The 57,671-nt window shown below is 73.3% G+C and carries 32 protein-coding genes (1 of these 32 only partly in view); 8 read left to right on the plus strand and 24 right to left on the minus strand.

Annotated elements, in window-relative coordinates; all coding sequences use genetic code 11:
• Positions 1-21,334: the 5' portion of a non-ribosomal peptide synthase/polyketide synthase gene (locus ACIPSE_RS27840; RefSeq protein ID WP_401667397.1), read on the minus strand. Its footprint begins 662 nt before the window's first position; 21,334 of the gene's 21,996 nt are visible here — the first part of the coding sequence; the start codon lies at positions 21,332-21,334; its stop codon lies off the left edge, out of view.
• Between the two features lie 243 nt (positions 21,335-21,577).
• Here ACIPSE_RS27840 and ACIPSE_RS27845 point away from each other — a divergent pair, with 243 nt between their 5' ends.
• The 3 genes from ACIPSE_RS27845 to ACIPSE_RS27855 are packed head-to-tail and all read left to right on the plus strand — an operon-like array spanning position 21,578 to position 24,646.
• The gene (locus tag ACIPSE_RS27845; RefSeq protein ID WP_401668279.1) at positions 21,578-22,570 is read left to right on the plus strand and encodes a FecCD family ABC transporter permease; all 993 of its coding nucleotides are present in this window, start codon (positions 21,578-21,580) and stop codon (positions 22,568-22,570) included.
• A gap of 2 nt (positions 22,571-22,572) precedes the next feature.
• Complete coding sequence (locus ACIPSE_RS27850; RefSeq protein ID WP_401667400.1) at positions 22,573-23,706, plus strand: FecCD family ABC transporter permease; 1,134 nt, start codon at positions 22,573-22,575, stop codon at positions 23,704-23,706.
• A gap of 4 nt (positions 23,707-23,710) precedes the next feature.
• Positions 23,711-24,646: an ABC transporter ATP-binding protein gene (locus ACIPSE_RS27855; RefSeq protein WP_401667402.1), complete on the plus strand. Its 936-nt coding sequence runs from the start codon at positions 23,711-23,713 to the stop codon at positions 24,644-24,646.
• A 21-nt stretch (positions 24,647-24,667) separates the two neighbouring features.
• Here the strand turns inward: ACIPSE_RS27855 and ACIPSE_RS27860 are convergent, their stop codons facing one another.
• Positions 24,668-25,621, minus strand: coding sequence for a methionyl-tRNA formyltransferase (locus tag ACIPSE_RS27860; RefSeq protein WP_401667404.1), 954 nt, complete (start codon positions 25,619-25,621; stop codon positions 24,668-24,670).
• A 99-nt stretch (positions 25,622-25,720) separates the two neighbouring features.
• Here ACIPSE_RS27860 and ACIPSE_RS27865 point away from each other — a divergent pair, with 99 nt between their 5' ends.
• Complete coding sequence (locus tag ACIPSE_RS27865) at positions 25,721-27,028, plus strand: lysine N(6)-hydroxylase/L-ornithine N(5)-oxygenase family protein (protein ID WP_401667406.1); 1,308 nt, start codon at positions 25,721-25,723, stop codon at positions 27,026-27,028.
• Positions 27,029-27,135: 107 nt separating this feature from the next.
• Here ACIPSE_RS27865 and ACIPSE_RS27870 read toward each other — a convergent pair whose 3' ends face one another.
• From ACIPSE_RS27870 to ACIPSE_RS27885, 4 genes are all read right to left on the minus strand, one after another.
• The gene (locus ACIPSE_RS27870; RefSeq protein WP_401667408.1) at positions 27,136-27,828 is read right to left on the minus strand and encodes an isochorismatase family protein; all 693 of its coding nucleotides are present in this window, start codon (positions 27,826-27,828) and stop codon (positions 27,136-27,138) included.
• 15 nt (positions 27,829-27,843) lie between these two features.
• Positions 27,844-29,382 carry an amidohydrolase gene (locus ACIPSE_RS27875; protein ID WP_401667411.1) on the minus strand — a complete coding sequence of 513 codons (1,539 nt, stop codon included), beginning with the start codon at positions 29,380-29,382 and terminating at the stop codon, positions 27,844-27,846.
• A gap of 237 nt (positions 29,383-29,619) precedes the next feature.
• A complete protein-coding gene (locus ACIPSE_RS27880; protein ID WP_401667413.1) occupies positions 29,620-29,970 on the minus strand; it encodes a hypothetical protein in 351 nt (116 codons plus the stop codon).
• 13 nt (positions 29,971-29,983) lie between these two features.
• A complete protein-coding gene (locus tag ACIPSE_RS27885; RefSeq protein ID WP_401667416.1) occupies positions 29,984-30,484 on the minus strand; it encodes a TetR/AcrR family transcriptional regulator in 501 nt (166 codons plus the stop codon).
• Positions 30,485-30,660: 176 nt separating this feature from the next.
• Here ACIPSE_RS27885 and ACIPSE_RS27890 point away from each other — a divergent pair, with 176 nt between their 5' ends.
• A complete protein-coding gene (locus ACIPSE_RS27890; RefSeq protein ID WP_401667419.1) occupies positions 30,661-31,512 on the plus strand; it encodes a MarR family transcriptional regulator in 852 nt (283 codons plus the stop codon).
• A gap of 49 nt (positions 31,513-31,561) precedes the next feature.
• Here ACIPSE_RS27890 and ACIPSE_RS27895 read toward each other — a convergent pair whose 3' ends face one another.
• From ACIPSE_RS27895 to ACIPSE_RS27905, 3 genes are all read right to left on the minus strand, one after another.
• Positions 31,562-31,891, minus strand: coding sequence for a WhiB family transcriptional regulator (locus tag ACIPSE_RS27895; RefSeq protein ID WP_401667422.1), 330 nt, complete (start codon positions 31,889-31,891; stop codon positions 31,562-31,564).
• Positions 31,892-32,120: 229 nt separating this feature from the next.
• The gene (locus ACIPSE_RS27900; RefSeq protein ID WP_401667424.1) at positions 32,121-35,153 is read right to left on the minus strand and encodes a glycosyl hydrolase; all 3,033 of its coding nucleotides are present in this window, start codon (positions 35,151-35,153) and stop codon (positions 32,121-32,123) included.
• 354 nt (positions 35,154-35,507) lie between these two features.
• Positions 35,508-36,752 (minus strand): MFS transporter, encoded by a 1,245-nt coding sequence (locus tag ACIPSE_RS27905; protein WP_401668282.1) that lies wholly within the window; start codon positions 36,750-36,752, stop codon positions 35,508-35,510.
• 107 nt (positions 36,753-36,859) lie between these two features.
• Between ACIPSE_RS27905 and ACIPSE_RS27910 the strand changes: the two genes are divergently transcribed.
• A complete protein-coding gene (locus ACIPSE_RS27910; protein ID WP_401667426.1) occupies positions 36,860-37,411 on the plus strand; it encodes a TetR/AcrR family transcriptional regulator in 552 nt (183 codons plus the stop codon).
• A gap of 35 nt (positions 37,412-37,446) precedes the next feature.
• Here ACIPSE_RS27910 and ACIPSE_RS27915 read toward each other — a convergent pair whose 3' ends face one another.
• Complete coding sequence (locus ACIPSE_RS27915) at positions 37,447-38,016, minus strand: NADPH-dependent FMN reductase (protein WP_401667429.1); 570 nt, start codon at positions 38,014-38,016, stop codon at positions 37,447-37,449.
• Positions 38,017-38,285: 269 nt separating this feature from the next.
• On the opposite strand from ACIPSE_RS27915, the gene ACIPSE_RS27920 reads away from it, so the two are divergent.
• Positions 38,286-39,797 carry a hypothetical protein gene (locus ACIPSE_RS27920; RefSeq protein WP_401667431.1) on the plus strand — a complete coding sequence of 504 codons (1,512 nt, stop codon included), beginning with the start codon at positions 38,286-38,288 and terminating at the stop codon, positions 39,795-39,797.
• 25 nt (positions 39,798-39,822) lie between these two features.
• On the opposite strand, the gene ACIPSE_RS27925 is transcribed toward ACIPSE_RS27920, so the two are convergent.
• The 14 genes from ACIPSE_RS27925 to ACIPSE_RS27990 all read right to left on the minus strand — a co-directional run bounded on the left by ACIPSE_RS27925 (position 39,823) and on the right by ACIPSE_RS27990 (position 55,244).
• Positions 39,823-41,496 (minus strand): PucR family transcriptional regulator, encoded by a 1,674-nt coding sequence (locus ACIPSE_RS27925; RefSeq protein ID WP_401667433.1) that lies wholly within the window; start codon positions 41,494-41,496, stop codon positions 39,823-39,825.
• A gap of 28 nt (positions 41,497-41,524) precedes the next feature.
• Positions 41,525-42,697, minus strand: coding sequence for a M20 family metallopeptidase (locus ACIPSE_RS27930; RefSeq protein WP_401667436.1), 1,173 nt, complete (start codon positions 42,695-42,697; stop codon positions 41,525-41,527).
• 78 nt (positions 42,698-42,775) lie between these two features.
• The gene (locus ACIPSE_RS27935; protein WP_401667438.1) at positions 42,776-43,546 is read right to left on the minus strand and encodes an SDR family NAD(P)-dependent oxidoreductase; all 771 of its coding nucleotides are present in this window, start codon (positions 43,544-43,546) and stop codon (positions 42,776-42,778) included.
• Positions 43,543-44,583, minus strand: coding sequence for an alpha-ketoacid dehydrogenase subunit beta (locus ACIPSE_RS27940; RefSeq protein ID WP_401667441.1), 1,041 nt, complete (start codon positions 44,581-44,583; stop codon positions 43,543-43,545). The genes ACIPSE_RS27935 and ACIPSE_RS27940 overlap by 4 nt, the downstream gene beginning before the upstream one ends.
• Positions 44,580-45,548, minus strand: coding sequence for a thiamine pyrophosphate-dependent dehydrogenase E1 component subunit alpha (locus ACIPSE_RS27945; protein WP_401667443.1), 969 nt, complete (start codon positions 45,546-45,548; stop codon positions 44,580-44,582). Before ACIPSE_RS27945 ends, ACIPSE_RS27940 begins: the two co-directional genes overlap by 4 nt.
• Positions 45,549-45,614: 66 nt before the next feature.
• On the minus strand, positions 45,615-46,499 hold the full coding sequence (locus ACIPSE_RS27950; RefSeq protein WP_401667445.1) for a VOC family protein: 885 nt from the start codon (positions 46,497-46,499) through the stop codon (positions 45,615-45,617).
• Between the two features lie 33 nt (positions 46,500-46,532).
• Positions 46,533-48,347: a gamma-glutamyltransferase family protein gene (locus ACIPSE_RS27955; protein WP_401667448.1), complete on the minus strand. Its 1,815-nt coding sequence runs from the start codon at positions 48,345-48,347 to the stop codon at positions 46,533-46,535.
• A 111-nt stretch (positions 48,348-48,458) separates the two neighbouring features.
• A complete protein-coding gene (locus ACIPSE_RS27960) occupies positions 48,459-49,346 on the minus strand; it encodes an SMP-30/gluconolactonase/LRE family protein (protein WP_401667450.1) in 888 nt (295 codons plus the stop codon).
• Positions 49,343-50,833 (minus strand): amidohydrolase family protein, encoded by a 1,491-nt coding sequence (locus ACIPSE_RS27965; protein WP_401667453.1) that lies wholly within the window; start codon positions 50,831-50,833, stop codon positions 49,343-49,345. Before ACIPSE_RS27965 ends, ACIPSE_RS27960 begins: the two co-directional genes overlap by 4 nt.
• Positions 50,830-51,654 (minus strand): ABC transporter permease, encoded by an 825-nt coding sequence (locus ACIPSE_RS27970; protein WP_401667455.1) that lies wholly within the window; start codon positions 51,652-51,654, stop codon positions 50,830-50,832. Before ACIPSE_RS27970 ends, ACIPSE_RS27965 begins: the two co-directional genes overlap by 4 nt.
• Before the next feature lie 5 nt (positions 51,655-51,659).
• Positions 51,660-52,481, minus strand: a complete 822-nt coding sequence (locus ACIPSE_RS27975; protein ID WP_401667458.1) for an ABC transporter permease — start codon at positions 52,479-52,481, stop codon at positions 51,660-51,662.
• The gene (locus ACIPSE_RS27980) at positions 52,478-53,299 is read right to left on the minus strand and encodes an ABC transporter ATP-binding protein (RefSeq protein WP_401667461.1); all 822 of its coding nucleotides are present in this window, start codon (positions 53,297-53,299) and stop codon (positions 52,478-52,480) included. The genes ACIPSE_RS27975 and ACIPSE_RS27980 overlap by 4 nt, the downstream gene beginning before the upstream one ends.
• Positions 53,296-54,087 (minus strand): amidohydrolase family protein, encoded by a 792-nt coding sequence (locus ACIPSE_RS27985; RefSeq protein WP_401667463.1) that lies wholly within the window; start codon positions 54,085-54,087, stop codon positions 53,296-53,298. Before ACIPSE_RS27985 ends, ACIPSE_RS27980 begins: the two co-directional genes overlap by 4 nt.
• 98 nt (positions 54,088-54,185) lie before the next feature.
• Positions 54,186-55,244 carry an ABC transporter substrate-binding protein gene (locus ACIPSE_RS27990; protein WP_401667465.1) on the minus strand — a complete coding sequence of 353 codons (1,059 nt, stop codon included), beginning with the start codon at positions 55,242-55,244 and terminating at the stop codon, positions 54,186-54,188.
• A 404-nt stretch (positions 55,245-55,648) separates the two neighbouring features.
• Between ACIPSE_RS27990 and ACIPSE_RS27995 the strand changes: the two genes are divergently transcribed.
• Entirely contained in the window at positions 55,649-57,664 is a 2,016-nt protein-coding gene (locus ACIPSE_RS27995) for an NAD-binding lipoprotein (RefSeq protein WP_401667468.1), read from the plus strand.
• The last annotated feature ends 7 nt before the right edge of the window (positions 57,665-57,671 follow it).

The raw sequence follows: 57,671 nt of genomic DNA on the forward strand, positions 1-57,671 counted from the left end.
CTACGGCGAGGGCGAACGCGGTCAGCAGGACGTCGTTGACGCTCGCGCCGAAGGCGGCCGGGGCCCGGCTCAGCAGCGGCCCGGCGACGGCGGGGGGCAGCGTCAGGGAGAGGTAGCGGGTTGTGGCGACGGTGTCCCTGGCCGGGTGCAGGGGGCGGGCCAGGGCGAGCCCGGCGCCCGGGGCGAGCGCGGAGGTCCACCAGGGCAGTTCGTCCTCGGCGGCGGGATCCCCGGCGCGCGCGCCGAGCAGCCGTGACCAGCGGGCGAACGACATCTCCACCGGGGCGAGTTCCGGTGTACGGCCGTCCCGTACGGCGGCCCACGCGGTGGCCAGGTCCGGCAGGAGCACGCGCCAGGAGACGCCGTCGATCACGAGGTGGTGGACGAGGAGGAGCAGGCGTCCGCCCCGGCCGGGACCGGCGTCGAACCAGACGGCCCGCACCATGGCTCCCGTGTCGGGGTCGAGTCCGTCGCGTGCGGTCACGGCGTGGCGGGAGACGGCCGCGCGCAGGGCGGTGTCGTCGGCGCCGCGTACGTCGACGCGGGTCAGCCAGGTACTGACGTCCGTGTCCCGGGCGGGCGGCACCCGCAGGGCCGCCTCGGGGGCGCGCACGAGGTGGGCGCGGAGCATGTCGTGCCGGTCGGACAGGGCCTGGAGGACGGCCAGGAGTCCGGATTCGGTCAGGCCGGCGGGGGTGTGGACCAGGGCGGCCTGGTGGTAGGCGGCGAGGGGGCCGCCGCGGTCCACCAGGGCGCGCATGATCGGGGTGAGGGGGACGGTGCCGGTGCCGTCGTCGTGGACGGCGTGCCGTTCGCCGGCGGCCAGGTGGACGGCGACGGCGGCGAGCGCGGTGACCGTGCGGTGCTGGAAGAGCTGGCGGGGGGTGACCCGCAGCCCGGCGGCGCGGGCCCTGGCGACCAGTTGCATGGCGATGATGCTGTCGCCGCCGAAGGAGAAGAAGTCGTCGTCGGTGCCGAGCGCCTGTGCGGGCAGGCCGAGGGCGTCGGCGAACAGGTCGCGCAGGGTGCGTTCGGTGTCGTTCTCCGGGGCCCGGCCGCCGCCCGCGGCGGTGAAGTCGGGTGCGGGCAGGGCGGACCGGTCGAGCTTGCCGTTGGACAGCAACGGCAGCCGGTCAAGGACGACCACGGCGGCCGGGACCATGTAGTCGGGCAGGGCGGTGGCGGCGTGGGCGCGCAGTTCCGTGCCGTCGGTGCCGGGGGCGGCGACCGCGTAGGCGACGAGCTGCCGTACGCCGGGGCGGTGTTCGCGGGCCACGACGACGGTCTGCGCGACGGCCGGGTGGGTGTCCAGCGCGGCCTCGATCTCGGCGAGCTCGACGCGGTAGCCGCGGATCTTGACCTGGTCGTCGCTGCGTCCGGCGAACTCCAGGAGCCCGCCCTCGGTCCAGCGGGCCAGGTCACCGGTGCGGTACATGCGGGCGCCCGGTGCGGTGGCGTAGGGGTCGGCGACGAAGCGTTCGGCGGTCAGGTCCGGGCGGTCCAGGTAGCCGCGGGCCAGGCCGGGTCCGGACAGGTACAGCTCGCCGGTGACGCCCGGCGGGACGGGGCGCAGGGCCGTGTCGAGGACGTAGGCGCGGGAGTCGTGCACCGGGCGTCCCACGACGGGGCGGGCGCTGTCGCGGACGTGGCCGACGAGGGCGTCGACGGTGGCCTCGGTGGGCCCGTACAGGTTGAACGCCTCGGTGTCGGGGAGTGCGGCGAGCCTGCTCCAGAGGGATTCGGGGACGGCCTCGCCGCCGAAGCCGACCACGGCGAGCGGGCAGCGGCCGTCGGGGCCGATGAGCCCGCTGTCGGCCATCTGGGCGAGCAGGGAGGGGGTGACCTCGATGAAGTCGATGTCCCGGTCGCGGAGGAACGCGGCGAGGAGTTCGGGGTCGCGGCGGGTCTCGTCGTCGGCGATGTGCAGGGCGTGTCCGTCCAGGAGCCACAGCTGGGGCTGCCAGGAGGCGTCGAAGGAGAACGACCAGGCGTGGCCGATGCGCAGATGCTGGCGTCCGGTGCGCTCCTTGGCGAGGTCGTGCAGGTCGTGGCGGTGGCTGTGGAAGAGGTTGCTGATGCCGCGCTGGGTGATCACGACGCCCTTGGGCCGGCCGGTGGAGCCTGAGGTGTAGATGACGTAGGCGGGGTGGTCCGGGCCGGGGGGTGCGGGGTCGGCCTGCGGGAGGTCCTCGCTCAGGGCGTCGAGGCGCAGGACGGGGGTGCCGGTGGCGGGCAGGGCGTCGGCGGTGTCGGCGGTGGCCAGGACGAGGACCGGGCGGGCGTCGTCGAGCATGCCGGTGAGCCGGGAGGCGGGCAGGTCGGGGTCGAGGGGCAGATAGGCGGCGCCCGCCTTCATCACGGCGAGGATCGCGGCGATGTGGTCGGCGGTGCGGGGCAGGGCGAGGGCCACGAGACGCTCGGGTCCGGCACCGTGTCCGGCGAGGACGCGGGCCAACCGGTCGGTGCGGGCGTCGAGTTCGGCGAACGTCCAGGTGACGTGGCCGTCGGTGACGGCGACCTCGTCGGGGGCGGCGGCGGCCTGGGCGGTGAACAACGCCGGGACGGTTGCGAGGCGTTCGGCCGCCGGGAGGGCCGTGTCGTTCCACGTCTCGACGACGGTGTACAGGTCGTCGGGGCGGAGCAGGTCGAGGCGGCCCACGGGTCGGCCGGGGTCGGCCGCCATGCCGGTGAGGAGGTGGGTCAGGGCGTCGGTGATCCGCCGTACGGTGGCCGCCTCGAAGAGGTCGGGGCGGAACTCGGCGGTCAGGCGGAGCCGTTCGGCGGGCTCGACGGCCCAGGCGAACGGGTAGTGGGTGGAGTCGGCGTGGTCGAGGACGGTGGCGCGCGGCCGGTCGTCGCTCTCGTCGTCCGTGTCGGCCACGGGGTAGGACTCGAACACGACGAGGGTGTCGAAGAGTTCGCCGAGTCCGGCGGCGCGCTGGATGTCGGCGAGGCCGAGGTGCTGGTGGGCGATGAGGGCGGACTGCTCGTCCTGGAGGCGGTCCAGGAGGGCGGCGGCGCTCTCGTCGGGGCGGATCCGCACGCGCACCGGCACGGTGTTGATGAACAGGCCGATCATCGCCTCGGAGCCCGCCAGTTCGGGTGCGCGTCCGGCGACGGTCGCGCCGAACACCACGTCCTGGCGGCCGGTGAGACGGCCCAGCAGGACACCCCAGGCGGCCTGGACGAGGGTGTTGAGGGTGACGCCGCGGGTGCGGGCGAACGCCTCCAGTTCCGCGGTGCGCCCGGCATCCAGTTCCACGGTGTGGGTGTGCGGGACGGCGGCGGCGCGGTCGGGGTCGGCGGGGACGAGCCGGGTGGGCTCGGCGAGACCGGCGAGGGCCTCGCCCCAGGCGGTCGTGGACCGTGCGGGGTCCTGGGCGGCGAGCAGCCGCAGGTGTTCCCGGTACGGGGCGGGCGCGGCCGGGGTGCGGCCCGTGTAGCGGGTCCAGATCTCGGCGGTGAGCAGAGGCAGCGACCAGCCGTCGAGCAGGAGGTGCTGGTGCGAGAGGACCAGCCGGTGCCGGTCCGGGCCGGTCCGGGCGAGCAGCAGCCGCAGCAGCGGCGGGCGTTCGGGGTCGAAGCGGCGCCTCTCCTGCTCCAGCAGCCGGGGCCAGTCCTGGGGCCCGCCGGTGAGGTCGAGCTGCCGCCAGGGCAGTACGGCGGTGCGCGGTACGACGGCGACGGGCCGCCCGGAGGACAGGTGGCAAAAGCCGCTGCGGAGGTTCTCGTGGGCGTCGAGCACGGCCTGGGCGGCGGCGCGCAGCCGGTCGGGGTCGAGGGGGCCGTCGAGGTCGTAGGAGACCTGGACGGTGTAGACGTCGGGTCCCTCGTCGCCGGAGTCGAGGGCCGCGTGGAAGAGCAGGCCGGCCTGGAGCGGCGAGACGGGCAGCACGTCGGTGCCCGCGGGCAGGGCGGCGACTTCGGCGCGCTCGGCGTCGGTGAGGTCGAGCAGGACGGTGTCCCGGGTCCGTTCGGCGACGGCCCGAGCGGTCACGGTGGCCAGTCCGGCGGCCGACTTGTGGCGGAAGACGTCGCGCGGGCTGAACGCGAGGCCCTCGGCGCGGGCGCGGGCGACCAGTTGCATGGCGACGATGCTGTCGCCGCCGAGGGAGAAGAAGTCGTCCTCCACACCGACCCGTTCGAGGCCGAGGACCTGTGCCACGAGCCCGCACAGGGCTTCCTCCAGCGGGGTGCGCGGGCGGGTGTCGGTGACCTCGGCGGCGAAGTCGGGTGCGGGCAGGGCGCGGCGGTCGAGCTTGCCGTTGGGGGTGAGCGGGAGGGCGTCGAGGGTGAGGACGGCGGCCGGGATCATGTGGTCGGGCAGGGTGCGCGCGGTGTGGGCGCGCAGGACGGCGGAGTCGGCGCCGTCGCCGGACGGCACGACGTACGCGACGAGCCGTTCGTCGCGGACGACGACGGTGGCGTGCGCGACGGCCGGGTGGGCGGTGAGGACGGTCTCGACCTCGCCGAGTTCGATGCGGAAGCCGCGCAGCTTGACCTGGTCGTCGGCGCGGCCGAGGTACTCCAGTTCGCCGTCGCGGGTCCAGCGGGCGAGGTCGCCGGTGCGGTACATGCGGGCGCCGGGCTCGGCGGAGTACGGGTCGGCGACGAACCGTTCGGCGCTGAGCGCGGGGCGGCCGAGGTAGCCGCGCGCCAACTGGACGCCTGCCAGGTACAGTTCGCCGGCCACGCCGGGCGGGGCGGGGGTGAGGGCGGCGTCCAGGACGTAGGTGCGGGTGTTCCAGACCGGGCGGCCGATGGGCACGGCGTCCGGGTCGGCGGGCACCTCGCGGGCGGTGACGTCGACGGACGCCTCCGTGGGGCCGTACAGGTTGTGCAGGCGGCTGCCCGGCAGGACCTGGTGGAAGCGGGCGGCCAGCGGGGCGGGCAGCGCCTCGCCGGAGCACATGACCTGGCGCAGTCCGGTGCAGCGGGCGGCTGCGGGCTCGTCGAGGAAGGCGCGCAGCATCGAGGGCACGAAGTGGGCGGTGGTGATGTGCCGGTGCTCGATCAGGCCGGCGAGGTAGGCGGGGTCCTGGTGTCCTTCCGGGCGGGCCACGATCAGGGTCGCCCCCGTGATGAGCGGCCAGAAGAACTCCCACACGGACACGTCGAACCCGGCCGGGGTCTTCTGCAGTACCCGGTCGTCGGCACCGAGGCGGTAGGTGTCCTGCATCCACAGCAGCCGGTTCACGATGCCCCGGTGGGGCACGGTGACGCCCTTGGGGCGGCCGGTGGAGCCTGAGGTGTAGATGACGTAGGCGGGGTGGCGGGGGTCGTAGGACGTGGGCAGGGGCGCGTGCGCCGGGCGCTCCGGGGCGCCGTCCGGGGTCACGGTGACGCGGGGTACGTCGGTGTCCGGCAGGGTGACGCCCTCGGCGGTGACCAGGCAGACCGGGCGGGCGTCGGTGAGCGTGTGGGCGAGGCGCTCGGCCGGGTAGCCGGTGTCGAGGGGCAGATAGGCGGCGCCGGCGCGGTGGACGGCGAGCAGGGTGATCACGAGGGCGAGGGAGCGCGGCAGGGCGACGGCCACGGTGGCTTCGGCGCGGGCGCCGTGCGCGGCGAGGGTGTGGGCGAGGCGCTCGACGCGCGCGTCGAGTTCGGCGTAGGTGAGCGGGTCGTCCTCGAGGACGAGCGCGGTGCCGTCGGGCGTGCGCGCCGCCTGGGCGCGGAACAGTTCGGGCAGCGTGAGGTCCGGGACGGCGTGCGCGGTGTCGTTGAAGTCGGTGAGGACCAGGGCGCGTTCGTCGTCGAGCAGGACGTCGAGGGTGCCGATGGGCCGGGCGGGGTCGGCGGCGACCTGGGTCAGCAGCGACTCCAGCCGCCGGGCGAGGAGTTCGGCCGTGGCGGGGTCGAAGAGGTCGGCGCTGTACTCGATCCAGCCCTGGATGCCGTCGCCCGCGCCCTGTTCGACGAAGTCGAAGCTGAGGTCGAACTTGGCGGTGTCCTGGCCCAGGGGCTCGCGGCGGGCGGTGAGGCCGGGCAGGGCGGGTCCGTCGCCCTGGCCCGCGAGGTGGACCACCATCACCTGGAACAACGGGTGCCGGGCCAGGGAGCGTTCGGGGTTGAGGTCCTCCACCAGCCGTTCGAAGGGCAGGTCCTGGTGCTCGTAGGCGGCCAGGTCGGCCTCCCGGACGCGGGCGAGGAGGTCGGCGAAGGTGGGGTCGCCGGACAGGTCGGTGCGCAGGACGAGGGAGTTGACGAAGAAGCCGACGAGGTCTTCGAGGGCCTGGTCGCCGCGGCCCGAGACGGGCGCGCCGAGAGGGATGTCGTCTCCGGCGCCGAGGCGGTGCAGCAGGGCCGCGACGGAGGCCTGGGCGACCATGAACAGGCTGACGCCGTGCTCGCGGGCGAGGGCGCGCAGGGCGCCTTCAAGGCGGGGCGGCACGGTGAAGCCGACGGTGCCGCCGCGCCCGCTGGACTCGGCGGGCCGGGGGCGGTCGGCGGGGAGGTCCAGTTCCTCCGGGAGCCCGGCGAGGGTGGCCCTCCAGTGGTCCAGGAGGCTGTCGCCGCCCGTCTCCAGGACGTCCCGCTGCCACAGGGTGTAGTCGGTGTAACTCGCGGGCAGCGGGGCCCAGTCGGGGGCCCGGCCCGCCGTGCGGGCGGCGTAGGCGGTGGAGAGGTCGGCGAGCAGGGGGCGGTCCGACCACTCGTCGGTGGCGATGTGGTGCAGCAGGAGCAGCAGGACGTGCTCGTCGGGGCCGGTCTCGGACAGGGCGGCGCGGAACGGCACGTCCTGTTCCAGGTCGAAGACGTGCCCGGCGGCTCCCGCGAGGTCGGCGAACGGGACGTCGGTCAGCGGTACCTGGGTGTCGTGCGGGTCCAGGATCCGCTGGTGCGGCACTCCGTCGACGGCGGGGAACACGGTCCGCAGGGGAGCGTGCCGGGCGGCCACGTCGTCGAGGGCGGCCTGGAGCGCGTCCCGGTCCAGGGCGCCGGTCAGCCGCCACGCGGAGGGCAGGTTGTACGCGGTGCTCGCGCCGTCGACCTGGGCGAGCAGCCACATGCGGCGCTGCGCGGAGGACAGCGGGAGCAGGGCGGGGCGGGGCCGCGGGTCGCCGAGCGCGGGCCGGGTCCGGTGCGGGGCGGCGGCGGTGCGGGCGGCGAGGCGGGCCACGGTGGGCGCCTCGAAGACGGTCCGGACGGTGAGGTCGGCGCCGAGCGCGGCGCGGGCCCGGCCGACGAGGCGCATCGCGAGCAGCGAGTGGCCGCCGAGCGCGAAGAAGTCGTCGTCCACGCCCACCTGTTCGAGGCCGAGGACGTCGGCGAAGAGCCCGGCCAGGATCTCCTCGCGGGGGGTGCGTGGTGCGTCGCCGGTGGTGGCGGCCGGGGCGGGGGCGGGCAGGGCCTTGCGGTCGAGCTTGCCGTTCGGGGTGAGGGGCAGCGTGTCCAGGGGGACCAGGGCGCCCGGGATCATGTGGGCGGGGAGGACTGCGGCGGCGTGCGCGCGCAGACCGTCCAGGTCCAGGTCGCCGGCGGGCACGACGTAGCCGACCAGGGCCTGTCCGCGGGCGACGACCACGGCGTGGGCGACGGCCGGGTGGCCGGTGAGCACGGCCTCGATCTCGCCGGGCTCGACGCGCAGACCGCGCACCTTCACCTGGTCGTCGGTGCGGCCGAGGTACTCGACCGTTCCGTCGGGCGTCCAGCGGGCGAGGTCGCCGGTGCGGTACAGGCGCTCGCCGGGCGCGCCGTAGGGGTGGGCGACGAAGCGTTCGGCGGTCAGGCCCGGCCGGTTGAGGTAGCCGCGGGCCAGCTGGGTGCCGGCCAGGTACAGCTCGCCGGGGACGCCCGGCGGGACGGGCCGCAGGGCCGCGTCGAGGATGTACAGGCGGGTGTTCCAGACCGGGCGGCCGATGGGCACGCTCGTGGCGCCCGGGGCGATCGGCAGCGCGGTGACGTCGACGGAGGCCTCGGTCGGCCCGTACAGGTTGTGGAGTTCGGCGTCGAGGACCCGGTGGAAGCGGTGGGTGAGCGGGACGGGCAGGGCCTCGCCGGAGCACATCACCCGCAGCAGGCCGGTGCAGTCGGCGGCGGTCGGCTCCTCCAGGAAGAGCTGGAGCATCGACGGCACGAAGTGGACGGTGGTGACGGCCTGTTCGCGGATCAGCCGGGCGAGGTAGGCGGGGTCGCGGTGGCCGTCGGGGCGCGCGACGACGAGGGCGGCGCCGGTGATCAGCGGCCAGAAGAACTCCCACACGGACACGTCGAATCCGGCCGGGGTCTTCTGGAGCACCCGGTCCCCGGCACCGAGGCGGTAGGTGTCCTGCATCCACAGCAGCCGGTTCACGATGCCCTGGTGCGGGACGACCACGCCCTTGGGGCGGCCGGTGGAGCCTGAGGTGTAGATGACGTAGGCGGGGTGGCGCGGGTCGTAGGACGTGGGCAGGTCGCCCTCGGGGCCGGTGGGCAGCGTGTCGCGGATGACGTGGACCGGTCGGGTGTCCTCGGTCATGAGGGCGAGGCGGTCCGCCGGGTGGTCGGGGTCGAGCGGCAGGTAGGCGGCGCCGGCCCGGTGCGTGGCGAGCAGCGCAACGACCAGGTCGGCCGAGCGCGGCAGGGCGACGGCGACGGTGCGCTCGGGCCCGGCGCCGAGGCCCGCGAGGACGCGCGCGGTGCGCTCGACCCTGGCGTCCAGTTCGGCGTACGTCAGCCGCTCCCCCTCGACGACGAGCGCGGTGGCGTCGGGGGTGCGGGCGGCCTGGGCGCGGAACAGTTCGGGGAGGGTGGTGGCGGGGACCGGGCGTCCGGTGGTGTTCCAGCCGGTGAGGACCTGGTCGCGTTCGCCGTCGGTCAGGACGCCGAGGTCCCGCACGGGGGTGTCGGGTGCGGCGGCGACGTCGTCGAGGAGCCGGACGGCACGGTCCGCGAGGTGCCCGGCGGTGGTGGGGTCGAAGAGGTCGGCGGCGTACTCCAGGAGAAGGAGCACGCGGTCGTTCTCGTCGACATAGGTGAAGTGCAGGTCGAACTTGGCCATGCCGGTGTCCATGTCGGACCACTCGGTGGGCAGGCCCAGCACGTCGGGGTCGCCGTCGGGGCGGTGGTGGTAGCCGAGCATGACCTGGAAGAGCGGGTTGCGGCCGGCTTCCCGGGGCGGGTTCAGGGCCTCCACGAGCGCGTCGAAGGGCAGGTCCTGGTGCTCGAAGGCGGCCAGGTCGGCCTCCCGGACGCGGGCGAGGAGTTGGCGGAAGGTGAGGTCGTCACCGGAGAGGTCGGCACGCAGCACCAGGGTGTTGACGAAGAAGCCGACCAGGTCGCCGAGGGCCTCGTCGGTGCGGCCCGCGATCGGGGCGCCGAGGGGGATGTCGTCCCCGGCGCCGAGGCGGTGCAGCAGCGCGGCGGTGGCGGCCTGGAACACCATGAACATGCTGGTGCCGGTCGCGTTGGTGAGATCGCGCAGGGCACGGCCGGTGGCGGCGGGGAGTTCCAGGGTCACCTTGCCGCCGCGGCCGGTGGGCACGGTGGGCCGCGACCGGTCGGCGGGCAGGGCCAGTTCGTCCGGCAGCCCGCTCAGCGCGCCGGTCCAGTGGGCGAGTTGCCGGTCGCCGTCGGCGGCGAGGAGATCGCGCTGCCAGAGCGTGTAGTCGGCGTACTGGACGGGCAGCGGCGCCCACTCGGGTGCGTGCCCCGAGCGGCGGGCCGTGTAGGCGGTGGTCAGGTCGGTGAGGAACGGCCGGTCGGACCATTCGTCGGTGGTGATGTGGTGCAGCACCACGCCCACCACGTGGTCGTCGGCGGCGAGGCGGAACACCTCGCAGCGCAGCGGGAGTTCGGTGCCCAGGTCGAAGGGGCGGCGCTGGGCGGACTCGATCAGCGCGGGCAGCCGCTCCTCGGTGGCGTCGGTGACGTCCAGCGGCGGGTGCGCCTGCGCCGGGGGCAGGATGTGCTGGTACGGCTGTCCCGCCCCGGTCGGGAAGACGGTCCGCAGGGACTCGTGGCGGGCGGCCACGTCCCGCAGGGCCGCGCGCAGGGCGGGGACGTCGAGTGCGCCGCGCAGCCGGAAGACGAGCGGGAAGTTGTAGGCGACGCCGCTGCCGGTGATCTGCTCGACCAGCAGCAGCCTGCGCTGGGCGGCCGACAGCGGCACCCGGTCCGGGCGTTCGGCGACGGCCGTGAGAGTGGGGCGGGCGGGCCTGCCGTTGTCGGAGCGGCCCGCGAGGAGTGCCGGGGTGGGCGCCTCGAAGAGGTCGCGGATGGCGAGTTCGGCGCCCAGTTCGGTACGGGCGCGGCTGACCAGCCGGGTGGCGAGCAGTGAATGCCCGCCCAGGTCGAAGAAGTTGTCCTCCGCGCCGACCTCGGGCAGCCCGAGCACCTCGGCGAACAGCCGGCACAGCACCTCCTCCTGCGGGGTGCGGGGGCCGCGTCCGCCGCCCAGGGCGACCGCGGGTTCGGCGTCGGGCAGGGCCCGTACGTCGAGCTTGCCGTTGGCGTTCATGGGCAGGCCGTCGACGGTGACGAAGGCCGCGGGGACCATGTAGTCGGGCAGTTCGCGGCCCAGGTCCTCGCGCAGCCGCCGCACCAGGGCGCTCGCCTCGCGGGCGGCGGTGGGGTCGTTGGCGTGGGGCCGGTCCGCGCCGCCGGGGCGGAACAGGCCGCCGGTGAGGCGGGGTTCGGGGGCGTCGGACGGCAGGAACACCGCGTCGTAGGTCCCGGGCCGCCCGCACCAGGTGGTCAGCACCCGGTACCCGGCACTGGCACCCAGTGCGTACAGGTCCTCCGGGTCGAGGCCGTCCGCGTCGATGCGGCCGTCGGGGATGCCGGTCACGCGCAGGGCGCCGGGGTGGTCGCCGCGGACGGGGGTGCGCCGGTCGCCGCCGAGGAACTCACCGAGGGCCGCCGCGGCCGACCAGTCGCCGCCGACCAGTCGGCCGATGCCGTGCGCCGCGGACCAGTCGACGACCGGTGCGTCCGCCAGGTCCACGTCCGCGTCACCGGCGTACAGGACGACGTCGTAGCGGTGGCGGCTGAGCTCGTTGTGGTGGCGCGCCCGCTTGGTGCGAAGGTCCACGTGGTGGCCGAGGGTGGTGAAGTAGTCGGGATCGACGAGGAGTTCCTTCTCCAGGCGCAGTCCGCGCTCGACCGCCTGCTCCAGATCGGCGTCGGCGGTGTCCCGGGCGCGCTGGATCTCGGTGTGGAAGGTGCGGGCCAGGCGCAGGTTGCGGACGTCTCCCACGAACAGGGCTCCGCCGGGCGCGAGGAGGGCCATGGCGCCGTCGATGACGGCCGTGAGGTAGTCGACGCTCGGGAAGTACTGGATGACGGAGTTGACGACGATCGTGTCGAAGTAGCCGGTGGGCAGGCCGGTCAGGTCGTCGGCGGGGCGGCAGCGCAGTTCGACGCGGGCGGCCAGCTCGGGGTCGCGGGCGCGGAGTTCGTCGCCGATCTTGCGGATGACGGGGGCGGCGAAGTCGGTTCCCCAGTAGGCCTCGGCGGCCGGGGCGAGCCGCGAGAGCAGCAGGCCGGAGCCGATGCCGATCTCCAGGACCCGGCGCGGGCGCAGGGACTCGATGCGGGCGAGGGTGGCCTCGCGCCACTCGTGCATCTCCTCGAAGGGGATGGGCCGGCCGTCGTAGGAGCTGTCCCAGCCGTCGTAGCGCTCGGTGAAGACGGCGGTGCCGATCTCCTCGTACTCGTCGGAGTAGATCTCCTGCCATTCGCCGACCTGGGCGGCCTCCGCGGCCTCGCGCTCGGTGGAGTCGGCAGCGGCGGGCACGACGTAGCCGACGAGGCGTTCGTCGCGGACGACGACGGCGGCCTGGGAGACCAGGGGGTGACGGCTGAGGGCGGTCTCGATCTCGCCGGGTTCGACGCGGTAGCCGCGGATCTTGACCTGGTCGTCGGTGCGGCCGAGGAAGTCGAGGTTGCCGTCGGGGTTGCGGCGCACCAGGTCGCCGGTGCGGTACATGCGCTCGCCCGGGGTGAGCGCGAACGGGTCGGCGACGAAGCGTTCCGCGCTCAGGCCGGGCCGGTCGAGGTAGCCGCGGGCCAGGCCGATGCCGGCGATGTACAGCTCGCCCGGGACGCCGTCGGGTACGGGGCGCAGCCAGGCGTCGAGGATGTGGGCGCGGGTGCCGCGGATGGGCTTGCCGACGGTGGGGGTGTCGCTGTCGAGGGTGCCGCCGCCGAGGGTGTTGATGGTGTACTCGGTCGGCCCGTACAGGTTGTAGCCGTAGGTGCCCTCGGTGTCGCGCAGGGCCGCCCACACCGTCTCCGGGACGGCTTCGCCGCCGAGGAGCACGAGCGGCGGGACGTGGCCCTCCAGCAGGCCCTGTTCGATGAGGAGCCGGGCGTAGGTGGGGGTGACGTTGACGACGTCGACGCGGTGCCGCTCGCAGTAGACGACGAGTGCTTCGGCGTCGCGCCGCAACTCCTCGTCGCAGACGTGCACTTCGTGGCCCTCGACGAGCCAGAGCAGTTCCTCCCACGACATGTCGAAGGCGAAGGACACGGTGTGCGCGATGCGCAGGCGCCGTCCACCGGCCGCGGCGATGGCCGGTTCGAAGATCTCCTTCTGGTGGTTGAGCTGCATGTTCGTCAGGCCCCGGTAGGGGGTGACGACGCCCTTGGGACGGCCGGTGGAGCCGGAGGTGTAGATGACGTAGGCGGGGTGTTCGAGGCTGAAGCGGCGGTCGACGGGGGTGTCGGGAAGCGCCGCGAGTTCGCCGCGGACCTCGGGGTCGTCAAGGAGGACCCGGGTCATGTCGCCGTCCAGGGTGGCGGAGACGGCGGAGGTGGTGAGCAGCAGGAGCGGGCGGGCGTCGGCCAGTGTCAGGGACAGCCGGTCGGCGGGGTGGTCCAGTTCCAGGGGCAGATAGGCGGCGCCGGTGCGCAGGACCGCGAACAGCGCGACGACCATGTCCAGCGAGCGGGGCAGCGCGAGGGCGACGACCCGCTCGGGTCCCGCGCCCCGGGCGATCAGCAGGCGGGCCATCTGGCTGACGGCGGCGTCGAGTTCGGCGTAGGTCAGGGTGCGTTCGCCGAAGACGAGGGCACGGGCGTCCGGGGTGCGGGCGGCCTGCGCGGCGAGCAGGTCGGCGATGGTGTCCTCGGGGTCGGGGACCTGGCTGGCGGCCCACTCCTGCCGCAGTGCGGTGTGCTCGGCGGGCAGCAGGGGGTCGAGGGAGCCGACCGGGGCGGTGAGGTCGCGGGTGAGCCGGTCCACGAGCAGGGTGAACCGGTCGAGGAGGGCCTGGGCGCGGTCCGCGGGGACGAGGTCGGGCCGGTGGGTGAGGGTGACCGCGATGCGGTGGCCGGGGGTGATGACGAGGTTGGCCGGGTAGTGGGTGGCGTCGACGTTGGCGACGGCGGTCGCGCCGTGGCGGACGCGCAGTTCCTCCAGGCGTTCCCCGGTGTCGTTGTTGCGGAGCACGAACAGGGTGTCGAAGAGCTTGCGGTGCCCGGTCTCGGCCTGGAGGACACCGAGGCTGAGGTGTTCGTACGGCATGAGGTCGAGGCGTTCGCCCTGGATGCGCCGGAGCAGGCCGAGGACCGGCTCGGCGGGGTCGAGGCGGAGCCGGGTCGGGACCGTGTTGAGGAACAGGCCGATGATCTCGCCGACGTCCGGGACCTCGCTGGGGCGTCCGGCGACGGTGGTGCCGAACACGACGTCGGCGCGGCCGGTGGCGGAGGCGAGGGTGAGTCCCCAGGCGGCGTTGAGGAGGGTGTTGAGGGTCAGTCCGTGGGCACGGCCCGTCTCGCGCAGGCGGTCGCCGAGTTCGGCGGACAGCTGGGTGTCGAGCTGGTCGGGGATGACGGGTTCGAGGCCGTCGGGCGCGCTCGGGGCGAGGAGGGTGGGTTCCTCCAGTCCGGCGAGCGCGGTGCGCCAGGCGGCGGTGGCGGCCGTGTCGTCCTGGTGTTCCAGCCAGGTCAGGTAGTCGCGGTAACTGCCGGGCGCGGGCAGGGTGGTGGCGTCGCCGCCGGTCTCGTAGAGCGCGAACAGCTCGTCGAGGAAGAGCCAGGCCGACCAGCCGTCCCAGAGGATGAGGTGGCGGCCGATGACGAGCCGGTCGCCGCGTCCGGCGCCGAGGCGCACGAGGAGCAGCCGGAACAGCGGGGGTGCCGAGAGGTCGAAGCGGCGGTCCCGTTCGGCGGCGGTCAACTCCCCCAGCCGCACGTCCTGTTCGGCGGCGGCGAGGCCGGTGAGGTCGACCACGTCGAGCGGGATCCGCGGGTCCTCGACGATGAACTGCACCGGCTGGTCGAGGCCCTCGCTGGTGAAGCCCGCGCGCAGACCCGGGTTGCGGGCGAGCAGGGTGCGGGCGGCGGCGCGCAGCCGGTCGGCGTCGAGGCGGCCGGCGAAGTCGAAGGTCTCGTGGACGGTGTAGACGTCCAGGGCTCCCTCGTCGTAGGCCGAGTGGAAGAACAGGCCCTCCTGGAGGGGGGCGAGCGGCCAGACGTCGGCGACGGCCGCCGGGGCGGCCAGGGCGCGGACATGGGCGTGCTGCGCCTCGGTGAGCGCGAAGACGGCGGCCGGGCGCGGGGCGGTGGCCTCGGTGACGGCCGGGGCGGTGGCGGCGAGGGCCGCGGGGGTGCGGTGGGTGAACACGTCGCGCGGGCTCAGGTCCAGACCCGCCGCGCGGGCCCGGGCGGCCACGCCGATGGAGCTGATGCTGTCGCCGCCGAGCTGGAAGAAGTCGTCGTCGGGGCCGAGGTCCTCGATGCCGAGCACGGCCGAGAAGACCGCGGTGAGCAGGCGTTCGGAGGGCCCTTCCGGCTCCCGGCGGGCGGCGCGCCGGGCCTCGGGGGCGGGCAGTGCCGCCTGGTCGAGCTTGCCGCTGGGGGTGAGCGGGAGGTCGTCGAGGACGACGTACGCCTCCGGGACCAGGGGCGCGGGCAGGGCTTCGGCGAGGGCCGCGCGCAGGTCGGCGGGGTCGAGGACGGCGCCGGTCGCGGGGACCGCGTAGGCGACCAGCCGCTGCTCGCGCACCACGACCGCGCCGCGTGCGACGGCCGGATGGCGGGTCAGCGCGGCTTCGATCTCGCCGAGTTCGACCCGGTTGCCGCGCAGCTTGACCTGGCGGTCGGTGCGGCCCAGGTAGTCGAGGGTGCCGTCCCCGCGGCGGCGCACCAGGTCACCCGTGCGGTACATGCGGGCGCCGGGTTCCGTGGCGTAGGGGTCGGCCACGAAGCGGTCCGCGGTGAGGGCGGGGCGCCGGTGGTAGCCGCGGGCCAGCTGGACGCCGGTCAGGTACAGCTCGCCGGGCACCCCGTCGGGCACGGGGCGCAGGCAGGGGTCCAGCACCCGCAGGCCGGTGTTCCACACGGGCCTGCCGATCGGGACGGTGATGTCGGGCGCGCCGTCGTAGGTGTGGTGGGTCACGTCGACGGCCGCCTCGGTGGGGCCGTACAGGTTGTGCAGGGGTACGCCGGTCAGCTCGCGCCAGCGGTGGGCCGCCGCGCCGGACAGGGCTTCGCCGCTGCTGAACACCCGGCGCAGGCCGCGGGCCCAGGAGGGGTCGGCGGTGACCTCGTCGGTGGCGAGGAACGCCTCCAGCATCGACGGTACGAAGTGCAGGGTCGTCACGCGTTCGGCCCGGATCAGCCGGGCCAGGTAGGCGGGGTCGCGGTGGCCGTCCGGTGCGGCGAGGACGACGGCCGCGCCCTCGCGCAGCGGCCAGAAGAACTCCCAGACGCTGACGTCGAAGCTGGACGGCGTCTTCTGCAGCACCCTGTCGTCGGCGGTAAGACCGTAGGCGCCCTGCATCCAGGCCAGCCGGTTGGCGAGGGCGCGGTGGGTGACGACGACGCCCTTGGGGCGGCCGGTGGAGCCGGAGGTGTAGATGAGGTAGGCGGGATCGTCGGGGCGGGCGGGCCCGGCTGGCGCTCCCGCGGGCTCCTCGCCCGGTCCCGCACGACCCGCGTCCGGTGTCGGGGCGTCCGTCGTCACGATGTCGAGGCCCTCGACCGCGGGCAGTCGTGCCGCGTCCCGTTCCGTGGTGACGACCGTGATGGCGCCCGAGTCGGCCAGCATGTACGCGAGGCGCTCGGCGGGGTAGTCGAGGTCCAGGGGCAGATAGGCCGCCCCGGACCTGAGGACGCCCAGCAGGGCCACCATCAGCTCGGCCGAGCGCGGTACGGCGACGGCGACGAACCCTTCCCGGCCCGCGCCGCGCGCCCGCAGTCGGGACGCCAACTCCTCGGCGCGGGTTTCGAGTTCGGCGTAGGTGAGGGTGGTGTCCTCGAAGACCACCGCTGTCGCGTCCGGGGTGCGGGCGGCCTGGTCGGCGAACGCGGTGGCGAGGGTCGCGGCCGGAACGGGGCGGGTCTCCCCCGCCGGATGGGCGGTCTCGCGCTCGCGCGGCGTGAGCAGGTCCAGGTCGGCGGCCCTGGTGGCGGGGTCGTCGGCGAGGGCCTCCAGGACGAGGGCGAGGCGGTCGGCGAGCGCCTGGACGGCTGTCGCGTCGAGGCGGCGCGCGTGGTGCTTCAGGCGCAGGTCGAGGCGGCGGCCCGGCTTGACGATGAGGGCGAGGGGATAGTGGACGGTGTCGTGGAAGGCGTGCCCTGCGAGGGCGACGGTGCCGGTGGGGTCCGTGACTCCGGGTGAGCCGTCGGCCCGCCGGTCGTTGGCGGGGTAGTTCTCGAACACGACGAGGGTGTCGAAGAGTTCGCCGCCCCCCGTGTGCCCGGCGGCCCGCTGGATGTCGGCGAGGCCGAGGTGCTGGTGGTCCAGGAGCGCGCTCTGCTCGTCCTGGAGCCGGTCCAGTACCTCGCCGAGGGTGTCGGCGGGCGCCCAGCGCAGACGGGTGGGCAGCGTGTTGATGAACAGGCCGATCATCGACTCGATGCCGTCGACGGCGGCGTCGCGTCCGGCGACGGTGGTGCCGAACAGGACGTCCTGGCGGCCGGTCGTCCGGCCCAGCAGCAGGCCCCAGGCGCCCTGTACGAGGGTGCCGAGGGTGACGCCGCGCTCCCGGGCGCGGGCGGCGAGCCGGGCGGTGAGGCGCTCGGGCAGCTCCACGCGGATCTGGGCGGGTTCGACCGGTCCGACGGGTGCGGGCGCCTCGACGAGCCGGGTGGGCTCCTCCACCCCGGCCAGGGCGGTGCGCCAGGCGGCGAGGGCGGCCTCCCGGTCGGCGCCGGCGATCCGGGCGAGGTAGCCGCGGTAGGGGGCGACTTCGGGCAGGGGGGCCGGGTTCTCGCCGTACAGGGCGAGGAGTTCGCGGTGCAGGACGGGCAACGACCAGCCGTCGGCGACGATGTGGTGGAACGTCAGCAGCAGACGGCTGCGTTCCTCGCCGAGCCGGATCAGCGCGCAGCGCATCAGCGGCGGGCGGGCCAGGTCGAAGCGGTGGGTCCGTTCGTCGGCGGCGACGGCCTCGGCGAGCGCCTGCCGGACGGTGCCGTCCTCCTGCGCGGTCAGGTCCACCTCGCGCCAGGGCAGTTCCAGTCCGGTGGCGACGAGCTGGACGGGGCGGCCCTCGGCTGTCTGCCGGAAGCAGGCGCGCAGCGGGGCGTGCCGGTCCAGGAGCCGCCGGGCGGCCGTGCGCAGGAGGGTGCCGTCGACCGGTCCGGTCAGTTCGACGACCTGCTGGACGACGTAGGCGTCGTTCTCGGCGCCGTCGACGAGGGCGTGGAAGAAGAAGCCCTCCTGGAGCGGGCCGAGCGGCAGCGCCTCCTCCACGGTGACGGGGTGCTCGCCCTGAAGGGCGGCGAGTTCGTCCGGGGACGGCTGCCGCCAGGCGAGGGCGCGGGTGCCGTCCGGGTCCGCGGCGCGGGCGACGGTGGCCAGTTCGGCGACCGTGCGGTGGCGGAAGACGTCGCGCGGCGTGAGCTCCAGTCCGGCGCGGCGGGCCAGGATGAGGAGCTGGACGGCGACGATGCTGTCGCCGCCGAGGGCGAAGAAGTCGTCGTCGACGCCGACCGCGGGCAGGCCGAGGGCGCGCGCGTACAGGTCGCACAGGAGGCGTTCGCGGGCGCTGCCGGGGGCGCGTCCGGTGCTCAGGCGCGTGAAGTCGGGCAGGGGAAGGGCGGCGGTGTCCAGCTTGCCGCTGGGGGTGACCGGCAGCCGGTCCAGCGGGACGAAGGCCGCCGGGACCATGTAGTCGGGCAGGTACTCGCCCGCGTGGGCGCGCAGGGCCGTCATGAGGGCGGTGACGTTGCGGAACGGCGCCGGGCGGTTGGTGAGCGGGTACCGGCCGGCGGCGCGGTACGGGGCGACGGGGAGTGCGTCGCCCGCGGGGGCGAACACGGCGTCCAGGCTGCCGTCCTCGGCGTCCCCGTTCCAGGTGAGCGCGGCCTCGTAGCCGTGGCGGGCGGCGGCCTCGTGCAGGGACTCGGGGTCCACGCCGTAGGGGGCGGTGGCGGGTCTGCTGCTGTCGGCCAGGGCGTCGAGGGCGGCCAGGTCGTCGGCGAGGCGGGAGTTGGGGATGCCGGTGACGCGCACCGGGCCGGGCCGGGTGGCGAGCAGGTCGTCCAGGGCCTGCACCGAACCGAGCGCGGACCAGGGGGACTCGGCCGCGTCGGCCACCTGGGTCGCCTGGGCCGTCTCGGCCGTCTCGGGCCGCAGGACGACGTCGTACCGGTAGCGGGTGAGTTCGTTGTGGTGGGTGCCGCGCTTGACGCGGATGTCGGCGGTGAATCCGTCGAGGCGCGTGAAGTAGTCGGGGTCGACGAGGAGTTCGCCCTCCCAGGCGATGGCGCGGTCCACGGCGGCCCGCAGGGCCTCCTTGTCGCCGTCCTGGTCCGTGCCCCGGACCCGTCCGGCCTCGATCGCGGCGCTCAGCGGGCGCAGCAGTCGCAGGTTGCGCACGTCGCCGACGAAGAGGGCTCCCCCGGGCGCGAGCAGCGCGGCGGCGTCGCGCAGGACACCGGTGAGGTAGTCGCCGCCCGGGAAGTACTGGAGGACGGAGTTGACGACGACGGCGTCGAAGTGGCCCTCGGGCAGCCCGGTCAGGTCGTGGGCGGGCCGGGCCAGCAGGGTGACCCGGTCGGCGAGTTCCGGCACGGCGGCGACCTGGGCGCCGAGGGCCCGTACGGCCTCCTCGGACAGGTCGGTGCCCCAGTACTCCGCGCAGTCCGGGGCGAGCCGGGACAGCAGCAGGCCGCTGCCGACGCCGATCTCCAGGACGCGGCGGGGCCGCAGTCCGCGGATGCGGGCGACGGTCGCCTCGCGCCACTCGCGCAGGTCGGCGAGCGGGAGGGGCAGCCCGTCGTACATGCTGTTCCAGCCCGCGAAGTTCTCCTCGAAGCCCTCCGAGCCCGCCGCCGAGTACAGGAGTTCGTGCAGGTCCTTCCAGTCGGCCACGCCCGCCTCGGGGTCGGCGTCCGCGGCGCCGTCGAGCGAGGGCACGACGTAGGCGGCCAGGCGGCGTTCGCCGGGGCGGTCCTCGCGGACGACGACGGCGGCCTGGTCGACGGCCGGGTGGGCGCGCAGCACGGACTCGATCTCGCCGGGTTCGATGCGGAAGCCGCGGATCTTGACCTGGCTGTCGACCCGGCCGTGGAACTCCAGGCGTCCGTCGGCCTTCCAGCGCACGACGTCGCCGGTGCGGTACAGGCGGTCGCCCGGTGCGCCGAAGGGGTCGGCGACGAAGCGTTCGGCGGTCAGGGCGGCGCGGCCGAGGTAGCCGCGGGCGAGTCCGGCGCCGCCGAGGTACAACTCGCCGGTGACACCGGCGGGGACGGGCCGCAGGCGGTCGTCGAGGACGTAGGCGCGGGTGCCCGGGTCGGGCACGCCGATGGGCACGATGGTGCCCGCGGGGGTGTCCGGGTCGCACAGGCCCAGTGTGGAGTTGGTGGTGGCCTCGGTGGGGCCGTAGGCGTTGAACATCATCCGGCCGCGCGCGAAGCGGCCGACGAGTTCGGGCGAGACGCGTTCGGTGCCGGCCAGGAGGGTGGCCGTGGGCGGCAGCCGGACGTCGTCGGGCAGGGCGGCGAGCAGCGCGGGCGGCAGGATCATGAAGGTGATGCCGTGCTCGTTCGCGTAGTCGGCGAGCGGGGCGCCGGGCACCCTGCGGTCGGCGGGCACGACGACGAGACGGCCGCCGGAGAGCAGGCCGAGGCACAGGTCCCAGAAGGCCACGTCGAAGCTGGGCGAGGCGAACTGGAGGACCCGGCTGTGCGGGCCGATCCCGAACCGTTCGACCTGGGTGGCGACCAGCTTGGCGACGCCCGCGTGGGAGAGGACCACGCCCTTGGGGCGGCCGGTGGAGCCGGAGGTGTAGATGACGTACGCCGCGTGGGCCACGGTCAACTCGGCTGCCGCGGAGGGGTCGTGCGGCGGATGGGAGTCGAGTTCGGCGATCGTCTCCGGGGCGTCCAGGACGAGGGGGTCGGTGCCCGGCGGGAGGTCGGGAACCATCTCGGCCGTGGTGACGAGGCAGACCGGCCGGGCGTCGTCGAGCATGTAGGCGATGCGGTCGGCCGGGTAGTCGGTGTCGACGGGCAGATAGGCGGCGCCCGCCTTCAGGACGGCGACCTCGGCGACGATCATGTCCGCCGAGCGCGGTACGGCGAGTGCGACGACCTTCTCGGGTCCGGCGCCCCGGGCGACCAGAGCGTGGGCCAACCGGGCCGCGCGGGCGTCGAGTTCGGCGTAGGTGAGGCGGACGTCCTCATGGACGAGCGCCACCTCGTGCGGGCGGGCGGCGACCTGGTCGGCGAACATGCGCGGCCAGGTCAGCGGGGGCACGTCGTGGCCGGTGTCGTTCCACTCGTCGAGGACGCGGTGCCGTTCCTCGTCGCCGAGGAGTCCGAGGTCGGCGACCGGGGTGTCCGGGTGGGCGAGCGCGTCGGCGAGGAGGGTGCGGTAGTGGCCCAGGATCCGGTCGACGGTGGCGGGTTCGAGGATGTCGGTGCGATGGTCGGCCCGCACCTCGCCGTCGGTGACGGACAGGGCCAGGTCCAGCGGGCCCCCTCCGTCCCAGGGCGTCTCGCCGAATCCGGTGGCGCACAACAGGGCTCCGCCACGGGAGGGTTCGGGGTCCAGGAGCCCGAGCAGATCGGGGACCGGCAGGCGGTGCGTCGCGGCCTCGGCGTACAAGTCCGCCGTCCGTGCCCGCAGTTCGGCGAAGGGGACGTTCCCGTCGACGGTGATCCGCAGCGGGAGTCCGTCGTGGGCCAGCGTCACCTCGGTGGCCGACGCTCCCCCGTAGCGGTGCAGGAGCGCGACGAAGGCGGCGAGACACGTCCGCTCGTCCGCTGTCGAGTGCAGCGGCATCGCGCGTCGGGCGCGTGGTTCGGGGCCGTCGGGCCGGGATGGGCGGGGGTGGTCCAAGGGCAGTGGCACCTCCGGCACGGGTGCGCCGAAGCGTCCGCGCCAGAAGTCACCCGGCTTCGCCGTAGTGGCCGAGGTATCCGAACTAGGTGCAGAAGAAAGCGTGTTGCCCGACACAGCCGCCCGTTCCTCCCCATCGCGGTATGCACGGCCCAGCAGAGCCGCGACCGAATAGTAAGGTAAGCATTGCCTAACTAGATAGGCCAGAGTTCGACTCGGTGACCCCGATCGGCCCCGGGTGGCATGGGTCACAGAGGCTGAGGTTATGCTCACCTAACCTGCTGACAGACCGTCTGGTGATCCGGACGACGACACGGAGACCGGCAAGTGGCTTCAGGCAGAAGGCTTCGCACCACCGCGCTGGTGACACTCGTCGTCGGCATCCTCGTCGTCCTGTCCCTCCTGTCGGTGGCACTGGGCGCGCTCAACGTCCCGCTGGACCAGGTGGTCCGCTCGGTCCTCGGCCATCCGCCGAGCCGTCTCGTCGACAACGTCATCTGGTCCGTGCGCGTGCCCCGCACCCTGCTCGGCCTGACCACGGGTGCCGCCCTCGGCCTGTCGGGCGCACTGATGCAGGCCCTGACCCGCAACCCCCTGGCCGACCCCGGCATCCTCGGTGTCAGCGGCGGCGCGTCCTTCGCGATCGTCATGGCGGTAGCGGTGTTCGGGGTGGGATCGGTCTACGGCTACGTGTGGTTCGCGTTCGGCGGAGCGTTCGTCGCGAGCGTGCTGGTCTTCTTCCTGGGACGGCTCGGCCGCTCCGGGGCCACCCCCGTGAAACTGGCCCTCGCCGGGGTGGCCGTCACCTCGCTGCTGTCGTCGCTGACCAGCGCCGTCGTCCTCACCGACCAGGACGCCCTGAACCGCTACCGGTTCTGGTCCGCCGGCTCCCTGGCCGACCAGGACTCCGGCGATCTGCTGCGCATCCTGCCGTTCCTCGCGGTCGGCGCCGTCCTCGCGCTGTCCTGCGCGCCGGCCCTCAACAGCCTGGCCCTCGGCGACGACGTGGCCGCCTCCCTGGGGCGCCGGCTGGGCCTGATACGCCTCCAGGGGGTCGCCGCGGTCGTGCTGCTGACCGGTGCCTCCGTCGCCGTCATCGGCCCCGTCGTCTTCCTCGGCCTGGTGGTCCCGCACATCGCCCGGGTCCTCGCCGAGTACGCGGGCATCGGACCGGACCACCGCTGGCTGCTGCCGCTGTCCGCCGCTCTCGCGCCCGTGCTGCTGCTGTCCGCCGACATCCTGGGCCGGATGGTGGCCCGTCCCACCGAGATACAGGCCGGTGTCCTGGTCGCCTTCCTCGGCGGCCCGTTCTTCATCGTCCTGGTCCGTCGCCGCAAGCTCGCGGAGGTGTGAGCATGACCGCCCCGTCCACCTCCGGACCCGCCGCCCCGTCCCCCACGGGGCCCGCCGCGCCGTCCGCCCCGAAGGCCACCGCGCCGCGCTCCACCCTGCGCCGCAGACCGTTCCGGCTGGCCTTCCCGCCGGTCTCCGGCGTGCTCCGCCCCCGTCTGCTCCTCACCGGTCTGCTGCTGGCCGCGGGCGCCTTCCTGCTGTTCTGCTGGGGCCTGACCATCGGCGACTACCCCGTGCCCCTCGGCGACGTGATCAAGGCGCTCGGCGGGTCGGGCGACGCCGCCACCGTCCTCGTCATCCAGGAACTGCGGCTGCCCCGCGCGCTGACCGGACTGCTGGTGGGTGTCGCGTTCGGCGTCTCGGGTGCCGTGTTCCAGACGATGACCCGCAATCCGCTGGCCAGCCCCGACATGATCGGCCTGACCGCGGGCGCGGGAACGGCCGTGGTCGCCGCCGTCGTCCTCGGCTGGACCGGCGGCATGGGCCTGTCGACGCTGGGCCTGCTGGGGTCGCTGGCCACCGCGCTGCTGGTCTACGCGCTGGCCTGGAAGCGCGGGGCCACCGGGTACCGCATCATCCTGGTCGGCATCGGGGTGTCCTGGATCTGCACCAGCGCCACCGACTTCCTCGTGGCCCGCGGCAACCGCTTCGAGGCGCAGGCGGCCCTGGGCTGGCTGGTCGGCAACCTCAACGGCCGCACCTGGGACCAGGTGAACACGCTCGCCCTGGCACTGGCCGTGCTGCTCCCGGTCACGCTGGGCATGAGCCGCTGGCTGCGCACGCTCCAGCTCGGCGACGACGTGGCCGCCGGACTCGGCACCCCCGTCCAGCCGGTGCGGCTCGCGCTGCTGCTGGCCGGTGTCGGGCTGGTCGCCTTCGGCACCGCGGCGGCCGGGCCGGTGGCGTTCGTCGCCCTGGCCGCACCGCAGATCGCCCTGCGCCTGGCGGGCACCTCGTCACCGCCCCCGCTCGTCTCGGGTCTCACCGGCGCGTTCGTCGTCCTCGGCTCCGATCTCCTCGCACGCGAGGCGATCTCCGGGACGGAACTGCCGGTCGGGATCGTCACCGGCGCCCTCGGCGCGCCGGTTCTGCTGTGGCTGCTCATCCGCGTCAACCGCGCGGGCTCTGGAGGCTGATTCCATGTCGTCCACCGACTCGCGGACACCGCTGACGTCCCCGCCGAAGCCCAGCGCGGCGGCGCGTCCCGGGCCGCAGTTGCGAGCCGTCGATCTCCATCTCGCCTACGACGGACGGCCGGTGGTGGAGGGCCTGGACCTCACCGTGCCCACCGGCCGGATCACGGCGATCGTCGGGGCGAACGCCTGTGGGAAGTCCACCCTGTTGCGTGCCCTGGCGCGGCTCCTGGCCCCCCGCCAGGGCACGGTGGAGCTGGACGGCGTCGCCCTGCGCTCCGTGCCGACGCGTGAACTGGCCCGCACACTGGGCATCCTGCCGCAGACGCCGGTGGCACCCGAGGGGCTGACCGTCGTCGACCTGGTGGGCCGGGGCCGCTCCCCGCACCAGACGTGGTGGCGGCAGTGGTCCGCCGCGGACGAGGAGGCGGTGCACGCGGCCCTGGCCGCGACCGGTCTCACCGACCTCGCCGACCGCCCGGTGGACGAGCTGTCGGGCGGCCAGCGCCAGCGGGCGTGGATCGCCATGGCGGTGGCCCAGGGCACCCCGATCCTGCTCCTCGACGAGCCGACGACCTACCTCGACCTCGCCCACCAGATCGACGTCCTGGACCTGATCACCGACCTCAACCGGCGCGAGGGCCGCACCGTGGTCATGGTGCTGCACGACCTCAACCAGGCCTGCCGGTACGCCGATCACGTCATCGCGATGAAGGCGGGGCGGATCGTCGCCGAGGGAGCCCCCGCCGAGGTCATCACCGAGTCCGTCGTCGAGGACGTCTTCGACCTGCGCTGCCGGATCACCACCGACCCGGTCAGCAACACCCCGATGGTCATCCCGCTGGGCCGCCACCACCACGACGACGACACCCCCGCGATGGCGTCCGCCGAAGCACCCCACAAGGCCCAGACCGTGTCGGCCGAGGGCCGTACGGGATCGTGACGACCCCGTACGGCCCCACCGTCACGGACGGGACGTCAGATAGCCGCCCATGGTGCGGAAGTAGTCGTTCGCCGCGTACTCCGTCCCGTCGTCGGTGCGCACGCGCCGCACCAGCAGCCCCCTGAGCGTGCCGGTGAACGCGTCGGCGCCGGCCACCACGACCACCCCGTCGCCCTCCCGGATGAAGATCCGCCCCGGGGTACCGCCGTAGCGGCCCTCCGAGACGGCGGCCGAGACGATCCTGAGCCGCTGTCCGCGATGGAAGGCGTACGCGTTCGGGTACGGGTCCGACTGCGCCCGTACGAGCCTTTCCAGCCGTTCCGCAGGCCAGTTCCAGTCGATTCGGCTGTCCTCCGCCGAGCGCTTGTGGAAGAAGCTCGCCCGCGCCCGGTCCTGCGGCACCCACTGTCCGGCGTCCCGGCCCGAGGCGATCAGGTCGAGCGACTCCCGCACGATGGGCGCGATGAGGTCGACGGTGCGGTGGAAGAGGTCGGTGGCCGTGTCCGCGGGTCCGACCGGCACCGACCGCTGGATGAGCACGTCCCCCGCGTCGAGTTCGGCGTTCATGCGGTGCGCGGTGACCCCGACGCGCTCCTCCCCGTTGATCAGCGCCCAGATGATCGGGGAGAAGCCCGCGTAGGCGGGCAGCAGGGAGTCGTGCACGTTCAGGGTGCCGTGCGGGGCCAGGTCGAAGAGCTCCGGGGGCAGCCAGGTCCGCCAGTTGTTGGCGACGAGGACGTCCGGCCGGGCGTCGGCCACCGCGGCCAGGAGTTCGTCGTCGTCGGGGCGGTTGCGCAGCAGGACGGGCACGTCGTGCTTCCGCGCGAGTTCGGCGACGTCGTCGTCCCAGATCTTCTCGTAGGCGTGCTCGCTCTTGGGGTGGGTGACGACGAGAACGACCTCGTGGTCGGAGTCCAGCAGAGCCTGCAGCGTGCGGTGGCCCCAGGTCTGATAGCCGAGCATGACGACCCTCATGACGGTCCTTCCTCTTCACGACTCCATTGCAAGGTAAGCCTTACCTTATCTAGCATGTGGCTGCCTGAGGGAGGCGATGCAAACGTGAAATCCCCGTTCATGGATTCCGAAGCCGTCCACGACATCCTCGGAATCGGTTTCGGTCCGTCAAATCTCGCACTTGCCATAGCGGTTGAGGAACACAACGCGGGCCTGCCGGCGGACCGTCGTCTCAACGCCCTCTTCCTGGAGCGCCAACCGCGCTTCGGCTGGCACCGGGGCATGCTCATCGACGACGCCACCATGCAGGTGTCGTTCCTCAAGGACCTTGTCACGCTGAGGAATCCGACCAGCGACTACAGCTTCCTGTGCTTTCTGCGGGAGCGGGGCAGGCTGATCGACTTCCTGAACCAGAAGACGCTCTTCCCGCTGCGGATGGAGTTCCACGAGTACTTCGAGTGGGCCGCCTCACGGGTCTCCCATCTGGTCGCGTACGACAACGAGGTGATCGCCGTCGCCCCGGTGCGGGACGACGACGGGCAGGTGACCTGCTTCGACGTCACCACCCGCGACGCGACCGCCCCCGGCGGGACGGTCACCCGGCGGGCCCGCAACATCAGCGTGGCGATGGGCCTCGAGGCACATGTGCCGCCCGGCCTGGAGCTCGCCGAACGGGTCTGGCACAACAGCGAGTTGATCCCCCGGGCGACCCGACTGGCCGCGACGGCCCCGCCCGTGCGGCGGGCCGTGGTGCTGGGCGCCGGGCAGAGCGCCGCCGAGGCGGTGGACTACCTCCACCGCACCTTCCCCGAGGCCGAGGTCTGCTCGGTCTTCGCGAAGTACGGCTACACGCCCGCCGACGACAGCCCGTTCGCCAACCGGATCTTCGACCCGGAGGCGGTGGACGTCTACTTCTCCGCCCCCTCCGAGGTGAAGCAGTCCCTGCTCGACTACCACCGCTCCACCAACTACTCCGTGGTCGACATGGACTTGATCGAGGCGCTGTACGCGACCTCGTACCGGGAGAAGGTGGCCGGACGTGAGCGGCTGCGCTTCCTCAACGTGTCCCGGGTCCGCGACCTGGAGCCACGCGCCGACGGCGGGCTGGACGTGGGGGTGGAGTTCCTGCCCACCGGCGAGCGCCAGGTGCTGCCCGCCGACGTGCTGGTGCTCGCCACCGGCTACCGGCCCCGGGATCTCTCGGTGCTGCTCGGGGAGGCGGCCAAACTCTGCCTGAGGGACGACGGTGACGCGATCCGGGTGAACCGCGACCATCGCGTCGAGACGGTGCCGGAGGTCACCGCCGGCATCTACCTCCAGGGCGGCACCGAGCACACCCACGGCCTGACCAGCACCCTGCTGTCGACCGTCGCGGTGCGGGCGGACGAGATCCACCGCTCCGTACTGGCCGACCGGGCGGTGGTCTGACCCCATCAGGCTCCCCGGTGCGAGGACGGTACGGTCCCGCCCTCGCACCGGGGTCCGTCATGTCCCCGGACTCCGCGAAACGGAACTCCGCTCCGTGCCGCGGGGGTTCAGCCCGGCCACGGGCCCGTGCTGCCGAAGACGTCCGCCACCCCGCGGGCGCTTCTGACGGCGCCGCAGGTGGCCGCGATCCAGTCGACGGCCATCCGGTGGTCCCCGGGCGTCGTGTCGGCCACGGCGTCGGCCACGACGAACGGTTCGAGATCCTGAGTCCACGCGTCGGCCGCGGTCAGCATCACCTGCGTCCGCGCGAACAGGCCGACGATGACGGGCTGGTCACGCTCCAGCTCGTCGAGCCGGGGGCGCAGCCGGGTACCGGCGAAGGCACTGATCCTCTTGGCGACGAGCACGCTGTCGCCGACCATCGGCCGGACGGCGGCCACCACGTCCCGCGAGCCCCCGGCCGCGGGCAGCCGGGGGTGCCCGAAGGCGGTCTCGCGTACGGCGCGTTCGTGACCGTCGACGGCCACGGCGTACAGCACGGGTATCCCCGCCTTCCGCGCGGCCTCGACCAACAGCGCGACGGTGCCGACGAGTTCGGCGGCGGGCGCGGAGCGTTCCTGGAGCACGCGCAGGAAGTGGTTCTGGACGTTGAGGACCAACAGCGCGGCACGGCGGGGGTCGACGACCCATCCGGACCGGTCAGGGGGCAGCGCGGCGGGCGTCGGCATCGGATACGAGAAGGTGCCGGGGAGCGATCCCCCGCCGGCCTTCCCCTGGTCGTCGGACGTCGTCTGCGTCAAGGCCGCACAGCCTCCTCAGTGCGCTCGGTGGGTCCAGTGGCCTGCCGTCATCGTGGCGTGCACGGGCATCGCGCGCAGGGCGTCCGAGCCGGCTTCGAGCGGGTCCGCGTCGACCACGACCAGGTCGGCCGGGTCGCCGACACGGACGAGCCGCCGGCCGCGGGCCGCCGCGACGAGCGCGTCCCGTACGGGCAGCCGCTGTTCGGGGTGCCAGGCGGGCCGTTCGTCGTCGGTACGGCTGACCGCGGCGGCGATGCCCAGCCAGGGGTCGAGCGGGGAGACCGGGGCGTCCGAGCCGAACTCCAGCCGTGCTCCGGCCGCGAGCAGAGCGGCGTAGGCGAAGGCCCGGTCGGTACGGCCGGCCCAGTGCCGGTCCGCCACGTCCCGGTCGTCCGTCGCGTGCCGGGGCTGGACGCCCGCCGTGACGCCCAACTCGGCGAACCGGGGCAGGTCTTCGGCGTTCAGCAGCTGCGCGTGCTCGATCCGGCCCCGGCACCGCACCTCCGCGAAGGCGTCCAGGGCCACCTTGTTGGCGAGGTCGCCGATGGCGTGCACGGCGGGTTCGATGCCGTGCGCGGCTGCCAGGCGCATGAGCCGGACGAGTTCGTCCGGCGAGGTCTCCTCGATGCCGTGCGCGCCGTCCGTGCCCGTCAGGTCCGGATAGGCGTCATGACACAGGGCGGTCCGGGTGTTGAGGGAGCCGTCGGTGAAGAGCTTCAGCGGTCCCATCCGCACCAGCCCGTCCGCGGCGAGCGGGTCACCCGTGCGCAGGCCGCGGGCCAGCGCCGCGTCGAGTCGGCTCGGATACACGGCGGCCTCCACGCGGAGCGCCGGCCGCTGTGCCTCCGAGCGGCGTTCCCAGTCCCGCACCGCGTCGCCGAACTGGAAGTCGATCACGCCGGTGACGCCTCGCGCGGCGGCGGCCCGGCAGGCTTCCCCGACCCGGGCGTCGACGACCTCGGCCGACACCTCGGGGAGGGCGGCGAGCACCTGGTGCGCCTCGTGCTCCCGGAACAGGCCCGTCGGGTGGTCCCCCCGGCCGACGAGGACCAGGGCGGCCGAGTTGAGCCACGCGGCGTGCAGATCGGCGCTGACCAGGGCGGTGGGCCGGTCGGGCAGGACCGCGTCGAGCAGGTTCTTGTGCGGGGCGTCGGGCCACAGGCCGTCCCGGAAGCCGTATCCGAACAGGACCGTGCCGCCGGACGTCTCCTCGGTGCCCGCGCGGACCAGGTCGGCCACCGCACGGGCGGATCCGGTTCCCGAGAGGTCGAGGCGGTGGCGGGCGTTGGCCCACTCCGCCAGGTGCACATGCGCGTCCCACAGGCCGGGCAGGAGGACACGCCCCGCGAGATCGAGGACCCGGTCGCCCTCGACGACCGGTGCGCTGCGTCCTCCGGGCTCCGTCGCCGCGACGACATGGGTGACCCGGCCCCGCGCCACCCGCACCCGGACGAGCGGCCCGCCGGCTCCGAGCCGCACACGGTCGAGGCTCCACGCGGACACGGCGGTCGCGTCCGCGGGGCGTACGGCGGGCACGTCGGCGAATTCCGGCATCAGCTCTCCACTTCTGCGGCGCGCACCGGGCCGGGACCACGCCCGCACGCCCAGTCCCCTCCGGGACCCGACGGCCCCGCGGTACCACTGGAGCCGGGCAGGGGAAGCCCCTCACCCGACTGCAACTTACGTTAGCCTTACCTTACTTCAATCATGGCGTGGCGGAACGCCCCCGGTCGAGGTCCTCCGGATGTGCGGGGCGAGGCCTTCCGGAGGCGAACAGGGGCCCGCCACCCGTCACGCGAGGGCGTTCTCCACCAGGGCGACGGTCGCACGAGGGTCGTCGACCTGGACGACCAGGCGCGTGCACCTCTCGTCGGCGAGTTCGACCACGACGGCCTTCGACGGGTCCCGCACGTCCCAGAACACCTTCTCGCCGTCCCGGTGGAACGTGCCCGCAGTGATCACACCGGGTACATGTGCGCCCGGCGCGCGGATGCCCTTGGGCTCGGCGGCGATCCCGGGGTCGGCGGTCGCGCCGCGGACGTTGGCCAGAGGGATGGTCAGGCTGCCCTTGAAGGCCCAGAGCTTGTCGAGACCCTCGATGACGACGACGAGGTCGTCGCCGTCGATACGGACCAGTGCCATGTCAGTTTCCTTTTCAGGTGAGAGGGTCCAGACGCCGGGCGAGCGCGGCGGCGGTCCCGGCGGCGTCGCCGCGCAGGCGGATGCCCAGCGCGGCGGCGGTCAGGGCGGCGGCGAGGTCGTCGGTCACGCCCAGCGCGGCGCCGATCGCCCGGTCGACGGAGGCCAGTGCGGTCTCCACCTCGGAAGCGACCTCCGGGTCGACCGGTGCGCGCTCGATCGCCGCGAGGAGCAGCAGGTCGAGGCGGGCCGAGGTGACGAGCCGCAGCACGGCCGCCGTGTCGTCCGCGTCGGCGAGGGCGTCGAGCAACGGACGGACGTCGTCGGCGAGATGGCGGCGCAGCGCCATCAGGTAAAGGCCGCGCTTGCTGCCGAACGTCTTGTAGAGGCTGTTGCGGTGCACGCCGAGACGACCGACGAGATCGTCGACCGACACACCGTCGTACGCGCGTCCGCCGAACAGCCCCACGGCGGCGCGCACCGCTTCGTCCTCGTCGAATGCCCTCGGTCTGCCCATGACCGTCACGCTAACCAGTTGAGGAACGATCGGTCAAGAACGATCGTTCCTTAACTGTTGGTCCCACCGCGCCGGCCCGGCGTTCAGGCGCCTCCGGTGAGGAGCACGGCGATCGCCGATGACTTTCGCCGTGCCGGGCGGTCCAAGTCGGCACACCTAGCGAAGGAAGCATCCGGATGAGCAGCGCACGCCCGCACCCGACCCCTCACACCGCCCGCCGCATGTTCGGCCTCCTGGAACCGATCTGCCTGGTCACGTTCTTCTCCGAGGAGTGCAACGAGGAACTCGCCGCCCTCGGTCACCGGACCTACTGGGACGGCTACTTCGCCAGTCGCGCCGCTCCCCTGGGCCGGGTCACGGCGCAGGTCGTGCACGCGGCCTTCTACAACTTCGCCGACGGGGAGGCCGCGCGGCACATCCCGAGCGCCTGGGAGACCATCGCGCCCGAGGCCTCCGTCGCGGCCAGGGAAAGGGGCAGCGCCGCCTCGCTGCGACGGATCCTCGGCGCCGAACTGGCCGGTTCCCCGGGCCTGGTGCGCGCCGCCGACCTGACCACGAAGGCCGCGACGAGCGCCCCCACCGAGGGACGCGTGATGTACGCGGGGATGCGCGGCCTCGCGGTGCCGAGCGATCCGGTGGCCCGGCTGTGGCACTCCGCCACCATGCTGCGCGAGCACCGCGGCGACGGCCACATCGCCGCCCTCGTCGGCGCGCGGATCGGCGGCACGGAGGCCCATGTGCTCTCCGCGCTGGAGCACGGCATCCACCCGGCGGAGTCCTTCGGACGCATCCACCACCTGCCGAAGGAACGCCTGGCCGCGGTCATGGACGGCTTGCGCGACCGCGGACTCATCGACAGCGAGGGCCACTTCACCGAAGCGGGGCGCGCCACGAAACAGCGCATCGAGACCCTCACCGACGAACTCGCCGTCCCGCCCTACGAGGCCCTGTCCCCCGCCGAACTCGACGAACTCGTCTCCGAGCTGGAACCCGTCACGGCGGCACTCGAAGCCACGGGCTCACAGTGACGACCAGGGGTCGGCGACAGCCCGCTCAACCGGTCGGCGCACCCAGCCCTCAGGCGACCTGCCCCTGTCCCGAGACCGACGTGCGCCGGTCTCGGTCGAGGTTCTGCTGCTCCGCGCGGGCGGTCTCCAGGAGCAGGCGCCAGGACGTCACCGTCGGGCGGCGGCGCAGCAGGCTGCGGCGTTCGCGTTCGGTCATTCCTCCCCAGACCCCGTGCTCGATGCGGTGGTCGAGCGCGTAGGAGAGGCATTCGGTCCGCACCGGACAGCCGGTGCACAGGGTCTTCGCACGGTGCTGCGCCGCGCCGTCGACGAACAGCTCGTCCGGGTCGGCGGTCCGGCACTTCGCCCGTTCTTCCCACTCCTGCTCAACCACGCTCACAACGGCACCTCCGCGTCCCGATCCCCCATCGGCTGGGGCTTGATCAAACACCGTACGCCGATGTCGCGAACGTGAAGATTTTCGAGCCGAGACCAACTCGTTCGAGGGACACCCCAGTTGACAACTCGGGTGCGAAGCACTTGTTCTGGTCACGTCGCCCGGATGCCGCGGCCTGTCGGGCCACGGCATCCGGCTTGCGCGCGTTGTCCTGTGCGAACGGCGACCTCGGTCAGCCGACGCGGGTGACCGTGTAGGGGGTGAGGGTGACGGGTCCGACCAGTCCGTTGGCCTGCGCGGTGCGGGTCGCCAGGGCGCTGGAGAGGGTGCGGAGCCGGTTGATGAGGGTGGTGGACACCCGTACGGTCACGGTGTTCTTCCCCGCGTGGAGATAGCGGCCGATGTCGGCGGTGGCGCCCAGCTGATCGGGTGTGGGGACGGTGGTGCCGTTGACGGACAGGGTGAAGGAGTCGGTGACCTGACCGAGGCCGATCCGGGCGCCGGTGTCCGCCTTCCAGCTCTGCGGCAGGGTCACGGTGGTGGTGTAGGTCCCGATGCCGGAGGTGTCCTTGAGCGCGGGGATGCCGGTCCACGGGGTGAGCGCGTCGAGATCGACGTGGACGTTCTTCTTGTCGGTCCTGGTGGCCGCCGCGCCGGTGGTGCCGAAGGCCGCGGCGGGCTGCCAGTCCTGGACGTCCAGGCTCCAGGCCCGGGCGGTGAGGTCGATGGCGGTACCGGCGGAGCCGACGGTCGTGGTGACGGTACGGCCGTTGCTGAGCCGCGTGGTGTAGGTGCCGGCCTTCGCCGCCTCGACGGCGAGGCCGCCGTCGCTCCGGAAGGAGGCCGCGTCCGCGGTGGTGGACACGACGTGGAGGCCGCCGGTCTTCGGGGTCCTGCCGGTCGTGAAGCGGCGCGGGTCGGTGGTCAGGGCGATGACCTGGCTGGCGTCCCCGGCGAGGGAGACATGGACGGTGACGCTGTCGCGGCCGGTGGTGTACTCGGCGACGGGGGTCACGGCCCCGCTCCAGGTGTCGAGCAGATACGGCGTGCCGCGGCCCTTGAGGGTGATGTCGGTGTCGACGGCCTTCGCGGTGGTGTCGGGGTCGAAGAGGGTGGCCGGCTCACCGGCGCTGATGACGGAGCCCTGGTTGTAGAGCCAGTAGAAGTCGGTGTCCGCGTCGGCGCGGTGCACGGAGACGATCGGGCCCGGCGTGGCCGGCTCGGCGGAGGGGCGGATGCCCAGCTCGCCCAGCAGGGCGGGAACCGCCGCCTCGTCCTCGACGGTGTGCACGGAACGCTGCTTGAGCAGGGCGGCGACGACGGACCGTACGTCCTTGTCGCCCTGGGCGTCGATGCCGGGCACCCCGCTGGGGGCGTCGCCCACGATCACCACGGGGAGTCCGGCCTTGGCGTAGCCGAGGATCTTCTTGGCGGTGGCGAGCGGAAGGCTGTCGCGGGAGGGCGCCGAGACAGGCAGCTGCCGGCTGTCCAGGACGAGTGCCTTGTAGTCCGGTCCGTCCGTGGCCAGGCGCCCGTTCCTCACCTTGGCGTTGGGCAGGTCGAGGAGCGTGGGGTTGACGTAGTCGCGGGTGTAGCCGGCCTCGGAGAGCTTCGGGTCGGACCAGTACTGGAGGTTCCCCTGCGTGTACGGCTGGGGGTAGACGTAGTTCTGCATGTAGACCGCGACGTCCGTCTTGGCCTCACCTTGCGTCAGCACGAGCTGGTTGCGGGCGAAGTAGTCGTTGTACGCCTTGGCGTCGGCGGCCCAGTCCGGGTTACGGGGCCCCCACGAGCCGGAGAAGCTGGAGGGGAACAGCGAGTAGCCCGGCCAGGTGGCGCTGTCGCCGGTGTCCGAGGGATACGTGTGGTAGACGAGCTTGGTCACGCCGCCCGCGTAGGCCTTGTTCATACGGACGACCTGGTCCTGAAGGGTCTGCGCATAGGCCTGGTTGAGCGCCGCCGAGCCTTCGATGGAGTACCACTTGGTGCCGGTCATGTGGTTGGCGGAGGCTTCGGGCAGGTAGTTGTCGACCTCGTCGCCGAACCAGAGGGTCTCGGTCTCGGGGCGGTCCAGGTTCGCGGCGGCCTGGATGGAGTCGACGGCGGCGCCGTTGTCGCCGTAGGGCTGGAGGCGTACCGCGTAGCCGTAGTTCTTCTTCGCCCACTGCTTCAACGGCTTGACGTGGTTGTCCAGCCAGAGGTCGGTGCGGACCTGGTTGAAGTCGTTGCGGAACTTGGCCGAGGTCTTGGTGTCGAACTGGAACGCGGAAGTGGCCGCGCCGAAGCCCGTGCTGGGGAGGTTCACCAGCAGGGGGAGGTAGTCGGTCAGGGAATAGCCCGTGGCGTGCCGGAAGTCGGACGCCATGGAATTGCTCCAGGTGTCCGTGGGGCTGCCCCGGTCGGCGGTGTGGGAGTCGTAGAGGAAGTCGCCGCCGTTGGTGCGCATCAACTGCTTGATCGAGGCGAACTGCTGGTCCATGGTGCGGGTCAGGACCTGGGTGCCCGCCGTGGTCAGCAGGTCCGGCTGGGCCTGGACGCCCGTGCTCCAGAACGCGAGCAGTTCCCAGTCGCCGCTCTTGGGGGCGGACCAGGCGAGGGTGCCGGTCGTGGTCCCACCGCCGACGCCCGCGGTGTCGGTGCCTCGCACCCGGCTGGTCAGGTCGACCACGGAGTCCTTGTCCAGGCTGTTCTGCCCGTCGGCGGAGCAGGTGCCGGAGCACCGGAAGGCGAGGACCTTGACGAGGGTCGTACGGTTCGACGTGGACGGCTTCGGGAGCGCACCGGAGAAGACGGTGCCGCCCGCGACGGTCCGTGCGCCGTAGGCGAGTTGCTTACGGGCCTGGTCGTCGTCGATCGAGAATCCGTCGGGCGCGCTGACCGGTCCGTGCGACAGACTCAGCGTGACGCCGAGGGAGTTGGCGGTCTCGTAGAGCGCGGCCAGCTGCCCCGTCGAGGGGAACGAACCCTGCCCGATCTCCGCACCGGCGATGCCGGCCGCCGCCATCTCCCGCAGCTCGCTCCGGAGTTCGGCCGTCGTCGCGCCCGGCGCGAGCGTCCAACGGACCCAAGGGCGGTCCGCCGCGGCGGGGTCGCTGAAATTGGCGGCGGTCAGGCGGGATCCCAGGGCGGTGGAAGCACCTGTCCGGGAGGAGGCCTGGGCGGGACTGTCCGGGACGCCCAGAACGAGACTCGCGGTGCCCAGTACCGCCAGGGCGACCGGGAGGACCGCGCCGCGTCTGCGCGCCGCGGCTCTGCGACTCAACATGGCTGTGCCTTTCTGTCGTCGGCATCGTCGCCAACGAATTGAATCGTTTCAATCACGATCCAATTCAACCCGGACGTGTTCTCCGGGATGGTGGTTGACCCTAGAGTCGGCTCTCAACAGGGTCAACCCATAGGGAAGTAGATTCTGGAACGGCATTCACGCTGGTCGAGAAATTGACATACGCAAGCGCAATATTTGAACGGTTCAATTCCATCGGGGCGCAACTCGCGGACGCCACCGGCAGGAACGAGGAACGCGGCGGTCCAGGAACAGCGCGAACGGCGCGTGCACCGATCGGCGAACGGGGCGATCGGTGCACGGGGCGATCGGCGAAGCGAGTCGGGACGGAATCGCTCACTGACCGGGCTGTTCGAGGCGCTCGGCCCGCGGCGACGGTTCGCCGCCCGAGGCGGCCGGCGCTGTCGTCGTCGTGCGGGTCGTGACGGCGGGGGCGAGGAAGACCGCCACGGCGACGCAGGCCAGGACGACGACCATCGCGGCGCGCAGGCCGTAGTGGTCGCCGAGGAAGCCGAGGCCCGGGGGCCCCACGAGGAAGGCGACGTAGCCGATCATCGCGACCAGGCTGACGCGGGCGGCGGCGTCGGGACCGGAGTCCCCGGCCGCGGAGAGGGCGAGGGGGAAGCCGAGGGACGCGCCGAGCCCCCACAGCAGGACGGCGGCTCCGGCGAGGACGGCGTTGTCGGCGAAGATGACCACGGCGAGGCCGAGGGCGGCGGAGATCGCGCTGGCGCGGACGACGGGCGCGCGGCCGAAGCGGTCGATGAAGAAGCCTCCGCCGAAGCGGCCGATCGCCATGGCGGCGGCGAAGCCCGCGTAGACCGCCGAGCCGAGGGCGGGGTCCATGTCGTGGCCGTCGACCATGAGCAGGGGCAGCCAGTCGTTGGCCGCGCCTTCGGCCAGGGCCATGGTCAGGACGATGCCTCCGATCAGCAGCAGCCGCCGGTCCTTCCAGACCGCCGGCCGGGGCCGCGGCTCGTGCGTGCCGCTCTGCCGCTCCGCGCGGGTGCGGCCGACGCCGTGGGGAATGGCCCGCAGGGCGTAGGCGAAGGTGAGCGTGGTGACGGCGGCGATGGCCGCCATGTGCCAGTGCACGGGGAACCCGACGGCCGTGCACACGATGCCCAGGGTCGCCCCGACGACGGTGCCGAGGCTGAAGAAGCCGTGCAGGGTGGGCAGGACCGTGCGGCCGATGATCTGCTCGACCTCGGCGCCGTCGACGTTGACCGCGACCTCGCCGCCGCCCATCCCCGCGCCGAAGAGGAAGAGGCCCGCCATGACGAGCGGCGCCGACGACCACAGCGCTCCGCCGCCGATCACCACCATGCTCAGGATGATCAGCGCCGTCCCCACCCCCATGACCGGCCGGGTCCCGAACCGCGCCACCAGCGCCCCGGAGCCGAGCACACCGAGCATCGAGCCGATCGAGAGACCGAACAGCACGATGCCCATCTGTGCGGTCGAGGCGCCCAGTTGGTCCCGGATGTCGGGGGTCCGCGTCACCCAGGAGGAGATCGACAGGCCCGGCATGAGGAAGAAGAGGAACAATGCCGTGCGGCGGCGACGCGTGGCCGGGTCTATCACTGCGGGCTCGATCCAGACGTGGGTCAGCCGCGGACGTGCTCGCCCACGGAATGAGTATGTACAAACGTACACTTCCATGGTGCGGTGATGAAAGGGGACAAGTCATGTCGGGCAGCTCGCGCGGACCCAACGATCCGGGCCGCCGGGACCGCATCATCGAGGCGGCCCTTGACGTGATCGCCGAGCACGGGGTCAGAGGTGCCACCCAACGCCGTATCGCCGACGCCGCGGGGGTGCCCCTGGGGTCGGTGACCTATCACTTCGAAGGCGGACAGGAACTGCTCGTCGAGGCGTTCACCCGGCTCGCGGAGACGGTGTCCGCCCGCTATCGCGAGCCGCTGGAAGCGGCCGAGACGGTGGAGGAGGCGCGTGCCGCCGTGGTGGAGATCATCTGCGGCGGCTCCGTCTGGGGCAGCCCGCGCGAGCTGGTGCTCAGCTACGAGCTGTACGCCTTCGCCTCCCGCAACCCGGCACTGCTCGACGTCATCCGCGCCTGGATGGCCGCCAGCCGCGCCTCACTGAGCCGGCACTTCGACGCCAGGACGGCCCGGGCCCTGGACGCCCTGGTGGAAGGGCTCAGCATCCACAATTCCATGGACGCCGAGCCCATGAGCCGTCAGGACGTCGCCGCGGTCGTGCGGGCGGTCAGCAGCTGACCGGCCGTGCCCCGCCCTGTCCCGGTCGGTTCGCTTCAGCTCCGGGGCAGCACGGTCAGCACGCGGACGACGTGCTCGCGGAACTCCAGCATGAAGTCGCTCAGGAACGCGCGGGTCGACTCGTCCTTGACCTCGCCGTCCTCGCCGAACACCTCGGGCGTGAACTTGATGTACGCCTCGGGCGCGGTCATCTGCCGGGCGTTGCAGAACGCCATCACGGCCCTGAGGCTCTGCTGGGCGACCGCGGTGCCGATCTGCCCGATGGAGGCGCCGATCATCGCGGCGGGGATGTGGTCGAAGGAGTTCTGCCCCCAGGGACGCGAGGCCCAGTCGATGGCGTTCTTCAGCGCGCCCGGGATCGACCGGTTGTATTCCGGCGTCACGAACAGCACGGCGTTCGACCGTGCGATCGCCTCTTTCAGGGCGAGGGCCTCGGGCGGGTAGTCGCTGTCGTGGTCGGGGCTGTACAGCGGCAGGTTCCCGATCGGGATCTCGGTGAACCGCAGGTTCTCCGGGGCCAGTCGGATCAGGGCCTTGGACAGCACCCGGTTGATCGAGGTCGAGGACAAGCTGCCCACGAAGTAGCCGACGTCGTAGGTGTCCATCAGGCACGCCTCACAGGGGGTCGTCGAGAAAACCTGCCGGGAAGTTCAGATGTCAGACCAATGCATCATAAAAGAGCACAGAACATCCCTCACCTCGTGGCGACAGCACCCTCCGGACGCGAACCGAACCACTCCCCTGCGGTTCACCCTCTGCCCACATCCGGAAACTGGCCGTACACTGTCAACTAGGGGAAATTCAGGCGTGATTGACTGGGGGAGCCGTCATGTCCTGGGATCAGAACGCACATCCGGACTTCATCGTTCCGCCCATGCCGAGCGCACCGCCGCCCGCGCCCGCGGACCCGTGGCGTGGCTTCGCCGTGGGGTTGCTGAACCTCAGCGGCCTGGGGCTGGGCTACGCCGTCGTCCGCCGCTGGGGGCTCACGGCCGCCTGCCTGGTGGCCACGGGCATCCTGCTCCTCGTGGCCCTGCCCGCGGATCCGGACGGGGTACCGGGCGCCCTGCTCGTCCTCTACCTGATCCTGCTGGTGGCCGCGGGCCTGCACGGCGCGCGGCTGGGCCTGCGGACGCGCCTGGCGTGGCTGCCGAACGAGCTGGTCGCGGCGGTGCTCAGCGTCGTCCTGCTCGCCGTACCGGCCGGCGGATACCTCCTGTACGACCACGCGCGCGACGAGGCCACCCAGCAGATGCTCCTGGACCGGCTGGCCGAGGCGGACGAGCTGGTGAAGTCGACCGGGACGCAGACCTTCGAGGCGGCGGAGCCCGGCTACCGCAAGGCGCTGTCCGTGTACCGCGGCCTGACCGAGGACCATCCGACGTCACGGGCCGCCGCCCGGGTCCCGGACCGCCTCAAGACGTACTACGCCACGGTCGGCGCCGCCTACGAGGAAGAGAACTACTGCGGGGCCGTGGCGCCGCTGAAGTACCTGCGGACCGTGCCGCGCACGATGGACGAGAAGACCCTCGGCTCGCTGTCCACCTGGCCGGACGACCGGCTGGCGACCTCGCTCTACGAGTGCGGAGCCCAGTCGCTGAGCGGTGACAGCGCGTCCTGGAACACGCAGTGGAGCGAACTGCTGACGACGTTCCCGAAGTCCGAGCAGGCCCAGAAGGTGGGGCCCGCGATCGACACGGAGGTGGGCGAGGCGGTCTCGGCCGTGAGCGGCGACGATCCCTGCGGGGCCGTCGAGCGGCTGGAATCCCTGTCCCAGCAGATCCGCGGCGTGTCCGGGGCGGAGGCGGACCTCAACGGGACGCTCGACAAGGCCGCCGACCGGGCGGAGGAGAACGCGGCGTCGGGCGCGTACGACTGCGGGGTGGCCCAGTACAAGGACGGCCGTTTCAGCGAGGCCGTCACCACCATGGACGCGTTCGTCAAGGACAACCCCGGCAGTTCGAAGCGCGGCCTGGCCCGGAAGGTGTCCATCGCCGCGGAGGTCGCCCAGACGGTCCCGGCGGCCGGCAAGCGTCTGCCCACCACCCGCTCCGGCGGCAGCATCACCGTCACGGTCAAGAACGACAGCCCCGACAGGATCACCGTCCTGTACACCGGGCCGGTGACCGGCAGCTTCACCCTCAAGGCGTGCGGGAGCTGCTCCACCTACTCCGCGCTGGGCAGTTCGCTCGGTCTCGACTCGAAACCGTGCAGCGACAGCGGCAAGAACTACCCGCAGAAGACGATCCGGCTGCCCGCCGGGACCACCTATTTCGTCCACAAGTCCCAGGAGGGCACCGGCGACAGCCCGGCCTCGGACACCGCCAAGCTGGAACCGGGGTACATCTACACCGAGTGCGCCTACACGACGAGTTTCGGCTACTGACCGCGACCGGTCCCCGGGCCGCCGATCAGTCCCGCATCGCGTCCAGGGCCATCAGGGCCACGGACAGTGAGGTGCACACGTCGTCGGAGTCCAGGTCCACGCCGAGGATCGCGCTGATACGGGCGAGGCGCTCGTACATCCAGGCCCGGGAGACATGGGCGGCCTCGGCGGCGGCCGTCTTGTTGCGGCCGGAGTCGAGATAGGTGCGCAGCAGCCGGACCAGGTCGGTGCCGTGCTTCTCGTCGTGCAGCAGGAGCGGGCGCAGCTCCCGTTCGGCGAAGGTCTGGAGCCGGGCGTCGTCACGCATCAGCTGGAGCAGTCCGCGCAGCCGCAGATCGGGCAGCCGGTAGTAGAGACGCCGCTCCCCCAGCCGGGCCGCGGCGTCGGCGACCTGCATGGCGGCCAGGAGGACACCGCGGACCTCGCTGACGGAGGTGACGACATCGCCCACCGCGACGACGTATCCGCTGTCGGGGCCGTCACGGTGGAGACGGTGGGCGAGCCGTTCCACCGCAGCCTGCGGATCGTCGCCCAGGGCGAGGGAGAGAAGGATGCCGATCACGGCGTCCTCGACGGGGCCGACGAGCGCGAGCAGCCGGGCGTCCCGCAGTGCGTCGGTGGCGGCTCCGGCCGCGGCCCGGAGCAGGGCCTGCCGGTCGAGGGCGTTGCCGGGCAGGGTGGCGCGGGTGGTGAGGACGACGGGCACGAGGCGTCTTCCGTCGAGGGGGACGCCGATGGCGCGGGCCTCGGTGGCGATCTCGGCGCTGGTGCGCTTGGGCGACAGCAGGCCGGACAGCAGGGTGCGGTGGGTGTGCAGGGCGAGCGTCTCCTCGTCACGGGCGAGAAGGCGGCCCACGGCGAGGGTAGAGGCGGCCCGCTCGACGAGCATCGTCAGGCGCGGCGAGGGGGCGGGCACGTTCATCAGGACGAGGCGCCCCCAGTCCTGGCCGCGGGCGCCGACGGTGCTGGTCAGCCAGCCGTCGCGCGGATCGTAGGCGGTGCGGGCGGTGGTCGGCACCGCGCGGGAGCGGGCCTCCCACTGGTCCAGGACCGTGTCCGCGCCTTGTCCCGCGGTGTCGTAGACGAGGACCTGGTGGGCGAGGTTCTCCAGGACGGCCGGGCGACGGGCCATGCGGACCACCTGGTGGAGCACGTCGGCGGGTTCCGCGCCCTCCACGGTGAGCTCGTTGAAGATCTGGTGGATCTGTTCGGAGGCGCGCAGTTCGTCGATGCGGTTCTCCAGGATGCGCCAGTGGACGTCCTCGGTGACCTCGACGAAACGGGTGGTGCGCTGGAGCGCGGCGAGCGGCAGCGCGTGGCGTTCGGCGGCGGCGCGCATGGCCTGCGGCACCGAGTCCCGGAAGCGCGGGCCGAGGCCGACGACGATCCCGGCCGCGCCGATCCCCGCGAGTTCGTCGACGAAGCGGGCCAGCGAGTTGTCGTCGGAGGGCAGCGCGATACCGGTGGTGAGGATGAGTTCGCCGCCGCGCAGCATCGGGGCGATGGACGGCAGTTCGCTCACATGGACCCAGCGCACCTGCCGGGTCAGGCCCGCGGAGCCCGCCACGACCTTCGGCCGTCCCTCGCGCATCGAGGGGAACTCCAGGACCTCGGCGACGGTGGGCAGGCTCTCGACGGTGGGGAAGGCGGGACGCGTGGTGTCGGCGGGTCGAGTGGGGTTCTCGGGTCTGCCGTCCATCTGTGTCCCGCCTTTTCTGGGAAGTGCCCTATATCGCCATCTCCCGCCAATTGTTCACCAGGCTCCCGAGCATCCTGGCACCGAGGTCCAGGTCGGCCAGGGGGACGTACTCGTCGGCGGTGTGCGCCTGGTCGGTGGCGCCGGGGCCGAAGACGGTGCAGGAGGTGCTGCCGGTGAGGGCGGCGACCATGGAGGCGTCGGTGTAGGCCTCGTGTCCGTCGGCGCCGCCGACCGGCACGGCCCGCCCCGTGTGTTCCAGGTACGCGGCGCGCAGGCCGCGCACGATCGGGGAGGCGTCGGCGGCGCGGACCGGTGGCCGCTCGGCGCCGAGCGGCTCGATGACGTACTCGGCGCCGGGGTGTTCGGCGACGACGGCGGCGGCGACCCGGTCGACGAGTTCCTGGGCGTGTGCGGGGGTCATGGGCGGCACGATCCGCACGTCGAGCCCGGCCTCGCAGGAGGGCGGTACGACGTTGGTGGCGACGCCGCCGTGGAAGGTGCCGCAGGTGAAGCGGGGGCGGCCGAGGACCTCGTCCTCGTAGGGCAGGGCGGCGAACACGGTCTTGAGCCGGTCGACGGTCTTCGCCATCAGGTGGTTGGCGTCGATGCCGAGGTGGGCACGGCCCGCGTGGGCCATCCGGCCGCGCACGCGGAGGGTGAGCCAGCGCAGACCCATCTGCGCGATCCGCAGGCGCATGCCGGTGGGTTCCAGGGCGAGGACCTGGTCGTCGGGGCGCAGCAGTCCGCTGTCGACGAGCCGGTGGGCGCCCGCCATGTCGGGCGCCTCCTCGTCGACGGTGGCCACGAGGAGCACGTCACCGGCGGGCGGGGGGCCGGCGGTGAGCGCGTCGAGGAGGTTGACGGACAGGGCGAGCCCGGCCTTCATGTCGCAGGCGCCGCGCCCGTAGAGGCGTCCGTCGGCGATGGCGCCGCCGAAGGGCGGGTAGGTCCAGCCCTCGCCGACGGGGACCGTGTCCATGTGGCTGAGCAACACCAGGCGGGGGGCGGTGCCCTCGCCGGGGATCCGGGCGACGATGTTGTCCCGGCCCTCGGCGACCGGCATCCGCTCGACGGCCAGGCCCACGTCGGTGAGCCGGTTGCCGACCCACTCGGCGCACTTGCCCTCCTGCGGTCCGGGGTTCTGGCTGTCGATGCCGATCAGGGAGCGGGTGTCGCTGATGACGCGGTCCAGGGAGATCATGTCGTTCCTCGGGGTGTGCGGGTGACGGGCGACCTGCGGTCGGGGCCGTCGTCGGACGAGTGGGGGGTGGCGGGCCGGTCAGCCCGCCGGAGGGCCGTCCACGACCACGTTCTGTCCACTGAGTCCCGAGGACTCGGCGGACACCAGCCAGGCGCAGACCCGGCCCACCTCGGCGGGGTCGATCAGACGGCGGAAGGCGGAGGCGTCCGCGAAGCGGGTCAGGATCTCCTCGGTGGTGGAGTCCTCCCGTTCGGCGACCTGGGCGGCGAGCCGGCGCAGCATGGGGCTGTCGACGTTGCCGGGGCAGACGGTGTTGGCCCGTCCTCCGTGGGCGGCGATCTCGGCGGCGAAGGACTGGACGAACCCGATGAGGCCGAACTTGGAGGCGCTGTAGGCGGCGCCGCCGGCCTCGCCGCGCAGACCCGCGGTCGAGGACAGGAACACCGCCCCGAAGGAACGGGGTCCCGCCTCCAGAAGGCGGGCGAGGGCCTGTCCGGTGCGGAAGGCGCCGGACAGGTTGACGTCCATGAGCCGTCCGTAGCCGGGCCAGTCGAGGCCGGCGACCGGGCCGGTCAGGTTGACGCCGGGCGCGTAGACCAGGCCGTCGAGGCTCTCGCCGGGGGCGTCCCAGGCGGTGCGCAGGACGTCGTCCACGGACCGCTGGTCGGTGACGTCCACGGGGAGGGCGCGGTGTCCGTCGCCGGGAAGGTGCGCGACCGCGGATGCGGCGTCGGTGGCGTCGGCGGCCCAGACCGCGGTCCCGCGGGCGGCGAGGGCGGAGCAGGCGGCGCTGCCGAGGGCTCCGGCGGCGCCGATGACGACGACGCGTGAGGGGCGCGGCGCGCTCATGCGGCGGCTCCCATGGCGCGGACGGCCTGCGCGATCGACGCCCGGCGGGGTACGACGGCCTCCTCCAGGCTGCGCGCGGCGGGCACCGGCACGTCGGGGGTGCCGTGCCGGGCGACCTGACGCAGGGCCTGCGGTCCGAGGTGTTCGAGGACCCCGGTGATGATCTCGCCGCTGAGGCCGAACCCCAGGTAGTCCTCGTCCACGACGAGCAGTCGGCCGGTGCGGGCGACGGAGGCGCAGACGGTGTCGAGGTCGAGAGGGACGACGCTGCGCAGGTCGATCACCTCGACTTCGACGCCCTCGGCGGTCAGGTCCTGGGCCGCTAGGAGGCTCTCGCCGACGGTCGCGCTCAGGGTGACCAGGGTCAGGTCGGAGCCGGGCCGGACGACGGAAGCCTGGCCGAGGGGCACGGTGTACGCCTCGCGCGGCACCTCGGCACCGTGGGTGAAGGTGCCCGCCTTCTGCAGGAGCAGTCCCTTGTGCTCGATGAACACCACGGGGTCGTCGCTGCGCACGGCGGCGGCCATGAGGCCCTTGCTGTCGTACGGCGAGGACGGGGCGACGACCTGGAGTCCGGGGAGGTGGGCGAAGGTGCCCCAGAGACACTGGGAGTGCTGGGCCGCGGAGCCGATGCAGCCGCCCGCGGTCTTGATCACCATGGGCATGCCGACCCGGCCACCGGTCATGTAGCGGATCTTCGCGGCGGCGTTGTAGACCTGTTCGAGGCAGACGCCGATGAAATCGACGAACATCACCTCGACGACGGGCCGGTAGCCCTCCATGGCGAGGCCGACGGCGGCGCCGGTGAAGGCCATCTCGGAGATCGGGGTGTCGCGTACCCGGTCCCGTCCGAAGGCCTTCTGGAGGCCGCGGGTGCTGCCGAAGACACCGCCCTGGAGGCCGACGTCCTCGCCGAGCACGAGGACACGTTCGTCGCGTTCCATCTCCAGGCGCAGGGACTCGGCGACGCACTGGGAGACGTTGACGTTGCGCACGGCCGGGGTGCGGGGAGCGGCCGGGGTGGTGGTGCTGGTCATGCGCGGGGGCCTTTCGCGAAGACGTGGTCACGGGCGGTGGCGGGGTCGGGCAGGGGGTCGGCGCGGACCTCGGCCAGCAGGGCCGTGATCCCGTCGGCGACGGCCGTCTCCCGTGCGTCCAGGTGGTCCTCGGTGGTGAGGCCGCGGCCGAGGATCCGGGCGCGGGTCAGGGGCAGCGGGTCGCGTTCCTGACGGCGGTGGTCCTTCTCGGCGGCGGGCCGGTACAGGTCGAGGTCGCCCTCGAAGTGGCCGCGGAAGCGGTAGCAGGTGGCTTCCAGGATCGCGGGGCCGTTCCCGGCACGGGCGTGGGCGACGGCCTCGGCGAACGCCTCGTCGACGGCTTCGACGTCGAGCCCGTCGACCCGGCGGCCCCAGGCGCCGTAGGCGGTGGCGCGTTCGGCGAGGGTGGGGGTGGCGGTGGAGTCGGTGAAGGGGACGGAGATGGCCCATTCGTTGTTCTCGATGAGGACCACGAGGGGGAGTTTCCAGGCGCCGGCCATGTTGAGGGTCTCGTGGAAGCCGCCCGTGTTGGCGCCGCCGTCGCCGGTGACGCCGACCGCGACGGAGTCCCGGCCCTCCAGCCGGGCGGCCCAGGCATGGCCGAGGGCGACGGGCAGGTTGGCGCCGACGATGCCGGTGGTGGAGAACCGGCGGTCCTGGTCGAAGAGGTGCATGTGGCCGCCGAAGCCGCCGCAGAGGCCGGTGGCGCGTTCGTAGATCTCGGCGAGCATCGGCCGGGCCTCGACACCCTTCGCGAGGGCGTGGAGGTGGCTGCGGTGGGTGCTGACGAGGGCGTCGTCGGGGCGCAGTGCGCCGATGAGGCCCGCGGCGACGGCTTCCTGGCCGATGCCGGTGTGGAGTTCGCCGTGGATCTCGCGGGTGGGTACGCCCGCGAGGCACGCCTCCTCGAAGCGGCGCATGCGCACCATGTCCAGGTAGCGCTGTACGAGGGTGGGTCCGTCCATGGGGGTGTGCTCCTCCGTTCCCGGCCGGGGGCGCGGGTGTCGCTCGGTGGTGTAGGGGTGGTCGGCTCAGTGGGGCTGGTGGTCGGGGGCGGAGCAGGGCTGTTCCTCCAGTTCGACGACGGTCCCGGAGGGGGTGAGGCAGTAGGCGGCGCGCCCCTCGGCGAACTCGGTGGGCCGGCCGATGAGGGTGCCGCCCGCGGAGGTCAGCGCGCCGAGCGCGGCGTCGAGGTCGTCGACGAGGTGGGCGGTGTGGCTGTCACCGGGGCGTACGGGCAGCCAGGGCGGTGCGTCGTCGGGGACGCCGGTGAAGGTGAGCAGTTCCAGGTGCTGTCCGGTGACCGGGGAGGCCAGTTGGACGAGGTCGCCGCGGAGGCCGGGGACGCCGAGGAGGTTCTGCACGAGGTCCGTCATGCCGTACGCCTCGAAGGTCGTCTCGAAGCCGAGGACCCGCTGGTGGAAGGCGACGGCCTCGGCGAGGTCGGGGACGACGGTCCCGGTGTGGTGCCAGGCCCAGGCGGCGGCGGTCCCGGCGTGGGCGGGCGCGGGGCGGGCGGCGGTGTACGCGCGCCAGCCGCCGTAGGCGGAGATGTCGAGGTGGCGTCCCTCGGCGAGGTCCCTGGGGTAGAGGATGCCGTCCAGGGTGCGGCCGTCGTCGAGGTCGACGGATCCGCGGTACAGGTGCGGGGGTTCGCCCTCCTCCACGGCGCGCAGGACGTCGGCGGGGATCCGGTAGATCTCCCCGGGGACGGAGATCCCTCGGTCCGCGGCCTCGCCGGGGGCGAGCCGGTACATGCCGGGGTGGACGTCCCCGATGGAGTGCAGCCGGTAGGCGGGCACGGTGCGGGCGGTGCCGAGGAACTCGGCGCCCGCGAGGTTGGCGTGCAGGGCCAGGCCGCGCATGAGGGTGCCGTTGACGAACAGGTCGGTCGTGGGCGGGGCTTGGGGGGACATGGACGGCTCTCCTCGATGGGTGCGGGGCGGGGATCAGCGGGCGGCGGCGTAGGCGCTGCGCCTCGGATCGGCACCTGCCGCCAGGACGCGTCGGCCGTCGGGGGACGGCGGAACGAGGTCGCCGACGGTCTGGACGGACCCCGCGTCGAACTCGTAGGCGGGCCAGGCCCGTACGCGGTGGCCGCGGGCGGCGAGGGCGTCGCGGACGGCGGCCGAGATGCGGTCCTCGACGAGGAGCAGGCCCTCTCCGGAGGGGTGCGGGTGGAAGCCGCCGGGGAAGCTGGAGCCGAAGACCCGGGGGGCCTCGACGGCCTGCTGGGCGGTCATGCCGAACACGGCGTCGTTGAGGAAGGCCTGGAGCATGGCCTGCACGATGACGTCGCCGCCGGGGCAGGCGAGAGCACCGACGGCCGGTCCGCCGTCGTCGTCGGGGCGGTCGGTGAGGGTGATCACGGCCGCCGGGGTGACGCAGGGCCGCTTGCCGGGGGCGACGGCGTTGGGGTGTCCGGCGACCAGGCGGCTCTGGACGCCGCGCGGGGAGCAGAGGATGCCGAGCCCGGGGATGAGGGGGGCGCCGTCGGCCGTGTCGCTGGGCGAGGAGGCGAAGGCGTTGCCGGCGGCGTCCATGACGACGATCGCGGTGGTGCTGCCGATCCGGGGCCGGAGGTCGTCGGGGGCGGGCAGGTCGGGCAGGGCCCGGTGGCCGATGCGGGCGCGCAGGGCGTCCAGGCGGGTGGGGTCCAGCAGCCGGGCCGGGTCCGCGTCCTCGGTGTGCGCGGGGTCGCCGTAATGGCGCTCGCGTTCGGCGAAGGCGAGCTTCAGGGCCTCGGTGACGAGGTGCAGATACGTCTCGGTGTTGTGTCCGGCGGCGGCGAGGTCGTATCCGTCGAGGATGCCCAGCGCCTGCGCGACGATCGGGCCTTGGCTCCAGGCGGGGGTGACATGGACGGTGCGGTCGCCGAAGCGGACGGCGGGCGCCTCGGCGATCTCGGCGGTGAAGCCGGCCAGGTCCCGGGAGTCCAGGAAGCCGCCGGCCGCGGTGACGAACTCGGCGATGCGGTGGGCGGGTTCACCGCGGTAGAAGGCGTCGTGGGCGGCGCGCAGGCCGGCGTCCCGGTCCGCGCCCGCGCGGACGGCGGCGGTCTCGGCGGCTGCCAGGGAGCGCAGCAGGGCGGCGAGTTCGCGCTGGACCAGGCGTTCGCCGGGGCGGGGCGCACGGCCCTGGGGCCAGTACACGGCGCGGCTGGACTCCCAGCGGGAGAAGCCGCGGCCCATCACGGTGAGGGTGTGCGCGGTGCGCACGTCCAGCGGGAAGCCCTCTTCGGCGAGTTCGATCGCGGGGGCGGCGGCCTCGGCGAAGCTCAGGGTGCCGAACGCGCGCAAGGTGGTGATCCAGCCGGAGGGGGCGCCGGGGACGATGGAGGGGGCGCCGCCCAGCGGGAGCGCGCCGCCGTACCGGTCGAGCAGCGCGTCGAGGGTGGCGGTGCGGCCCCAGGGGCCGACCCCGGCGACGCTGTGCACGGTGCGGGAACCGGCGGTACGGACGAGGACGGGGGCGATACCGCCGAAGTTCGCCATGTCGGCCTGGACGACATTGGACGCGAGGCCCGCGGCGACCCCGGCGTCCACGGCGTTGCCGCCGCGGCCGAGGATCTCGGCGGCGACCTGGCTGACCAGCGGGTGCCCGGCGACGACGGTCCAGCGCTCGCCGAGCAGGGTGGGGCGTGTCGACTCGGCGCCGGCGAACACTCCGGGCACCACGCCGCCGCCCATGCCCGCTCCCCTGGCTCCGCCGGGTTCCCGTCCCTCGGAGGCGGGGGGTTGCTCAAATCCCTGCGCGATGGTCATCGTCGTGTCTCCGTCCTTTCCTGCGTGGTGTCCGTGGACGCGTGCGTCTCCGTGCGGCGCGTTTTGTGGCGGGGGCATCTGGCGGGGGTCGTCTGGCGTTCGTCTCTCGTGTCAGACCGCGCAGCGCGGTACCGGGAGCCCGGGCACGCCGACGTCGGCGGCGAACACGGCACCGGCGGCGGGTTCGGCGGCCAGCCGGCGGTCGCTCATGCCGACGCGTCCCGTGGTGACGTAGAGCAGACCGAGGCCGTCTCCGCCGAAGGCGCAGCTGGTGACCTGGCTGACCGGGAGCGGGAGGGTCATGTCGTGGCTGCCGTCGGGGCCGTAGCGGCGGATCTGGCCGCCGCGCCACAGGGCGACCCACACGCCGCCCTCGGCGTCGACGGCGAGTCCGTCGGGCACGCCCGCCTCGTCCTCGACGGTCGCCCAGGGGCGTCGTCCCGCGGCCTCGCCGGTGGCGGGGTCGTAGTCGAGGACGTCGACGCGGCGGGTGGAGCTGTCGACGAAGTACATACGGGTGCCGTCCGGGGACCAGCCGAGTCCGTTGGCGACGCTGGTGGCGGCGAGGACCCGGCGGGGTGCCTCGGCGCCGGGGTCGAGCCGGTACAGGGCGCCGCGCCCGGGCAGCATGTCGACGTCGAGGGTGCCGAACCAGAGCCGTCCCGCGGGGTCCACCCCGGCGTCGCCGAGCCGGTTGCCCTCGGGCTCGCCGGGTACGGCGACGGTGCGTTCGGTGCGGCCCTGCGCGTCTAGGAGCAGGACGCCGTGCCGGGCGGCGACCGCGTGGCCGCCTCCGGCGCGGGGCAGGACGGTGCTCACGGCGTGCCCGAAGTCGCGGTGCGTGGCCGTGCCGGTCGGCGGGTGGTAGCGGTGCAGCCGCCCGGAGGGGATGTCCGCCCAGTGGAGTTCGCCGGTGGTGTCGTCCCAGGCGGGTCCTTCGCCCAGTTCGCAGCCTGCGGCGAGGACCGGCGCGGCCGGTTCGTGCAGGACGGGCATCATGCCTCCCCCTCGCCCCGGTGACGTCGGGTCACGTTGTCCTCCAGGAGGGCGCGCAGGGCGGTCTCCGGCGCGGTCAGGGCGGCCATCCGGTGGGCGCGGGCGGTCCGGTCGGCGGCGAGGGCGGCCCGGAGTCTGGTGCGGGCGGCGTGCGCCTCGGCCGCGCGCAGGGTCGTGCCCGCGCGGACGAGGCGGCGTCCGGCCCGCAGGACGTCGCTGACATCGCGGCAGGTCGCCTCGTGGACGACTCGCTCCACCGGGTCGGCTCCGTCGGCGACGGGGAGCGCCACGCAGACGACGTCCGCGCGGTGGCCGGGGGCGATCCGGCCGAGGCGGCCGGTGTTCCCGGTCGCGGCGGCCCCGCCCTCGGTGGCCAGGGCGAGCGCCTGACGGGGGGTCAGCGGGCCGTCGGCGCGTTCGGCGGTGGCAAGGGCAGCTCGCATCTCGGCGAACATGTCGGGCGGTCCTTCGTGCTGGCTGTCCAGGCCGAGTGCCACGGTCACCCCGGCGTCGAGCCAGGAGCGCACCCGGGCGTCGCCCGAGCCGAGCCGCCGGTTGGACGTCGGGCAGTGCACCAGCGCGGTGCCGCGCTCCGCGAGCAGGGCGGTCTCGGCGTCGGTGAGCCAGACGCCGTGGGCCGCCGAGGTGCCGGGGCCCAGCAGTCGGTGCCGGTCGAGCCGGGCCACCGGATCGTCGCCGTGCGCGAGCCAGTCGCGCTGGTGAGGGCTCTCCAGCAGATGGGTGTGGAGTCGTGGGCCGGCTGCGGCGCAGCGGCGCAGCGCGTCGAGTGCCGCGTCGGAGCACCACTGGGGGGCGACCGGGGCGAGGGCGATCCGTACGCCGGGCCACCCCTCGGCGGACCTGAGGAGTCCGGTGAGCAGGGACGGGAGCCGGTCGGGAGGCAGGCCGCGGTGCGGCGCCGGGAGCGGCTCCCGGGTCCCGGCACCGGGAACCGGGCCGGAACCCGGGCCGGGGTCGGGTTCCGGGGCGAACTCGGCCTGGTCGGTGAGGCCGACGGCGAGTTGGGCGCGCAGCCCCGCCCGGACCAGGGACCGCGCCGCCGCGGTCACGGACGCCGTGTAGGCGTCGGGTTCGGCGAAGGTGTGGTGCACGGCCTGCACGGTGGTGACCCCGGTGGCCGTGAGACCGTCCGCGGCGACGAGGGCGTCGTCGCCCGGATCGAGGGCGGTGGCGCCGGTCAGCCGCACGACCCAGCTCTCCAGATCGGCGTCGGCGACGTCCTGTTCGGCGAGGGGCAGTCCCCGCAGGTGGCTGTGGGCGTCGGTGAAGGCGGGCAGGGCCACGCCGTCCAGTTCCTCGGTGCGGGCTGCGGGTGCCTCGGCGGCCAGCAGGGCGTAGGGCGCCACGCGGGTCACGGTGCCGGTGGCGTCCACCAGGACTCCGGCGTCGGTAAGCGGCGCCGACGCGGCGTCGGCGACCAGGGTGCGGCAGCGCAGCAGCAGGGGCGCGCCGGCGGGTGTGCGGGTCATCGTCGCACCGCCCAGGGCAGCAGCCGGCGTTCGGCGAGGGTGACGGCGGCGTAGACCAGGCCCGCGACGACGGAGGAGGCCAGGATCGCGCCCCACATCGTGGCGGTGTCCTGGGACAGGGCCGTGCTGATGACGAGCTTGCCGAGTCCGTCGCCGCCGATCAGCCACTCCGCGGTCATCACGCCGAGCACCGCGGAGGGGGCGGCGATGCGCAGGGAGTCGAAGAAGGCGGGCATGGCGGCGGGCAGCCGCACGCGCCAGTAGACCGTGCCGGCACGGCAGTTGAGGACATGCATCAGTTCCAGTGCCTCGCGTTCCACCGAGCGCAGTCCGAGGAGGACGTTGACCAGCGTGGGGAAGAACACGATCAGGGCGGCGACCACGACCGTCGGGGTGGCGCCCCGGCCCGCGACCAGGGTGATGAAGGGGGCGAGCGCCACGACCGGGACGGCCCGCACGGTGAGCGCGAGCGGGTAGAGGACGGCCGACAGCAGCGGGGAGGCGGAGATGAGGAGGGCGAGGAGCAGCCCGGCGGCGTTGCCGACGGCGAACCCGGCAAGGACGGAGCCGACGGTGTCCCGGGCGGCATCGAGCACGCCCGACCAGTCCGCGGCGGAGACGATGAGGCTCGGGGCGGGGAGCGCGTAGTCGGGGGTGCCGCTGACGCGTACGGCGATCTCCCAGAGGACGATCGCGAGGGCGAACACCGCGCAGGAGACGAGGGGTTCGCGCAGGCGGCGCAGCACGCGTGCCGCTCGGCCGCGAGGCGGGGCGGTGCGGGTGTACTGGGTGTGCGCCGTGGCCGGGGGCAGGGTGTTCATGACGGTCAACGCCCCTCCCCGGTGGTGGCGACCGAGGCGTGCCACGGGGTCGCGATCCGGGCGAGGCCCCCGAACAGCACGGCCAGAAGGCCGGTGACGGCGGTGGACAGCGCGAGCGCGGCCCACATCTCGGGCATCTGGTATCCGAACATCGCGTACAGCAGGGCGAGTCCGAGGCCCTGGTCCGCTCCGACCCACTCGGCGATCATGGCGCCGATGAACGCGGCGGGCGCTGCGATCTTCAGCGACGCCACGAGCGCGGGCAGCGCGTACGGCAGCCGCAGCCGGAGCAGTTCCTCCGTCCGGCCGAGGGCGAGGATGCGGCCCAGTTCCCGTACCCGGGGGTCGGTGGCGCGCAGCGCGCCCACCAGGTTGACCAGGACGGGGAAGAAGGCGGCGAGGAGGGCCACCACGGCCTTGGAGGTGAAGCCGAGGCCGAGCCAGGCGACCAGGGCGGGGGCGAGGCCGATCACCGGGATGCTGTAGAGCATCAGGGCGAGACGGTGCAGTCCTTCGCCGACGGCCCGGAACCGGTCCATGAACAGGGCGAGGAGCACGGCGAGGACCACTCCCCCGGCGAACCCGGCGGCGGCCTCCCCCACGGTGGTCCAGGTGTTGCGGGCGTAGCCGCCCCGGTTGTCCCAGAGCACGTCGAGGATCTCGGAGGGCGGCGGGAGCGCTCCGCCCGGCCGGTAGGCGGAGCGTCCGTAGAACTCCCAGGCGGCGAGAAGGACGGCGTAGACGGCGACGCCGATGAGGAACGTGGTGCGACGGCTCATCGCGCGTCGGCCGAGGACATCGGCCGCCGCCGCGCGGCGGCGGCTCACAGGCCGGCTCCGTCGTAGGCGTCGGTGAGCAGGCCGGTCAGTTCGCGCTCGTACTGCGTGAACCGGGGCAGCAGCATGGTCTCGGCGGTGCGGGGGCGGGGCAGGTCGATGTCCAGTTCGGCGATGACGCGGCCGGGGCCGCGGCCCATGACCAGGACCTGGTCGGAGAGGAACACCGCTTCGGAGACGTTGTGGGTGACGAGGACCGCGGTGGTGCCGGTGCTCATCCAGATCCGCTGGAGTTCGTCGTTCATCTGGCGGCGGCGGATCTCGTCGAGACCGTTGAACGGCTCGTCGAGGAAGAGGAGCCGGGGCTTGAGGATCAGCGCGCGGGCGATCGCCACCCGGCGCGCCATGCCGCCGGAGAGCTTCGCGGGCAGGGCCTTCTCGAAGCCCTCCAGGCCGACGAGGCGCAGGAGTTCGGCGGCGCGCTCGCGGCGCTCGGCCTTCGGTACGCCGGTGACCTGGAGGGGCAGTTCGACGTTGGCCTGCGCGGTGCGCCAGGGCAGCAGCACCGGGTCCTGGAAGACGAAGCCGAACTCCCCGGCGCCGCGCGCCTCGGCGGGGGTGCGGCCGAAGATCTCGACGGTGCCGGTGGTGGGCGGCACGACGTCCGACAGGATGCGCAGGAGTGTGGACTTGCCGCAGCCGGAGGGGCCGATGAGGGTGCAGAAGCTGCCTTCCCGGACGGTGAGGGCGATGTCGTCGAGGGCGGTGAAGTCGCCGCCTCCGACGTCGAACCGCTTGCCGATGCCGGTGGCGCGGACGACTCCGCCGGTGGAACTCGGGGCGGGCGGGGTGCCCTTCACGGCGCTCATGCCCGGCCCGCTTCCGTCGCGGCGGCGTTCGCGGTGCGGGGTGCGGCGGTCCGGTCGGGCAGGCCGAGCAGCCGCGCGAGGGTGCCGCCCTCGACCAGGGCCCGGTCCTTCTCGTCGGGGATCGCCCGGGCGATCTTGGCGCGTTCCAGGTCGAAGTGGCTGCCGGGCCAGTCGGTGCCCATGACCAGCCGGCCCGCGCCGAGCCGCCTGTAGGCCATCTGGACCTCGATGAGCTGGGTGCCGGAGGTCTCCAGGTAGATGTGCTCGTTGCGTTCGGCCACCAGGATCGCCTCGTTGACGTTCCAGATGGTCCCCATGTGAGCGATGAGCAGGGGCACTTCGGGGAACGCTCGGGAGATCTCCTCGATGGACAGGGGCGCGCAGAACGGGTCGTCGAGCGCGTTCACCAGGATCATCAGACCGTTCTCACGACAGGCCTCGAAGACCGGGTCGAGCAGGCCGTGGTCGGCGAAGTGGTAGCCGTGCATGGTGGGGTGCAGCTTCAGCCCGCGCAGGCCGTACTCCCGGGCGCAGGCGTGGACCGTCTCGACGGCGTCGGGGCGACGCGGGTCGACCTGCCCGAACCCCACGATCCGGTCCGGATACGCGGCGACCGTGCGGGAGATGAACGCGTTGTCGATCATCTGGCCGAGGGAGCAGCCCACGGCCATGTCGACGCCGGCCGCGTCCATCGACGCGATCATGTTCTCCGGGGTGTAGGACTCGGCGGTCAGGTAGTCCGAGGTTCCTCCGGCCTGCCAGACGTTGTTGTACGCGTCGATGATCACGAGTGCTCCGCTTCGTTCGGGTGATCGGGCCTGGACGGTGCGGCGCCCGGGCCGCGGCATGACCGGGCCGCCACGGTGGGGCGGCGCCCGGGGCGGGCTCAGGTCAGGAGGGAGGTGCGCCCGTCGTAGGCGGCTTCCAGCACGGAGGTGTCGACGACGTCGGCGGCCTTGAGCTTCTTCGGCAGGGTGCCGACCTCGACCAGGTCGTCGATGATCGTCTGCATCTTCCCGGGGTCGACCTGGAGCACGCCCTTGGGTGAAGTGATCAGGTCCTTCTGGAACTTGGCGGTGGCGACCTCGTCGGCGACCTTGAGGCCGTTGGTGTTCCACTCCGTCGCGACGAGCTTGCCGACCTCGGCGGGGTGGGCGTTCATGTACTCGTGGCCCTTGATGGTGGCGCGCAGGAACCGGACCAGTTCGTCGTGGTGGTCGTCGAGCCGGTCCCGCGTGGTGACCAGGACGTTGCCGTAGCTCTTGACCCCGAGGTCCTCCAGGTAGAGCACGTCGACCTCGACGCCCTGCTGTTCGAGGGCCACCGCCTGGGAGGTGGCGTAGCCGGAGTAGCCGGAGACCTGGCCGGTGGTGAGCTGGGTGGGGTCCGTGCCGGCGGGCACGAAGGTGACGTCCTTGACGCCGGCCTTCTTCACCAGGGACTCGAACTGCTGGCGGGAGGCCTCCGTGACGGCGATGGTGCGGCCCGCGAAGTCCTTGATGCCGGTGATCGGATCGCTCTTCTTGCTGATGATCGCGAACGGCGACGTCTGGAAGATGGCCCCGTAGACGACCAGTGGCCTGCCCTTGGCGGCGGCGACGAGGACATTGGTGTTGTCGTCGTCGCCGGTCATGGCGCGGCCGGAGGCGATCTGCTGCCAGGCCAGGATGTTGGGGCCGCCCGCGGTGAAGGTGGTGGAGATCTTCTCGGCGGCGTAGTAGCCCTGCTTCTCTGCGGCGTAGAACCCGCCGTACTGGGTGAGCTTCAGCCAGCCGAGCTGGTCCTTGACGGTGAGCACACCGTCCGCGGAGGTGGCACCGGAGGAGTCCCCTCCGCAGGCGGACAAGAGACCGCCCGCGGCGAGCACCCCGGCACCCGCGCCGAAGAGCCTCAGAACGTCGCGTCGCCCGTGGACAGCGCCGCGCACCTCGCGTGATCTGTTCATGTGAATCCTCCAGCGGACGCCCTCGCGGGGCGTAGAAGGCGGGATAAGTGCAGGCCAGAGGGGCTCTGCCAGGTCGTGTCCATAGCCTCGCTCCGCGCTGGAGGCGCCCGCAATGAGCGATTCATCGGTGGATCGACCGGACCGTTGACAAAGCGTCCACATCGAAACAGCCGCAGAAACAGCCAGAAACAGGCAGGCAACACCCGGCCGTTTCGCCGGCCGACGACAGGGCCGGCACAAGCCGATCGAGGGGTACGGCACCGGCCCGTCGGTACCGGGCGGCCGCCGGGCCAGGGTTTGGCGCTGTCCCCGCAGCCCGAAAGGATGAATCCCCCGGTGGGACGGCGTGTCGCCGGTCCCCGATTCTGCACGCTTCGACTCCGAACGCCGAGTGAGGAGAACAGGTGGCGGATGCGGGACGGCGTCAGGGGACGCCTCTCTTACGTGATCGGGCGCGGTATCTCTTCGACAGGACGCTGGCGCGCAGCACCGCGGCGCTGCTCGGCTGGCTCGCCCTCGGGTGCATGACGCTCGTCGTCCCGGTCAGCGCGCTGCTGGTCTGGACGGACCCGCGGGCGCCGCACTCCGTGGCGGGGCGGATCAGCGCCGTGTGGCGCACCAGCGCCGAGACCATGCGGCTGAGCGGAGTGACGGGCGCCCCGCTGCGGATGCTGCTGGCGGCGGTGCTCGGACTGATCGCCCTGTTGTGCGTGTCGACGGTCGTCGGTGTCATCACGACGGGTCTGGGCGACCGGCTGGCGGAGCTGCGCCGGGGCCGCTCGACCGTGCTGGAGCAGGGCCACACGGTCGTGCTCGGCTGGTCCGACCAGGTCTTCACCGTGGTCGCCGAGCTGTTCGCGGCCCGCGACGGGAAGGGGCGGCACGTGGTCACCGTCCTCGCGGACCGGGACTCGGCCGACATGCACACCGAGCTGACGACCGCGCTCGGCATCGCGGACGCCTCCCGGCTGGTGTGCCGTACCGGTGCGCCGACCGACCCCGAGGCGCTCGCGCTGGTGACGCCGGGCGCGGCCCGGTCCGTACTGATCCTTCCCCGTGACGACGAGGACGCCGACGCGCGGGTCATCCGCACGCTCCTGGCGCTGCGCGCCCTCCTCGGCACCGGCAGCGGCGACGGCACGGGCAGCGTGCCTCGGCTGGTGGCGACGGTGCGCGACGGCCATCACCTGCGGGCCGCACGGCTCGCGGCCGGGCCGGGGAGCACCGTCCTGGAGGCGGACCGGACCACGGCACGGCTGCTCGTGCAGTCGGCCCGGCAGCCCGGTCTGCCGGCCGCCCTGCGCGACCTCCTCGACTTCTCCGGGGCCGAGTTCCACACCCTCGGCTCAGCCGGTTGGGCGGACCGGACGTACGACGAGCTGGTCCTGTCCTTCGAGGACGCGTGCGTGGTCGGGATCCTGCGGGCCGACGGCACACCGCTTCTCACACCGCCGCCCCACACGGTGCTGCGCCCCGGCGACCGGCTGGTGACGGTCGCCCACGACGACGAACCGGCCGCCGCCACCGACTGCCGCGGCCACATCGACGCGCCAGCCCTGGCGCCCGCGGGCGAGCGCACCGCCGGCCCGGCACGCACCCTCATGCTGGGCTGGAACCGCCGGGCCCCGTTCGTCGTCGACCTCCTGCGCCAGACCTCCCGGCCGGGCTCCGTCCTCGACGTCGTCACCGACCCGGACACCGATCCGCCCGCCCATCTGGCGCGCTCCGACACCGGTGGCCGCCTCCGCGTCAGCCATCGCACCGGCGACCCCACCCGCTTCGCCACGCTCCGCGCGCTGCATCCCTCGCGCTACGACAGCGTCATCGTCCTGCGGGACGAGAACGCTCCCGCTCCCGCGCAGCCCGACGACAAGACCCTGCTGACCCTGCTGATGCTCAAGGCGCACGAGGAGGAGGCGGGCCGGCGCATCCATGTGGTGGCCGAGCTGCACGACCACCGCAGCCGGCCGCTGGCTCCCCTCGGCGCCGCCTCCGACGTCGTCGTCCGCGGGGAACTCACCGCGCTGCTCATGACGCAGATCTCCCACGACCCCGCTCTCGGCGCCGTGTTCGAGGAGATCTTCACCGCGCGCGGCGGAGCACTGGCCCTGCGCCCCGCCACCGACTACGTGCGCCCCGGCCTCGAAGCGTCCTTCGCCACGGTCACGGCGGCGGCACTGGCCCGTGGTGAGGCCGCGATCGGCTACCGCACCCACGACCCCTCGGCCGGGCCCCTGCCGCCGGCGGTCCGGCTCTGTCCCGGGCAGTCGCGGCGGCGGTCCTGGAGCGATCAGGACGAGATCCTGGTCCTGGCTCCGGGCCACGGCATCACTCCCGCGGACGACGGCGAACCCCTCCCCCTCCCCCTCGCCCGTCATCCCCACCAGGACGGCGACCCGGCGGCGGAAGTGCCGAGCTGACTCCGGC

This window comes from Streptomyces sp. NPDC090106, from assembly GCF_044747265.1.
In the GTDB taxonomy this organism is placed as follows: domain Bacteria; phylum Actinomycetota; class Actinomycetes; order Streptomycetales; family Streptomycetaceae; genus Streptomyces.

Excerpts from the sequence above, each read along its gene's own strand:
- ACIPSE_RS27850 (WP_401667400.1), top strand. The coding sequence starts at position 22,573 with ATGACCGCCCCGTCCACCTCCGGACCCGCCGCCCCGTCCCCCACGGGG.
- ACIPSE_RS27855 (WP_401667402.1), top strand. The coding sequence starts at position 23,711 with ATGTCGTCCACCGACTCGCGGACACCGCTGACGTCCCCGCCGAAGCCC.
- ACIPSE_RS27860 (WP_401667404.1), bottom strand. The coding sequence starts at position 25,621 with ATGAGGGTCGTCATGCTCGGCTATCAGACCTGGGGCCACCGCACGCTG.
- ACIPSE_RS27865 (WP_401667406.1), top strand. The coding sequence starts at position 25,721 with ATGGATTCCGAAGCCGTCCACGACATCCTCGGAATCGGTTTCGGTCCG.
- ACIPSE_RS27875 (WP_401667411.1), bottom strand. The coding sequence starts at position 29,382 with ATGCCGGAATTCGCCGACGTGCCCGCCGTACGCCCCGCGGACGCGACC.
- ACIPSE_RS27880 (WP_401667413.1), bottom strand. The coding sequence starts at position 29,970 with ATGGCACTGGTCCGTATCGACGGCGACGACCTCGTCGTCGTCATCGAG.
- ACIPSE_RS27885 (WP_401667416.1), bottom strand. The coding sequence starts at position 30,484 with ATGGGCAGACCGAGGGCATTCGACGAGGACGAAGCGGTGCGCGCCGCC.
- ACIPSE_RS27890 (WP_401667419.1), top strand. The coding sequence starts at position 30,661 with ATGAGCAGCGCACGCCCGCACCCGACCCCTCACACCGCCCGCCGCATG.
- ACIPSE_RS27900 (WP_401667424.1), bottom strand. The coding sequence starts at position 35,153 with ATGTTGAGTCGCAGAGCCGCGGCGCGCAGACGCGGCGCGGTCCTCCCG.
- ACIPSE_RS27910 (WP_401667426.1), top strand. The coding sequence starts at position 36,860 with ATGTCGGGCAGCTCGCGCGGACCCAACGATCCGGGCCGCCGGGACCGC.
- ACIPSE_RS27915 (WP_401667429.1), bottom strand. The coding sequence starts at position 38,016 with ATGGACACCTACGACGTCGGCTACTTCGTGGGCAGCTTGTCCTCGACC.
- ACIPSE_RS27920 (WP_401667431.1), top strand. The coding sequence starts at position 38,286 with ATGCCGAGCGCACCGCCGCCCGCGCCCGCGGACCCGTGGCGTGGCTTC.
- ACIPSE_RS27925 (WP_401667433.1), bottom strand. The coding sequence starts at position 41,496 with ATGGACGGCAGACCCGAGAACCCCACTCGACCCGCCGACACCACGCGT.
- ACIPSE_RS27930 (WP_401667436.1), bottom strand. The coding sequence starts at position 42,697 with ATGATCTCCCTGGACCGCGTCATCAGCGACACCCGCTCCCTGATCGGC.
- ACIPSE_RS27935 (WP_401667438.1), bottom strand. The coding sequence starts at position 43,546 with ATGAGCGCGCCGCGCCCCTCACGCGTCGTCGTCATCGGCGCCGCCGGA.
- ACIPSE_RS27940 (WP_401667441.1), bottom strand. The coding sequence starts at position 44,583 with ATGACCAGCACCACCACCCCGGCCGCTCCCCGCACCCCGGCCGTGCGC.
- ACIPSE_RS27945 (WP_401667443.1), bottom strand. The coding sequence starts at position 45,548 with ATGGACGGACCCACCCTCGTACAGCGCTACCTGGACATGGTGCGCATG.
- ACIPSE_RS27950 (WP_401667445.1), bottom strand. The coding sequence starts at position 46,499 with ATGTCCCCCCAAGCCCCGCCCACGACCGACCTGTTCGTCAACGGCACC.
- ACIPSE_RS27955 (WP_401667448.1), bottom strand. The coding sequence starts at position 48,347 with ATGACCATCGCGCAGGGATTTGAGCAACCCCCCGCCTCCGAGGGACGG.
- ACIPSE_RS27960 (WP_401667450.1), bottom strand. The coding sequence starts at position 49,346 with ATGATGCCCGTCCTGCACGAACCGGCCGCGCCGGTCCTCGCCGCAGGC.
- ACIPSE_RS27965 (WP_401667453.1), bottom strand. The coding sequence starts at position 50,833 with ATGACCCGCACACCCGCCGGCGCGCCCCTGCTGCTGCGCTGCCGCACC.
- ACIPSE_RS27970 (WP_401667455.1), bottom strand. The coding sequence starts at position 51,654 with ATGAACACCCTGCCCCCGGCCACGGCGCACACCCAGTACACCCGCACC.
- ACIPSE_RS27980 (WP_401667461.1), bottom strand. The coding sequence starts at position 53,299 with ATGAGCGCCGTGAAGGGCACCCCGCCCGCCCCGAGTTCCACCGGCGGA.
- ACIPSE_RS27990 (WP_401667465.1), bottom strand. The coding sequence starts at position 55,244 with ATGAACAGATCACGCGAGGTGCGCGGCGCTGTCCACGGGCGACGCGAC.